Source organism: Salmonella sp. SSDFZ69 (assembly GCF_004010755.1).
GTDB classification, from domain to species: Bacteria; Pseudomonadota; Gammaproteobacteria; order Enterobacterales; family Enterobacteriaceae; genus Salmonella; species Salmonella enterica.
Genome location: NZ_CP034831.1, coordinates 3969334 through 4027004, shown reverse-complemented (window position 1 = coordinate 4027004; position 57671 = coordinate 3969334). Strand labels below are relative to the sequence as shown.

The 57671-nt window shown below is 49.9% G+C and carries 45 protein-coding genes, 1 tRNA gene and 3 pseudogenes (1 of these 49 running past the window's edge); 20 read left to right on the top strand and 29 right to left on the bottom strand.

Annotation, left to right across the window (positions count from 1 at the left end):
• The 3 genes from treC to treR form a co-directional block, all read right to left on the bottom strand.
• On the bottom strand, window positions 1-558 hold the beginning of the coding sequence (gene treC / locus EOS98_RS19970) for an alpha,alpha-phosphotrehalase (RefSeq protein ID WP_126524329.1). It extends 1095 nt beyond the left edge of the window; the window shows 558 of its 1653 coding nt (coding positions 1-558); it begins with the start codon at window positions 556-558; the stop codon falls past the left edge of the window.
• A gap of 49 nt (window positions 559-607) precedes the next feature.
• Window positions 608-2026 (bottom strand): PTS trehalose transporter subunit IIBC, encoded by a 1419-nt coding sequence (treB, locus tag EOS98_RS19965; protein ID WP_000048817.1) that lies wholly within the window; start codon window positions 2024-2026, stop codon window positions 608-610.
• Window positions 2027-2163: 137 nt separating this feature from the next.
• On the bottom strand, window positions 2164-3111 hold the full coding sequence (gene treR, locus EOS98_RS19960; RefSeq protein ID WP_126524328.1) for a trehalose operon repressor TreR: 948 nt from the start codon (window positions 3109-3111) through the stop codon (window positions 2164-2166).
• Window positions 3112-3255: 144 nt separating this feature from the next.
• Here treR and mgtL point away from each other — a divergent pair, with 144 nt between their 5' ends.
• Both mgtL and mgtA read left to right on the top strand, forming a co-directional pair.
• Window positions 3256-3354, top strand: coding sequence for a mgtA regulatory leader peptide MgtL (gene mgtL / locus EOS98_RS25185; RefSeq protein WP_105789234.1), 99 nt, complete (start codon window positions 3256-3258; stop codon window positions 3352-3354).
• Between the two features lie 140 nt (window positions 3355-3494).
• Entirely contained in the window at window positions 3495-6203 is a 2709-nt protein-coding gene (gene mgtA, locus EOS98_RS19950) for a magnesium-translocating P-type ATPase (RefSeq protein WP_000920869.1), read from the top strand.
• Between the two features lie 88 nt (window positions 6204-6291).
• Here the strand turns inward: mgtA and ridA are convergent, their stop codons facing one another.
• The 4 genes from ridA to pyrL all read right to left on the bottom strand — a co-directional run bounded on the left by ridA (window position 6292) and on the right by pyrL (window position 8301).
• On the bottom strand, window positions 6292-6678 hold the full coding sequence (gene ridA, locus EOS98_RS19945; protein ID WP_000047544.1) for a 2-iminobutanoate/2-iminopropanoate deaminase: 387 nt from the start codon (window positions 6676-6678) through the stop codon (window positions 6292-6294).
• A 76-nt stretch (window positions 6679-6754) separates the two neighbouring features.
• Window positions 6755-7216: an aspartate carbamoyltransferase regulatory subunit gene (gene pyrI / locus EOS98_RS19940; protein WP_000148567.1), complete on the bottom strand. Its 462-nt coding sequence runs from the start codon at window positions 7214-7216 to the stop codon at window positions 6755-6757.
• 12 nt (window positions 7217-7228) lie between these two features.
• Window positions 7229-8164 carry an aspartate carbamoyltransferase gene (pyrB, locus tag EOS98_RS19935; protein WP_000013055.1) on the bottom strand — a complete coding sequence of 312 codons (936 nt, stop codon included), beginning with the start codon at window positions 8162-8164 and terminating at the stop codon, window positions 7229-7231.
• 35 nt (window positions 8165-8199) lie between these two features.
• Window positions 8200-8301, bottom strand: a complete 102-nt coding sequence (gene pyrL, locus EOS98_RS19930) for a pyr operon leader peptide (protein ID WP_000249504.1) — start codon at window positions 8299-8301, stop codon at window positions 8200-8202.
• Between pyrL and EOS98_RS19925 the strand changes: the two are divergent.
• A pseudogene (locus tag EOS98_RS19925) lies at window positions 8281-8422 on the top strand (hypothetical protein). The gene pyrL and the pseudogene EOS98_RS19925 sit on opposite strands and share 21 nt — an antisense overlap.
• Here the strand turns inward: EOS98_RS19925 and EOS98_RS19920 are convergent.
• From EOS98_RS19920 to arcA, 5 genes are all read right to left on the bottom strand, one after another.
• Window positions 8392-8880 carry an arginine repressor gene (locus tag EOS98_RS19920; protein ID WP_000666051.1) on the bottom strand — a complete coding sequence of 163 codons (489 nt, stop codon included), beginning with the start codon at window positions 8878-8880 and terminating at the stop codon, window positions 8392-8394. The pseudogene EOS98_RS19925 and the gene EOS98_RS19920 sit on opposite strands and share 31 nt — an antisense overlap.
• Window positions 8881-9066: 186 nt before the next feature.
• Entirely contained in the window at window positions 9067-10470 is a 1404-nt protein-coding gene (locus EOS98_RS19915; RefSeq protein WP_000514435.1) for a YfcC family protein, read from the bottom strand.
• A 55-nt stretch (window positions 10471-10525) separates the two neighbouring features.
• Window positions 10526-11530, bottom strand: coding sequence for an ornithine carbamoyltransferase (argF, locus tag EOS98_RS19910; protein WP_000237031.1), 1005 nt, complete (start codon window positions 11528-11530; stop codon window positions 10526-10528).
• Window positions 11531-11641: 111 nt separating this feature from the next.
• Entirely contained in the window at window positions 11642-12574 is a 933-nt protein-coding gene (arcC, locus tag EOS98_RS19905) for a carbamate kinase (RefSeq protein WP_000428751.1), read from the bottom strand.
• Between the two features lie 10 nt (window positions 12575-12584).
• Window positions 12585-13805, bottom strand: coding sequence for an arginine deiminase (arcA, locus tag EOS98_RS19900; RefSeq protein WP_000410844.1), 1221 nt, complete (start codon window positions 13803-13805; stop codon window positions 12585-12587).
• A 675-nt stretch (window positions 13806-14480) separates the two neighbouring features.
• On the opposite strand from arcA, the gene EOS98_RS19885 reads away from it, so the two are divergent.
• Complete coding sequence (locus tag EOS98_RS19885; protein ID WP_000583455.1) at window positions 14481-14933, top strand: YhcH/YjgK/YiaL family protein; 453 nt, start codon at window positions 14481-14483, stop codon at window positions 14931-14933.
• Window positions 14934-15006: 73 nt separating this feature from the next.
• Here the strand turns inward: EOS98_RS19885 and argF (EOS98_RS19880) are convergent, their stop codons facing one another.
• Together argF (EOS98_RS19880) and argL are read right to left on the bottom strand one after the other, a co-directional pair.
• On the bottom strand, window positions 15007-16011 hold the full coding sequence (gene argF, locus EOS98_RS19880; RefSeq protein WP_000103041.1) for an ornithine carbamoyltransferase: 1005 nt from the start codon (window positions 16009-16011) through the stop codon (window positions 15007-15009).
• Window positions 15981-16076: a putative translational regulatory protein ArgL gene (gene argL / locus EOS98_RS25180; RefSeq protein ID WP_223148976.1), complete on the bottom strand. Its 96-nt coding sequence runs from the start codon at window positions 16074-16076 to the stop codon at window positions 15981-15983. Before argL ends, argF (EOS98_RS19880) begins: the two co-directional genes overlap by 31 nt.
• A 100-nt stretch (window positions 16077-16176) precedes the next feature.
• Between argL and rraB the strand changes: the two genes are divergently transcribed.
• Window positions 16177-16593, top strand: a complete 417-nt coding sequence (gene rraB / locus EOS98_RS19875; protein ID WP_000002940.1) for a ribonuclease E inhibitor RraB — start codon at window positions 16177-16179, stop codon at window positions 16591-16593.
• A gap of 11 nt (window positions 16594-16604) precedes the next feature.
• Complete coding sequence (miaE, locus tag EOS98_RS19870; RefSeq protein ID WP_061377155.1) at window positions 16605-17417, top strand: tRNA isopentenyl-2-thiomethyl-A-37 hydroxylase MiaE; 813 nt, start codon at window positions 16605-16607, stop codon at window positions 17415-17417.
• A 234-nt stretch (window positions 17418-17651) separates the two neighbouring features.
• Here the strand turns inward: miaE and EOS98_RS19865 are convergent, their stop codons facing one another.
• Both EOS98_RS19865 and EOS98_RS19860 read right to left on the bottom strand, forming a co-directional pair.
• On the bottom strand, window positions 17652-18140 hold the full coding sequence (locus tag EOS98_RS19865) for a DUF3617 domain-containing protein (RefSeq protein WP_000826193.1): 489 nt from the start codon (window positions 18138-18140) through the stop codon (window positions 17652-17654).
• Window positions 18141-18246: 106 nt separating this feature from the next.
• Window positions 18247-18750: a GNAT family N-acetyltransferase gene (locus tag EOS98_RS19860; RefSeq protein WP_001519079.1), complete on the bottom strand. Its 504-nt coding sequence runs from the start codon at window positions 18748-18750 to the stop codon at window positions 18247-18249.
• Window positions 18751-18944: 194 nt separating this feature from the next.
• On the opposite strand from EOS98_RS19860, the gene EOS98_RS19855 reads away from it, so the two are divergent.
• A complete protein-coding gene (locus EOS98_RS19855) occupies window positions 18945-20132 on the top strand; it encodes a YjgN family protein (protein ID WP_126524326.1) in 1188 nt (395 codons plus the stop codon).
• Between the two features lie 141 nt (window positions 20133-20273).
• On the opposite strand, the gene EOS98_RS19850 is transcribed toward EOS98_RS19855, so the two are convergent.
• The 3 genes from EOS98_RS19850 to pepA all read right to left on the bottom strand — a co-directional run bounded on the left by EOS98_RS19850 (window position 20274) and on the right by pepA (window position 25220).
• Entirely contained in the window at window positions 20274-23129 is a 2856-nt protein-coding gene (locus tag EOS98_RS19850; protein ID WP_000416331.1) for a valine--tRNA ligase, read from the bottom strand.
• Window positions 23129-23572 carry a DNA polymerase III subunit chi gene (gene holC / locus EOS98_RS19845; protein WP_001523689.1) on the bottom strand — a complete coding sequence of 148 codons (444 nt, stop codon included), beginning with the start codon at window positions 23570-23572 and terminating at the stop codon, window positions 23129-23131. The genes EOS98_RS19850 and holC overlap by 1 nt, the downstream gene beginning before the upstream one ends.
• 136 nt (window positions 23573-23708) lie before the next feature.
• Entirely contained in the window at window positions 23709-25220 is a 1512-nt protein-coding gene (gene pepA, locus EOS98_RS19840) for a leucyl aminopeptidase (protein WP_000397158.1), read from the bottom strand.
• Between the two features lie 280 nt (window positions 25221-25500).
• Here pepA and EOS98_RS24935 point away from each other — a divergent pair, with 280 nt between their 5' ends.
• The 3 genes from EOS98_RS24935 (at window position 25501) to lptG (ending at window position 27797) form a co-directional block, all read left to right on the top strand.
• A complete protein-coding gene (locus EOS98_RS24935; protein WP_212724070.1) occupies window positions 25501-25551 on the top strand; it encodes a hypothetical protein in 51 nt (16 codons plus the stop codon).
• Window positions 25552-25614: 63 nt separating this feature from the next.
• Window positions 25615-26715 (top strand): LPS export ABC transporter permease LptF, encoded by a 1101-nt coding sequence (gene lptF / locus EOS98_RS19830; protein ID WP_000584132.1) that lies wholly within the window; start codon window positions 25615-25617, stop codon window positions 26713-26715.
• Window positions 26715-27797 (top strand): LPS export ABC transporter permease LptG, encoded by a 1083-nt coding sequence (lptG, locus tag EOS98_RS19825; RefSeq protein WP_001182242.1) that lies wholly within the window; start codon window positions 26715-26717, stop codon window positions 27795-27797. Before lptF ends, lptG begins: the two co-directional genes overlap by 1 nt.
• Window positions 27798-27991: 194 nt before the next feature.
• Here lptG and idnR read toward each other — a convergent pair whose 3' ends face one another.
• The 4 genes from idnR to idnD form a co-directional block, all read right to left on the bottom strand.
• Entirely contained in the window at window positions 27992-28990 is a 999-nt protein-coding gene (gene idnR, locus EOS98_RS19820) for a DNA-binding transcriptional regulator IdnR (RefSeq protein WP_001244061.1), read from the bottom strand.
• 63 nt (window positions 28991-29053) lie between these two features.
• Window positions 29054-30373, bottom strand: a complete 1320-nt coding sequence (gene idnT / locus EOS98_RS19815; RefSeq protein ID WP_001128356.1) for a gnt-II system L-idonate transporter — start codon at window positions 30371-30373, stop codon at window positions 29054-29056.
• A gap of 61 nt (window positions 30374-30434) precedes the next feature.
• On the bottom strand, window positions 30435-31199 hold the full coding sequence (gene idnO / locus EOS98_RS19810) for a gluconate 5-dehydrogenase (RefSeq protein WP_000998688.1): 765 nt from the start codon (window positions 31197-31199) through the stop codon (window positions 30435-30437).
• A 24-nt stretch (window positions 31200-31223) separates the two neighbouring features.
• Entirely contained in the window at window positions 31224-32255 is a 1032-nt protein-coding gene (gene idnD / locus EOS98_RS19805) for an L-idonate 5-dehydrogenase (RefSeq protein ID WP_000453359.1), read from the bottom strand.
• A gap of 216 nt (window positions 32256-32471) precedes the next feature.
• Here idnD and idnK point away from each other — a divergent pair, with 216 nt between their 5' ends.
• Window positions 32472-33002 (top strand): gluconokinase, encoded by a 531-nt coding sequence (idnK, locus tag EOS98_RS19800; protein WP_000896756.1) that lies wholly within the window; start codon window positions 32472-32474, stop codon window positions 33000-33002.
• A gap of 27 nt (window positions 33003-33029) precedes the next feature.
• Here idnK and ahr read toward each other — a convergent pair whose 3' ends face one another.
• On the bottom strand, window positions 33030-34049 hold the full coding sequence (ahr, locus tag EOS98_RS19795; protein WP_000152563.1) for an NADPH-dependent aldehyde reductase Ahr: 1020 nt from the start codon (window positions 34047-34049) through the stop codon (window positions 33030-33032).
• A gap of 222 nt (window positions 34050-34271) precedes the next feature.
• Here ahr and EOS98_RS19790 point away from each other — a divergent pair.
• The 6 genes and pseudogenes from EOS98_RS19790 (at window position 34272) to EOS98_RS19765 (ending at window position 45916) form a co-directional block, all read left to right on the top strand.
• Window positions 34272-34356: transfer RNA gene (locus EOS98_RS19790), tRNA-Leu, on the top strand.
• A 186-nt stretch (window positions 34357-34542) separates the two neighbouring features.
• Window positions 34543-35803, top strand: a pseudogene (locus EOS98_RS19785) (tyrosine-type recombinase/integrase).
• A gap of 265 nt (window positions 35804-36068) precedes the next feature.
• Complete coding sequence (gene dptF / locus EOS98_RS19780) at window positions 36069-37718, top strand: DNA phosphorothioation-dependent restriction protein DptF (RefSeq protein ID WP_126524325.1); 1650 nt, start codon at window positions 36069-36071, stop codon at window positions 37716-37718.
• Window positions 37719-37722: 4 nt separating this feature from the next.
• Window positions 37723-39045, top strand: a complete 1323-nt coding sequence (dptG, locus tag EOS98_RS19775; protein WP_000283229.1) for a DNA phosphorothioation-dependent restriction protein DptG — start codon at window positions 37723-37725, stop codon at window positions 39043-39045.
• On the top strand, window positions 39026-44107 hold the full coding sequence (dptH, locus tag EOS98_RS19770) for a DNA phosphorothioation-dependent restriction protein DptH (RefSeq protein ID WP_023234367.1): 5082 nt from the start codon (window positions 39026-39028) through the stop codon (window positions 44105-44107). The genes dptG and dptH overlap by 20 nt, the downstream gene beginning before the upstream one ends.
• An 18-nt stretch (window positions 44108-44125) precedes the next feature.
• Window positions 44126-45916, top strand: a complete 1791-nt coding sequence (locus EOS98_RS19765) for a DUF262 domain-containing protein (RefSeq protein WP_001101322.1) — start codon at window positions 44126-44128, stop codon at window positions 45914-45916.
• A gap of 49 nt (window positions 45917-45965) precedes the next feature.
• Here EOS98_RS19765 and dndE read toward each other — a convergent pair whose 3' ends face one another.
• From dndE to EOS98_RS19735, 5 genes are all read right to left on the bottom strand, one after another.
• Window positions 45966-46319: a DNA sulfur modification protein DndE gene (gene dndE, locus EOS98_RS19760; RefSeq protein ID WP_000937306.1), complete on the bottom strand. Its 354-nt coding sequence runs from the start codon at window positions 46317-46319 to the stop codon at window positions 45966-45968.
• On the bottom strand, window positions 46319-48328 hold the full coding sequence (gene dndD / locus EOS98_RS19755; protein ID WP_126524324.1) for a DNA sulfur modification protein DndD: 2010 nt from the start codon (window positions 48326-48328) through the stop codon (window positions 46319-46321). The genes dndE and dndD overlap by 1 nt, the downstream gene beginning before the upstream one ends.
• The gene (dndC, locus tag EOS98_RS19750) at window positions 48318-49952 is read right to left on the bottom strand and encodes a DNA phosphorothioation system sulfurtransferase DndC (RefSeq protein ID WP_126524323.1); all 1635 of its coding nucleotides are present in this window, start codon (window positions 49950-49952) and stop codon (window positions 48318-48320) included. The genes dndD and dndC overlap by 11 nt, the downstream gene beginning before the upstream one ends.
• Complete coding sequence (gene dndB / locus EOS98_RS19745) at window positions 49949-51034, bottom strand: DNA sulfur modification protein DndB (protein ID WP_001520283.1); 1086 nt, start codon at window positions 51032-51034, stop codon at window positions 49949-49951. The genes dndC and dndB overlap by 4 nt, the downstream gene beginning before the upstream one ends.
• A 1325-nt stretch (window positions 51035-52359) precedes the next feature.
• On the bottom strand, window positions 52360-52899 hold the full coding sequence (locus EOS98_RS19735) for a malate transporter (protein ID WP_126524322.1): 540 nt from the start codon (window positions 52897-52899) through the stop codon (window positions 52360-52362).
• Between the two features lie 37 nt (window positions 52900-52936).
• Here EOS98_RS19735 and EOS98_RS19730 point away from each other — a divergent pair.
• The 3 genes and pseudogenes from EOS98_RS19730 to EOS98_RS19720 all read left to right on the top strand — a co-directional run.
• A pseudogene (locus tag EOS98_RS19730) lies at window positions 52937-53715 on the top strand (phosphorothioated DNA-binding restriction endonuclease); the annotation flags it as partial.
• A 184-nt stretch (window positions 53716-53899) separates the two neighbouring features.
• Window positions 53900-55492 carry a sigma factor-like helix-turn-helix DNA-binding protein gene (locus EOS98_RS19725; RefSeq protein WP_126524321.1) on the top strand — a complete coding sequence of 531 codons (1593 nt, stop codon included), beginning with the start codon at window positions 53900-53902 and terminating at the stop codon, window positions 55490-55492.
• Between the two features lie 896 nt (window positions 55493-56388).
• Window positions 56389-57396, top strand: coding sequence for a hypothetical protein (locus EOS98_RS19720; RefSeq protein WP_061383290.1), 1008 nt, complete (start codon window positions 56389-56391; stop codon window positions 57394-57396).
• The last annotated feature ends 275 nt before the right edge of the window (window positions 57397-57671 follow it).

The following is a 57671-nucleotide window of genomic DNA, read 5'->3' as shown; positions in this document are numbered from 1 at the left end:
TTCGCAGACCTTTTTCAGCTCGGCGCGTACGGCGGGGTTTTCCCAGTTCAGGTCAGCCTGTTCAGGCGCGAAAAGGTGTAAATAATATTGTTCGCTCTGGCTATGCCAGCGCCAGGCGCTGCCGCCGAATTTGGATTGCCAGTTATTCGGGCAGACATCCGGCGTGCCATCGCGCCAGATATAAAACTGACGGTATGGGCTCTCTTTGTTCAGCGCTTCGCGAAACCAGGCGTGCTGGGTAGAAGTATGGTTAAACACCATATCCAGGATGATACGAATACCGCGTGCTTTCGCCTGCGCGACCAGCTCGTCAAAATCATCCAGCGTGCCGTAGGTCGGGTCGATAGCCGTATAATTTGCGACGTCATAACCGTTATCCACCTGCGGCGAGATATAAAACGGCGTGAGCCAGATGGCGTCCACGCCGAGTCGCTGTAGATAGTCAAGGCGCTGCGTGACGCCGCGTAAATCGCCAGTGCCGCTGCCGGTCGTGTCCTGAAAACTTTTCGGGTAGATCTGATAAATAACGCCGTTTTGCCACCAGAGGGGAATAGTCATTGTTGTTTCCTGCAAGTGCGTTGGGACGCAACTGCGCCCCGAAGAAGTATTAGACAATTTGTAATGTGCCCTGACGATGCTTACGCTGATAGATAAAGGTGGTCAGAATCACCGGGATCACGATCGCGATAACCATCGCCATGCCGTACACCTGCCAGTAGCGCGGCGGTATAGACAGGATGCCCGGCAGGCCGCCCACGCCGATACCGTTGGCGATGACGCCGTTCAGACCGCAGAGCAGTCCCGCCAGACCAGAGCCGATCATCGCGCACAGCATCGGAAAACGATACTTCAGGTTGATACCGTACATCGCCGGTTCGGTTACCCCAAGGTAAGCGGAAATGGCGGCAGGAACGGAGATCTCGCGTTCATTGTGTTTACGGCTGGAGATGATGATGCCCACCACGGCGGAGGCCTGCGCGATATTCGACAGCGCAATCAGCGGCCAGACTGGCGTACCGCCCATGCTCTGGATCATCTGCATATCGATAGCGAGCGTTGTCTGGTGGACGCCGGTAATGACCAACGGGGCATACAGGAAGCCGAACAGCGCCGCGCCTATCGGGGCGAAACTGCCGGTCATCAGATAACGTACCGCAAAGGCCACGCCGTCGCCGATCATACGACCAAAGGGGCCGATAAAGGTGTGGGCGAGAAAGACGGCCAGTATCAACGAACACACCGGGACGACGACCAGGTAGAGATAATCCGGCACGATGCGTTTCAACCGCGTTTCAATAAACCCAAGCGCCAGCCCTGCCAGTAGCGCCGGGATAACCTGCGCCTGGTAGCCCACTTTCTCAATGCTAAATAAGCCGAAGTTCCAGACGTCTGGTGTTTGCTGGCCCAGCAGATACGCATTCATCAACTGCGGCGACACCAGCGTCACACCGAGCACGATACCAAGAATCGGCGTGCCGCCCATTTTTTTCACCGCCGACCAGCAGATCCCCACCGGCAGATAGAAAAAGATCGCTTCGCCGATCAACCATAAAAAATCATAAAGCGTTTTTAGCGCCGGATGCATCTGCGCCAGCGTTTGGCCGTTGCTCATCGGCACATCGCCGATCACGTTACGAAAGCCTAAGATCAAACCGCCGCTGATCAACGCCGGTAGTAGTGGAAAGAAGATCTCCGCAAAGTGGGAAATTAACTGCTCATGCCACTTCATGTTCTGGCGAGCGGCTTTTTTGGCCTGCTCTTTATCGGCATACGCTTTGCCGGTGGTCTCCAGCAGCGCGTTATAGTAATCGCCAACGTCGGTGCCAATCACCACCTGAAACTGCCCGGCGTTGGTGAAACAGCCTTTAACCATCGGTAATTGTTCGATCTCTTTTGGCCTGGCGTTCGCGGGCTGGTGGAGCACAAAGCGCAGGCGAGTAATGCAGTGGCTCACCGTGGCGATGTTGTCGCGCCCGCCGACCAGGTCAATCAGCCGGTCGATATCGGCTTGTTTTACTTTGCTCATCGTAAAGCCTCATGGCAGAGGAGGTAAGTTATGGGTTGGCGCAAGAGTATCTCTTCAATGTTGGTTTAAAAATGGGAACGTTCCCGAAACGCAGCGACGATCACAAATTACTCGTGGTATTTCGTTTAATCAGTCACTCAGGCGAGGGTAGAAGGAATGACGATCCGGCGCGGATCGCAGCGGCCATTGATCTGTTCGATCAGCTGCGAAGCCGCCTGCCGTCCGGCTTCAGCATAGCCAGGATCGACAGTGACGATCTCCGGGTGCAGGAATCTTATCAGCGGCGTGTTCCCGACGCTTGCCAGTTGCAGCGTTTCAATACGTTGCTCCTGTAAATACTTGCTGGCGCCCAACGCCAGCGTATCGGTAGCGCAGACTAACGCGGTGGTATCCGGCATGATGACGCTTGCCGTATGCTCATAACCCTGCTTCATGGCAAGACCGGGCAGGGCGGCGACGGGATGAAGTTTATGTTTTTTGCAAAACGCCAGGTATGCGTCATGCCGACGTTTGCCGGTGGTAATATCGCTATGGGGAACGCCCAGAAAGCTAATGTTGCGGTGTCCTTGCTCATACAGCCGCTGCATAAGGATATGAATCGCGCCCTCGTCGTCGTAACAGACGGAGGCAAAACCTTGCGCATCTCTTGCCAGCAGCACCAGCGAGGCTTTCCAGGGGGCGATCAACTCTTCTGTGATGCCGGTAAAGCCAAACAGCACCACGCCATCAATGTTACGTCGTCTGAGCATGCCCAGATGTTCCATTACCAGCGTCGGCGAGAACTGACTTTCCATCATAATAGGGTCGTAGCCCTGTTCGTAAAACGCAGGCAGCATGGTCTGAACCGCGAGGTTTTCAGACAACGAATCAAGGCGAGTGACGATAATAGCGACCACTTTATCGCTTTGTCCTCGCATCGCGCGGGCGGAGCGGGACGGAGAGAAACCGTGTTGATTCATCACCGCTTCGACACGCTCGCGGGTACGTTCGCTTACGCCGCTTTCATTGTTAAGCACGCGGGAAACGGTTGATTTCCCTACGCCGCTCAGGCGGGCGATGTCTTTGATAGTGAGCCGGTTTTGCATCCTGTTTTCCCGTGGCGTGACGCTGATGGTGATAAAAAGAGTAACTTTACTCAAGCGAAGGGCAATGGGCAAAGTCTGGTTTATCGTTGGTTTAATTACGTAACGGTATGATACCGCCATAATTGCCACAAAACTTATGGATTTATGCGTATAATCCGCGGCGCAAATTATTTACTTACCGGAGGCGACATGGACCCTGAACCCACCCCTCTCCCGCGATGGAGAATTTTCCTTTTCCGGTAAGCCTGCCTCTGCTGTCTTACCGGTGTGTAAGACAGTGACACGATAACGTCCCTGTTTTTATTTAAACATTGCTCATCGGGCAAGGCTTTGCCATGCCTGAAGAATTTTCTGCGCCTGACTTCGGCGCGGAGGGATTACCTATGCTAAAAACCATTACCCGCCAGCTTTTTGCCCGGCTTAATCGTCATTTGCCTTATCGTCTGGTTCACCGCGATCCGCTGCCCGGCGCGCAGACCGCGGTAAATGCGACTATCCCGCCTTCGCTGAGCGAGCGCTGTCTGAAAGTCGCGGCAATGGAGCAGGAGACTCTCTGGCGCGTTTTTGATACGCACCCGGAGGGATTAAACGCTGCCGAGGTGACGCGCGCGCGTGAAAAGCATGGCGAAAACCGCCTTCCGGCACAGAAACCCTCGCCGTGGTGGGTGCATCTGTGGGTATGTTATCGCAATCCTTTCAACATCTTACTCACGATTCTTGGCGGCATTTCTTATGCCACGGAGGATCTGTTTGCCGCAGGCGTTATCGCCCTGATGGTCGGTATCTCAACGCTGCTGAATTTTGTGCAGGAAGCGCGCTCGACAAAAGCGGCGGACGCGCTAAAAGCGATGGTGAGCAATACCGCTACCGTACTGCGGGTTATTAATGAAAATGGCGAAAATGCCTGGCTGGAATTACCCATCGATCAACTGGTGCCCGGCGATATTATTAAGCTGGCGGCGGGGGATATGATCCCGGCGGATTTACGGATTATCCAGGCGCGCGATCTGTTTGTCGCCCAGGCGTCGCTGACCGGCGAATCTCTGCCAGTCGAGAAAGTCGCCGCGACGCGTGAGCCCCGGCAAAATAACCCGCTTGAGTGCGACACGCTGTGCTTTATGGGGACGAACGTCGTGAGCGGAACGGCGCAGGCCGTGGTGATGGCGACCGGCGCCGGCACCTGGTTTGGTCAATTGGCGGGGCGCGTTTCGGAACAAGATAACGAGCAGAACGCTTTCCAGAAAGGAATTAGCCGCGTCAGTATGTTGCTGATCCGCTTTATGCTGGTCATGGCGCCGGTAGTACTGATTATTAATGGTTACACGAAAGGTGACTGGTGGGAAGCGGCGCTATTTGCGCTCTCGGTCGCGGTAGGGCTCACCCCGGAAATGTTGCCGATGATCGTCACCTCTACCCTCGCGCGCGGGGCGGTGAAGCTCTCGAAACAGAAAGTTATCGTGAAGCACCTTGATGCGATTCAGAACTTCGGCGCGATGGATATTCTGTGCACTGATAAAACCGGCACTCTGACGCAGGATAAAATTGTGCTGGAGAATCACACGGATATTTCTGGTAAGCCCAGCGAGCATGTACTGCATTGCGCCTGGCTGAACAGCCATTATCAGACCGGTCTAAAAAATTTACTGGATACGGCGGTCCTGGAGGGAGTAGACGAAACCGCCGCGCGTCAGCTCTCCGGACGCTGGCAGAAAATCGATGAGATCCCGTTTGATTTTGAGCGTCGCCGGATGTCGGTGGTGGTGGCCGAAGATTCGAGCGTGCATCAACTGGTCTGCAAAGGCGCGTTACAGGAGATCCTGAACGTGTGTACTCAGGTGCGCCACAACGGCGATATTGTGCCGCTGGACGACAATATGCTGCGCCGGGTGAAACGCGTTACCGACACGCTGAACCGTCAGGGGCTACGCGTGGTCGCCGTCGCGACCAAATACCTGCCCGCGCGTGAGGGCGATTACCAACGTATCGATGAGTCTGACCTCATTCTGGAAGGGTATATCGCTTTTCTCGATCCGCCGAAAGAGACCACCGCGCCGGCGTTGAAAGCGCTGAAGGCGAGCGGAATTACGGTGAAAATTCTCACCGGCGACAGCGAGCTGGTAGCGGCGAAAGTTTGCCATGAAGTTGGGCTGGATGCGGGCGATGTCATTATTGGCAGTGATATTGAAGGGTTAAGCGACGACGCGCTGGCGGCGCTGGCCGCCCGTACGACGTTGTTTGCGCGTCTGACGCCGATGCATAAAGAGCGCATCGTCACTTTACTCAAACGCGAGGGGCATGTGGTCGGTTTTATGGGCGACGGGATTAACGATGCCCCGGCATTGCGGGCAGCGGATATTGGTATCTCGGTAGATGGCGCGGTGGACATCGCCCGTGAAGCCGCCGATATTATTCTGTTGGAAAAGAGCCTGATGGTGCTGGAAGAAGGCGTCATTGAAGGTCGTCGTACTTTTTCTAATATGTTGAAATATATCAAGATGACGGCCAGCTCAAATTTCGGTAACGTGTTTAGCGTGCTGGTAGCGAGCGCCTTTTTGCCGTTCCTGCCAATGCTGCCGCTGCACTTGCTGATTCAAAACCTACTGTACGATGTATCCCAGGTGGCGATTCCGTTTGATAATGTCGATGAAGAACAAATTCAAAAGCCGCAGCGCTGGAATCCGGCTGATTTGGGGCGCTTTATGGTCTTTTTCGGTCCGATCAGCTCGATTTTCGACATTTTGACCTTTTGTCTGATGTGGTGGGTATTTCATGCGAATACGCCAGAAACGCAAACTTTGTTCCAGTCCGGCTGGTTTGTGGTGGGATTACTGTCGCAAACGCTGATTGTGCATATGATCCGTACCCGTCGTCTGCCGTTTATTCAAAGTCGCGCCGCCTGGCCGCTGATGGCGATGACATTGTTGGTGATGGTGGTGGGAGTTTCGTTGCCGTTTTCGCCCCTGGCGTCTTACCTGCAGTTGCAGGCGCTGCCGTTAAGCTATTTCCCGTGGCTGATTGCTATTCTGGCGGGCTATATGACGTTAACCCAGTTGGTGAAAGGGTTTTACAGCCGACGTTATGGCTGGCAGTAAGCGTCGAAGTATTGTGAATTATCGGCCTGGATGGCATACCAGGCCGAATAAGCGATAGCGCCATCCGGCCACTATCTATAAACGAGCGTTAGCGACGAACAGCGATCGCTTCAATCTCAATTTTCACGTCTTTCGGCAGACGGGCAACTTCCACGCAGGAACGCGCCGGGAAGGTGGCGTTGTGCTCGGTGAAGAAGGCTTCGTAGGTGGCGTTGACGGTCGCGAAATCGTTCAGGTCTTTCACGAATACGGTCGTTTTCACAATGTCGCCTACTTTCAGGCCAGCGGCTTCCACGATAGCTTTAACGTTTTCCAGCGACTGACGTGCCTGAGCGGATACGTCTTCCGCTACGGCACCGGTTTTCGGATCAACCGGAATCTGACCGGAAGTGATTACCATGCTACCCAGGTCAACGCCCTGTACGTATGGGCCGATTGCTGCTGGTGCATTTTCCGTCGCAATAGTTTTGCTCATGATTTCTCCTGAATTACAGCGGTAATAGAATGTCCCCGCTCATTATAGGGAGCCGGGATCTCATAACCAACCCAAATTAGTTGGCCAGCACCACATAATGCGAAAACTCTTTTTCACAGTATTTGCATTTGAGGGCGATATCATTGGCGCGTTTTTTCACTGCAAAGCTGGAGGATACCGGTTCCGCGTGGCTGATGCAGTTGCTGTTCGGACAAACCAGCACATTATTAATACGCTCTGGCAGGCTGGGGCGTGATTTCCCGACTACGTCGTAGTTGTCGATGCGGTTAACGGTGGCCTGCGGCGCGTACAGAGCAAGTTGGTTAACCTGCTCATCGGTGAGGAAGGTGTTTTCTATTTTGATTAAGTCTTTACGCCCCATCTCGCCAGACGGGAGATTCAGACCGATAGTGATTCGCTGATCGGTCTCGGTCAATTTAAACAGACTCAGCAGTTTAAAGCCTACCTGCGCAGGGATATGGTCAATCACGGTGCCGCATTTAATGGCTTCAACCTGCAGTTTGTTATCGTGTGTCATCGCTTTTCTCCCTTACAGACTCAGTTCGCTATTCAGTACCAACGCCAGTAACGCCTGGCGAGCGAAAATACCGTTGCCCGCCTGTTGGAAGTACCAGGCGTGTGGCGTTTTATCCACATCCGTGGTGATTTCATCAATCCGCGGCAGCGGGTGCAGCACTTTCATATTTTCACGCGCGCCGTTCAGGTCGCTGGCGCGCAGAACAAACTGCGCCTTCACATTGGCGTACTCCGACGGGTCGAGACGCTCTTTCTGTACGCGAGTCATATAGAGGATGTCGACGTCGGCCATGACCTCTTCAATAGAACCATGCAGGCTCCAGGCCATTCCTTTTTCATCCAGCATATCCAGAATGTACTGCGGCATCGCCAGCGCGTCCGGCGCGATAAAATAAAAACGGTTGCCGCTAAATTTCGCCAGCGCCTGGGTTAGCGAATGCACGGTGCGGCCATATTTCAGATCGCCGACCATCGCGATATGCAGGTTATCCAGACGGCCCTGCGTTTCCTGGATGGTAAACAGATCCAACAGGGTCTGCGTCGGATGCTGGTTCGAACCGTCGCCCGCATTGAGCACCGGCACCTGACCGGAAAACTCCGTCGCCAGACGTGCCGCGCCTTCTTGCGGATGGCGCATCACAATCGCGTCCACGTAAGTGCTAATCACTGAGATCGTGTCGGCTAACGTTTCTCCTTTTTTCCCCAGCGACGTGTTGGCGCTGTCGGAGAAGCCCACTACGCTGGCGCCCAGGCGATGCATTGAAGTTTCAAACGACAGGCGGGTACGCGTGGAGGCTTCGAAAAAGCAGCTGGCGATCACTTTATGTTTCAAAAGCTCCGGCTGCGGGTTGGCTTTTAATTTCGCCGCCGTCGCCAGTACCAGATTAAGATCGTCGCGGCTGAGGTCGTTTATGGAAATGATATGTTTTTGATATAGCGGGTTAGCCATGTTTATCTCCTGACGCCTGGGCAAAAAAAAGCCCCTCAATTGAGGGGCTTGGTATTGGTTTTCAACGGAAAGAAAAACGGCAGGCCTGCGTCTTTTTTCAGACGCGGTAAGACAGAATGTCGTACACACTGAACCATGCTTCCTCCCGGCAAATTGTCCGCGATTATACTCAGCTCTGTTTTGGGATCAAGCGAATTAATGCATGATTTACTTGTCGCAAACGGTTCTTATGAATTTAAATTCATTTTAAGCAAATAATTAATTTGTTTGTGTACCAGCGCCGTGCGCTGAACGACCCGCGGTGCGACCCAGACAATACTGCTACCGGCAACGACGCCGAGAATTTCCGGCAATGCGTGGTAATCCAGAATTCTCGCGACGGCGCGACCATAACCTGCCGCCGTATGGATAAGGATAAATTCGCTATTATGTTCAACGCTGACGACCATTTCGGCTATTGAACGTCCGGCATCCGGCGAAGGACGCCGCTGGGGATTTACGGAATAAATCTTTTGTCCTTTCGTATTTCTGATTTTTATTGCGCCCAGCAGCTTGAGCAGGCGCGAAACCGTAGACTGACTGATACCTTCAAATCCCTCATTTTGTAAATCGCGGCGAATCTCCTCCTGGGACAGGTAACTTTTTTCACTAATCAGGCGCTGACAAACCGCCAGTTGCTGTTGTTCTTTGGCGGAGTAATCATCGTATTCCTTCATAAATGCACCTTATCTTTATTATTAATATCAACGGACTGGCGAAATTCATCACATTTGTCACATCGATTGCGGATCAATCGGGCGGTTTTGCAGGAAAATGAGAAGCCGATCAAAAAAGGTGACGGCGTGCCTGATGGCGCTGTGCTTATCAGTCCTGTCGGATAAGACGCGTCACCATCTGGCTCGTTACATCATCGCTCCGATGCTCAGTACCGCCATATTCAGCAATGTCAGGATCAGCAACAGCGGGGCGACCCATTTCAGATAGCGGACATAGGGAACCCGGGCGATCGCCAGACCGCCCATGACCACGGCGGAGGTGGGAGTAACCAGGTTCACAATCCCGGAGGCCGACTGGTAGGCGGTTACGACCAAATCCCGCTGTACGTGGGCAAAATCCGCTAACGGCGCCATAATGGGCATCGTCAATACGGCAAGACCGGAAGAGGAGGGCACCAGGAAGGAGAGCAATACTTCCAGCCAGTAGGTTACGTTTATGAAAATGGTGGTAGATAGACCGGAAACCAGACTTTCCGCGCTGTGCAAAATGGTGTGGGTAATCATACCGTTATCCATGACCACCACAATGCCGCGCGCGATACCAATAATTAGCGCCACGCCAAGCAAATCCCGCGCGCCGTCGATAAAGGTACTGGTGAACGCTTCCTCACCCATCCGCGTTATCACGCCAACGATAATCGCCGCCGCCAGAAAAACGCCGGAGATTTCCGCCATCCACCAGCCGAGAACCGCCACGCCGTAAATCATCACCGCGAAAGAGGCGGCGAAGATCAGCAGCACCCATTTCCGGGTAGCCGTAAACTCCAGCAGTGTATTGGCGCGATTGCCAAGGAAATGGGCGCGATTTTCCTCCATTTTATCCGCCACGATAGAAAGCTCAGGATGGGCGCGGACTTTGCGCGCATAGCGCATTACCCAAAACACGCACAGTACGTAGCCGACAATTAACAGCAGTACGCGCATCAGCATTCCCTGAGTAAAAGGGATGCCGGCGGCGTTGGCGGCAATGACCGTGGCGAAAGGGTTAATGGTCGAACCGAGCGTGCCTATCCCTGCGCCGAGCAGTACGGTTGCCGCCGCCACTAACGGATCGAAGCGGGCCGCCATCATGACTGGTACCAGCAGCGTGTAGAAGGGCAACGACTCCTCCGCCATGCCATAGATAGTGCCGCCTGCGGCGAACAGCGCCATCAGAATGGGGATCATCCACTCATCTTTGCCGTTGAGTTTGACTGTTACCCGTTCAATACCGGCATCAATCGCCCCCGTTTTATTCACCACCCCCAGAAAGCCGCCGATAATCAAGACAAACAGCGCGACGTCAATGGCGCCGGCAGTGTAGGTTTCGTGGTTATAGAGGCCGTCAATCGGCGCCAGTAAAACAGCGGTAATCCCTTGCGGATGCGCGTCCACGGGGGCATACGTTCCCGCCACCGGCACCTCTTTTCCCAGCGTGGCGTTCATCGCCATTTGGTATTTTCCCGCCGGCACAATCCAGGTCATCACTGCGACCAGGGCAATAAGAATAAACAGGATGGTATAAGCGGTGGGAAATTTAAATTTACCCATGATGTTCTCTCCTGATATCACGGATATGCGCCGCAAGGGCGCATATCCTGTGGGATTAGTCGCCGAGCGTCGCCACCATGACCGCTTTGATGGTGTGCATCCGGTTTTCCGCTTCATCGAAGACTATCGAGCCTGCGGACTCGAACACCTCTTCCGTGACCTCCAGTCCTTTCAGGCCGTAAGCCATTTCGATTTCGCGTCCCACTTTGGTGTGCTCGTTATGGAAGGCGGGCAGGCAGTGCATAAACTTCACATCAGGATTACCGGTAGCGTTTACCACCTGCTGGTTGACCTGATATGGCGTCATCAGACTGACGCGCTCCGCCCAGGCTTCTTTGGGTTCTCCCATCGAGACCCAGACGTCGGTATAGAGGAAATCCACGCCGTGAACGCCGTCTTCAACGCTCTCCGTTAAGGTGATACGAGCGCCGGTAACGCTGGCGATTTCCCGGCACTGCGCGACCAGCGCGGCATCAGGCCAGAAGGACTTTGGCGCTATCAGGCGGATATCCATGCCCATCTTCGCCGCGCCCACCATCAGCGAGTTGCCCATGTTGTTGCGCGCGTCGCCCAGGTAGGCGAAGCTCAGTTCCGGCAGCGTTTTACCCGGCGCATGTTCCAGCATGGTCATTAGATCGGCCAGGATCTGTGTGGGGTGAAATTCATCGGTCAGGCCGTTCCAGACGGGAACGCCCGCGTATTCCCCCAGCTCTTCCACAATGTGTTGACCAAAACCGCGATATTCGATGCCGTCATACATCCGCCCCAGGACGCGAGCAGTATCTTTCATGGACTCTTTATGGCCGATCTGCGAGCCGCTTGGGCCGAGATAAGTCACCTGCGCGCCCTGGTCGAACGCGGCGACTTCAAACGCGCATCGGGTGCGGGTAGAGGTTTTTTCAAAAATCAGCGCGATGTTTTTGCCGATCAGTGTTTGCTTTTCGCATCCGGCTTTTTTTGCGGCTTTCAGCTCAATAGCCAGATCGATGAGGTGTTGGATTTCCGCCGGGGTGTAGTCAAGCAGCTTCAAAAAGTTACGATTTTTCAGTGAAATAACCATTACAATATCCTTGTTAAAATGAATTGCCTGATGGCGCTGCGCTTATCCGGCCCACGGTTATGCGCGCTCTGTAGGCCGAATAAGGCGGAAGCCGCCATCCGGTAAAAAGCCTTATGCGTCAACGTCGGCGGTTTCACACCGAATCAAAGTGCCTTTCTCGCCCGCGAGAATGGCTTGCCCATCCGCCAGCGAGCCGATTCCGGCAATGCCGCGGCAATGGCTGACAAACTCAGCGCAGGCGGTCACTTTCGGGCCCATCGAACCGGCGTCGAACTGCATTTCACGAAGCAGCTCCGGCGTAACCTGCGCCAGCGGGCGTTGGGTGGGTTTGCCCCAGTCGAGATACACCGCGTCGGCATCGGTCAGAATGAGCAGCGCGTCGGCGTGAATTTGGCTGGCAAGCAGGGCGGCGGACAGATCTTTGTCGATCACCGCCTCGATACCGTGGTAGCCATCGGCTTTTTCTACGACCGGCACGCCGCCGCCGCCGTTACAGATAACCAGGTGATCGCGGCTAATCAGCGCGCGGATGGCATCGTTTTCCACAATGCGTTTCGGCTGCGGGGAGGGCACAACGCGGCGGAAGGCGTTACCGTCGGCTTTGAATACCCAGCCCTTTTCTGCCTGTAACGCCCGGGCCTGCGCTTCGTCGTAAATCGGTCCGATATATTTGGTTGGATTGAGGAATGCCGGGTCGTTGGCATCGACTTCGACCTGGGTGAGCAGGACGCTGATTTCACGCTCCGGCAGATGATTCTTCAGCGCCTGTTGCAGCATGTAGCCAATCATGCCCTGGCTTTCCGCACCGAGAATATCGAGCGGGTAGGGCGTAACGTTAGCGTAGGCGCTATTTTGTAGCGCCAGCAGTCCTACCTGTGGGCCGTTGCCGTGCACTAACACCACGCGCCATTGCCGCGTAAGCTGGGCGATGGTTCTGGCCGCCAGTTCGATATTTTTACGCTGAATATCAGCCTCCAGCGGTTCGCCGCGTTTGAGCAGCGCATTGCCGCCCAGCGCGACGACCAGTGTGCGTTTGTTTTCCATAACGTCTCCTTTAAATACCATCGCGTTCCAGTGGACAGCTCATGCAGCGTGCGCCCCCGCGCCCGCGACCCAGTTCATCGCCGGGAATGGGAAGGACGGTAATGCCGGCTTTGTCGTATTTTTCGTTGGTCCAGATGTTGCGCTCATAGCCCACCACCACGCCGGGACGCAGGGTGAGCACGTTATTGGCGTCATTCCACTGTTCGCGCTCAGCTTCAAATGCGTCGCCGCCAGTGGTGATTAAGCGCACCTGATCGATGCCAAGCGCTTTTTCAAGAGCATGAACCAGCGTGCTCTCCTGGGTTCGTTTCAGACCGCCGCGTCCGTCTGGCGTCAGCGTCCAGCACTGCACGTCCGGGCGAACGACTTCCGGATAGACGGAGAAGGTGTCGATATCAATGTGGGTCATGACGGTGTCAAGGTGCATACAGGAGCGATGTTTTGGCAGTTCAACGGCAATGACGCGTTCCGCCTGACGATGTTTAAACAATGCCTGCGCCAGGAACTCGACACCCTGCGGCGTAGTACGTTCAGACATACCGATCAACACCGCGCCGCGGCCAATCACCAGCACATCGCCGCCCTCTAAAGTGGCGTGGTCGTAATTAATGTCCTCGTCGCCGAAATATTTAATGAAATCACCGCCTGCGAATTGAGGATGCCAGCGATAAATGGCACGTAAATTATTCGTTTCACGTTGGCGTGCAGGTTTCGCCATGGGGTTAATTGAGACGCCGTTATATATCCAGCAGGACGTGTCACGGGTAAATAGGTGATTCGGTAATGGCTTCATAATAAAGTCATTAATATCGTGAGTATCGACCACCATATTTTTTATGGAGGCGGGGATTTCGCCGTAAGTTAAACCGCCGCTTAAATGGCGAGCCAGTTCACGGTGCGGCATATCCGCCAGCCAGGCGCGAATATCTGCGGCAAAGGTGGGCCCAAGGCGATAATCGGAAATTTGCGTGTCCAGTAGCCAGGCTTTAGCGTCAGCCACATCCAGCGTTTGGGTGAGCAGGTCGGTTAACAGCAACACTTCTATCCCTTGCTGGCGCAGCGTGTTGGCAAAAATGTCATGCTCTTCGCCAGCGCGCTCTACGGATAATACATCGTCAAAAAGTAATTCCTGACAATTTGAAGGGGTAAGTCTTTTTAGGCTGAGATTGGGACGATGCAACATTACGCTGCGTAATTGACCGATTTCAGAACCGACAAAATGCTTTTCCATCATTATACCTTTTACATAATTTCAAGAATAAAGAAGGAGTGGCTGCAAATATTTAGCGTGCTTGCAGTCGCGGCGTTTCAGTTAAATTCGGGAGCAATGATTGAATTTTATTTGGGTTGTTAATGTGATGAGATTCACATCAATCAAGGAGTGCTATTTTTCTTACTTAATATATGAGCCGGGTCAGATAAATTCAAAAAACAATAAGGCATTAAATGAATTACTACGCAGCTATATGGTTTGTTATTTTTTTATTGTTAATTATTTGTTTGTTGTATTGAATGATATTTAAATCTTAACTGCTTGAAAATAAAGTGATTATTTTTAAGGGTTGCATAACTATGCGTGAGGGGGATTTTATTATCGGGGATATTTAAATAATTTAAAAATAACTATGGATAGAGAAGTCATTTATGCAGGGAGAGCGAATTGTGATCGCTAAAACGTTTTTATGTTAACGCCTTTAATATCAAAGCATTGTTAGTGATGGCAATTTGGCGCCGCTGGGGTTTATGCATAGGCACTGCATAAAGTTGGGCGAACTATTAACAATATAGAAACACCGCTGGCGATAAACATGCGCTGGCGCAAAATCGATGAGAGTAAGGGTAGTATGGCAGCCATTTTTCTCGTATAAAGAGAAAAATAAAACGCTGTTTTAACTAAGGGGATGCGATGATTATTGGCAATATTGAACATCTGGAGGCCTGGCTGCCGACGGCGTTACGGCAGGCGATTGAGCACGTCAATGCGCATGTCACGGCAACGACCGCGCCAGGTAAGTATGACATTGACGGCGACAGGCTGTTTTATATGATTTCTGAAAATATGACGGAGCCGGGCGAATCGCGCAGCGCAGAGTATCACGCCCGTTATCTTGATATTCAGATTGTGCTACAAGGTCAGGAAGGGATGGCATTCAGTACCCGGCCTGCGGGAACGCCGCACACGGACTGGCTGGCGGATAAAGACATTGCATTTTTACCGACGAGCGTCGACGAGAAAACCGTCGTCCTGAACGAAGGCGACTTTGTGGTGTTTTATCCCGGCGAAGTGCATAAGCCCCTGTGCGCGGTGGGAGAACCGGCGCGGGTACGTAAAGCGGTTGTGAAAATGCTGATGGCGTAATATTTTGTGCCGGATGGCGGCGCCTGCACGTTGCGATCTTGTAGGCCAACCGCCATCCGGCATCATAACGACATTATTTAGACAGCGTCGCTACCATTACTGCTTTGATGGTATGCATTCGGTTTTCCGCTTCATCAAAGACAATGCTGGCCGCAGACTCAAAAACCTCGTCGGTCACTTCCATCCCGCCATGTAAACCGTACTCTTCGGCCATTTTTTTGCCGAGCGTGGTTTCGTCATCATGGAACGCAGGCAGACAATGCAGGAACTTAACCTGCGGATTGCCGGTTAACGCCATCATCTGGCTGTTGACCTGATAATCACGCAGCAGGGCAATACGCTCCGCCCATTTCTCTTTGGGTTCGCCCATAGAGACCCAAACATCGGTATAGATAAAATCCGCGCCTTTTACGCCTGAGGCGATATCTTCGGTCAGGGTGATGGCGCCGCCGTTCTTTTTCGCCATGGCGCTGCACTCCGCCACTAACGCGGCTTGCGGCCAGCAGGCTTTTGGCGCGACCAGACGGAGATCCAATCCTGTTAACGCGGCGGCTTCCAGCATGGAGTTACCCATGTTATTACGCGCGTCTCCGGCATAGACCAACGTCATCTCGTTAAAGGCTTTACCCGGCAGATGTTCCTGCATGGTGAGCAGATCCGCCAGTAATTGCGTTGGGTGATACTCATCGGTTAAACCGTTCCATACCGGCACACCGGAATATTCAGCCAGCGTTTCGACGATCTCCTGGCCATATCCTCGATACTGAATACCGTCAAACATCCGGCCCAGGACGCGGGCAGTATCTTTGATGGACTCTTTATGGCCGATCTGGCTCCCGCTGGAACCCAGGTACGTCACGCGCGCCCCCTGATCGTATGCGGCAACTTCGAAAGAGCATCGTGTCCGGGTCGAGTCTTTTTCGAAGATGAGCGCAATATTCTTACCCACCAGCTTTTGTTCTTCTTTACCGTTTTTCTTATCGGCTTTCAGTTTGGCGGCAAGCTGCAACAGAGCAGTGAGCTCGCTGGCGGTGAAATCAAGTAACTTTAAAAAAGGTTTTTGGTAAAACGTAGACATACTTCCCTCACATGGCTTAGGCCTCTCATTGAATTAAAATTCACTTTATATGGATGATTATTCATTTGCAACCCTGTTTGATAAAACTTTTCTCGATAAGGTGGAGGCAACGTCGGCGGTATGTGACAATAAGAGTATCGGCAGGACATCTATGAGGAACGAGCTATGGCAAACCCGGAATTACTGGAAGAGCAGCGTGAAGAAACGCGGTTAATTATTGAAGAGCTACTTGAGGACGGCAGCGATCCGGATGCGCTGTACACTATCGAGCATCACCTTTCCGCTGACGATTTCGAAACGTTGGAAAAAGCCGCGGTAGAAGCCTTTAAACTCGGCTATGAAGTGACGGAGCCGGAAGAGTTGGAAGTGGAAGAGGGCGATACGGTTATTTGTTGCGACATCCTCAGCGAGTGCGCGTTGAACGCCGAACTCATCGACGCTCAGGTTGAGCAACTGATGAACCTGGCGGAAAAATATGATGTCGAATACGACGGCTGGGGAACCTATTTTGAAGACCCTAATGGCGAAGAGGGTGATGACGACGATTATGTCGATGAAGATGACGACGGCGTGCGTCACTAAAGCTGCATAGTATGACGGTACGGCAGCGTCTGCTGTCGTATTTTTTTAACAGGTTACGTATGAATTACCCGCAAATACTCTCTCCGGTGCTTAATTTCCTGCATTGCCCGACGCCGCAGGCGTGGATTGTCCAGGCCCGCGATCCGCAAAATCTTCCTCTTCTGCTTACCGATCACTTGATCTGCGAACTGAAGGCTGCGCAAACCGCGTTGCTGTTGGTGCGTAAATATGTCGCCGATAAATCGGGCGCCGACGCGCTGCTCGCCTGGCTGCAACCTTACGAGGCGTTCGCGTTTCGTCAGGGGCCGGAGCCGGATTTTGTTGCCCTGCATAGACAGATTAGCAAAAGCGCCATGCCGCAAACTGATGACCCCTGGGGACGTCAGCTTATCGACCGTATGGTGTTATTGATTAAAGAGGAGTTGCACCATTTTTGGCAGGTACGCGAGGTCATGCAGGCCAGAAACATTCCTTATGTGAAAATCACCGCCAGCCGCTACGCGAAAGGAATGTTGAAAGCGGTACGCACGCACGAACCGCTCACCTTAATTGATAAGCTGATTTGCGGGGCGTATATCGAAGCCCGCTCCTGCGAACGTTTTGCCGCTCTGGCGCCCTGGCTGGATGAGGATTTACAGACGTTTTATCTCTCGCTTCTGCGCTCCGAAGCGCGGCATTATCAGGATTACCTGGCGCTGGCGCAGCAGATTTCCACCGAGGACATTTCTGCGCGCGTGCGCTATTTTGGCGAGGTGGAAGCTGACCTTATCTTGTCGCCAGACCGCGAGTTTCGTTTTCATAGCGGCGTGCCAGCCGCCGGATAAAGGGTAAAATTAAAGATTAGCGTTTTTATCTTTTACGCTGTCGCCACCTGCGTGGTCATCCGCCCGGCATCAAACTGCTGGCGAGCAGGAAAAGTCATTTTCATGATATTCTGTCCTGAGTAAAGCCTGCCCTGCGGCAGGCAAAAAGAACTCACTCAGTGTTATATTCCCGAAAGGTGACCTTGAACAATGCCATTATTGCATCAATCACTACGGGTTTTTGTGTTGAAATAGTTACTGTTTCACGCCTTTTGACGCTTCAGAACAGGTCTTGCCAACAAAGGTTTGTTTAATTTTGTTGATGGAGGTTGTTTTATTACCTCCTGCATCGACATCCGATTTCATGGTCATCGCAAATTCTGTATCGCTTATTTTCGTCGTTTCTACAATAGAGTGCGATTTGACATCAGGATTATTACAGACAGTCTCATTGATCAGTTTGGTATCCGTACTTTCTACAAATGTTGTCGTGCAACCGCCTGCACTGGTAGAAAACCCCTTCACCATTTTTTTAGAATCTTCAGACATTTTAGGGGTATAACACATAAGCGTCGCTATGCCCGAATTTTTTTCATCCATTAATACTTCTTTTGTATCTGGATTGATGGTGCGCATTTCTATATTTTCCATTTTCCATTCGCCGGGCTGTATATCTAATGCATATACATTAGAGATACTAATAAACATAGCGGGGAAAACAATTGCTGATAATAGGCGTTTCATTTATAACTTCCTTGAATAATAAGTGATTCCCGGATAACAGGATGTTTCCGGGATTACTTATATCAGCAAAAATAATACCTGGCGAGGATAAATAAACGCCTGGTTTTCAGAGATCCTTTAACATCCTCACTTCGCAATCGACATGTCCGGTGCAGCCGAGCGGTTCGCTAATATGTTCAAATCCTAAACGTTCGTATAGCGCAATCGCCTCGCGTAAAAAAGCCGTTGTTTCCAGATAGCAGCGTTTAAAACCCTGTTCACGGGCATGATCCAGCGCCATCAGCGCCAGCTTTTTCGCCAGCCCCTGGCCACGAATCACCGGTAAAAAATACATTTTTTGCAGTTCACAAATGTCTGGTTCGCTACAGGATAACGGCGCCACGCCGCCGCCGCCCACCACACAACCGTTTTGCTCTACCACCCAGTAGGCCGCGCCCGGTTGGCTATAAACCTGATACAGTTCATCCAGATTGGGGTCGGCAACGGTATAACCTTTATCGGCGGTAAGTCCGTATTCCGCTGAAACCTGACGGATGACACGGGCAATAGCGGCATTGTCAGCGGTAGTGATTCGGCGCACCGTGAGCGTTGGCGAGGCGACATTATTCATAATATGGCTCAATTTTTAAAATTTATTTATAGATTACTTTAATACCACCGTCTTGAGTTACGCGCAAGGAGATCCTGAATCAGACAAAATAAAAGGCGGAAAAATTAAACAAAAATAGTATCGTAGTCAAATCAGTAACAATTTACTGGTTTTTATTATTAATTCTAATAGATTGTAATTCAGGGATATGATTCATGAATAACGTTATCAGTAGTAAAGATAACCATAATCACACGTTGGTGTTTACAGGCAAGGGCGGAAAGTATTTTGTTATTTGCCTTGTGAATTTCTTGTTGACGTGTATCACGTTTGGAATCTATGCGCCGTGGGCGATGGTGAAATGTCGACGTTATATTTATACTAATATGACGCTAAACAATCAGCCTTTTGCTTACAAAGCCACGGGCGGCGCATTATTTATTAGTGTGTTGTTAGTTTTTATTATTTATATTGTTAGCCTCTCTCTTATTGAACACGGTCATCCCGGTCTCGGTTTTACGCTATTCGGCTTATTAATTGCGATTATTCCTTTTATGGCGGTGAAAGGATTACAGTATCAGGCGATGATGACTTCGCTTAATGGCGTACATTTTGGATTCCAGTGTTCCATGCGGCGCGCCTGGTGGTACATGTTCGCTCTCCCGGTACTCCTGATGGTGGCGCTTTATATTGTTCTTTATATTATCTCACTGTTAACCATCGCCGTCGGCGGTTTAGTGTTCAATATCGTTTTTCTCGGTTTGCTGGCTATTATTGGGATAGGGGTCATTAACGGTATTACCTACAGCAAATGGATGACCTTGTTTGGCAATGGCGCAAACTTTGGCATTCATCGTTTCTCGATTCAGGTTAATGTTAAAACGTGCATCAGAGGGTGCGTGTTGGCAATGTTGACCCTTTTCCCTTTTGCTGTCGTGATTGGTTATCTAATCGCGCCGGTGTTCACCGACATGATTCTTTTGAGTATGATGGGGAATGCGCAGGCAGGAGGGGCGCTTATTCTGCAATATTATGGCCAGATAATGGCATGTTATTTCCTCTATTTTCTCGCGATTATTGTGGTAACCAGTTACTTATATGTGGCGTTACGCAACCTGTTTTTAAACAATTTGTCACTGGCGAACGATTCGATTCGTTTTCATTCCTCTGTCACTGCACACGGTATGCTGTGGCGGTTACTGGTGGTGTTTGTGATTTCCGGCGTGACCTTAGGGCTGGCTTATCCGTGGTTGAAAATTTGGCTGGTGAGCTGGCTGGCGCAGAATACACAGGTCCAGGGCGATCTGGATTCGCTTGAGTTAACCAATGATGAGAAGCCGCTGGAAAACAGCCCGCTAATGTGGATTTCTCGTGGCATCATGCCTTACTTCCCGTTTATCTGATGTAAAAAGGCCGACGTTTACGTCGGCCCATAATTCATGTTGTCGGATGGCGGCGTGAATGCCTTATCCGGCCTACCGATCGCGCCATGTCAATAAGCGAACGTGTAGGCCTGGTAAGCGAAGCGCCATCAGGCTTTCAGATTACAGCGCGCTAATAACCGCCTGCTGCTCAATCAGCTTCGCTTTGGCTTCTGCGTAACCGTCCAGCTTCTCACGCTCTTTGGCAATCACCGCTTCCGGCGCACGGGCGACGAAACCTTCGTTGGACAGTTTGCCTTCGATACGGGCAATCTCGCCTTCGATTTTTGCCACTTCTTTCGCCAGACGCGCCAGCTCATCGTCTTTGTTGATGAGGCCAGCCATCGGGATCAGCAGTTCAGCGCCGTCGATGATTTTGGTCACGGAAACCGGGCCTTTGTCATCGGCTGGCAGCACGGTGATGCTTTCCAGACGCGCCAGGGTTTGCAGGAAGCTACGGTTGTCGTTAACACGACGAACGGCTTCTTCACTACAGCCGCGCAGCAGCAGTTCCAGCGGTTTGCCCGGGGCGATGTTCATTTCCGCACGAATGTTACGTACGGCAACGATCGCCTGCTTCAGCCACTCGGTATCGGCCAACGCGGCTTCATCCACCTGTGCGGCGTTATATTCCGGGAACGGCTGCAGCATGATGGTGTCGGCGGTAATGCCACAGATAACCTTCACGCGCTGCCAGATGGTTTCGGTAATGAACGGGATGATAGGATGCGCCAGGCGCAGCAGACCTTCCAGTACGGTGACCAGCGTATGGCGGGTGCCGCGCAGTTCAGACTCGGAACCCCCGGTCATTACCGGCTTGGTCAGCTCCAGATACCAGTCGCAGAACTGGTTCCAGGTGAATTCATACAGAATGCCCGCGGCGATATCGAAGCGGAAGCTGTCCAGCGCGTCGCGGTAGGCTTTAACGGTCTGGTTGAATTCCGCCAGGATCCAGCGGTCCGCCAGCGACAGCGTCATTTCGCCGCCGTTGAAGCCGCAATCCTGCTCTTCGGTGTTCATCAGCACAAAGCGGCTGGCGTTCCACAGCTTGTTACAGAAGTTACGGTAGCCTTCCAGACGCTTCATATCCCAGTTGATGTCGCGACCGGTCGAGGCCAGCGCCGCCAGGGTAAAGCGCAGGGCGTCGGTGCCGTGCGGCTCAATGCCGTTCGGGAACTGCTTCTCGGTACGTTTGCGGATTTTCTCCGCCATCTGCGGCTGCATCATATTGCCGGTGCGTTTTTCCAGCAGTTCCGGCAGGGAGATGCCGTCCACCATATCCAGCGGGTCGATAACGTTACCCTTGGATTTGGACATCTTCTGGCCTTCGTCGTCGCGAATCAGACCGGTCATATAGACGGTATGGAACGGCACCTGCGGCTTGCCGTTTTCATCTTTGATGAAGTGCATGGTCATCATGATCATGCGGGCAATCCAGAAGAAGATGATATCGAAGCCGGACACCATCACGCTGGTGGGGTGGAACTGACGCAGGGCGTCGGTGTTTTCTGGCCAGCCGAGGGTGGAGAAAGTCCACAGCGCGGAGGAGAACCAGGTATCGAGAACGTCTTCGTCCTGACGAAGCGCAACGTCGGCGCCGAGGTTATTTTCCTGACGCACTTCGTCTTCGGTACGGCCAACGTAGACGTTGCCGTCGTTGTCGTACCATGCCGGGATACGGTGCCCCCACCACAGCTGACGAGAGATACACCAGTCCTGAATATCGCGCATCCAGGAGAAGTACATGTTTTCGTACTGCTTCGGCACGAACTGGATGTCGCCGTTTTCAACCGCTTCCACCGCCGGTTTCGCCAGCACGTCGGCACGGACGTACCACTGGTCGGTCAGCATCGGTTCGATAACCACGCCGCCACGGTCGCCGTAAGGGACGGTCAGATCGTGCGGTTTAATTTCTTCCAGCAGGCCCAGCGCGTCAACGGCAGCGACGATGGCCTTACGGGCAGCAAAGCGTTCCAGCTTCTGGAACTCAGCCGGAATCTCGCTGGAATAAACGTCAGACTCTTCACCTTTGGTATCGAACACTTCCGCGCTTTCGCGAATGTCGCCGTCAAAGGTCAGGATGTTGATCATCGGCAGGGCGTGACGTTTCCCGACTTCATAGTCGTTAAAGTCGTGCGCCGGGGTGATCTTCACGCAGCCGGTGCCTTTTTCCATATCGGCGTGTTCGTCGCCCACAATCGGAATGCGGCGGTTAACCAGCGGCAGAATAACGAATTTGCCAATCAGATCTTTATAACGCGGATCTTCCGGGTTCACGGCCACGCCGGTATCGCCCAGTACGGTTTCCGGACGGGTGGTGGCGACGACCAGGTAATCTTTACCGTCTGCGGTTTTCGCGCCGTCGGCCAGCGGATAGCGGATGTGCCACATCGAGCCTTTAGACTCGCGGTTTTCCACTTCCAGGTCAGAGATGGCGGTGCGCAGTTTCGGGTCCCAGTTCACCAGGCGTTTGCCACGGTAAATCAGGTCTTCTTTGTACAGGCGGACAAAGACTTCTTTCACGGCATTGGAAAGACCTTCGTCCATGGTGAAGCGCTCGCGCTCCCAGTCAACGGAGTTGCCGAGACGGCGCATCTGACGGGTAATGGTGCCGCCGGATTCCGCTTTCCACTGCCAGATTTTGTCGATAAACGCATCGCGGCCGTAGTCGTGACGGGTTTTACCTTCTTCAGCGGCAATCTTGCGCTCAACCACCATCTGGGTCGCGATTCCGGCGTGGTCGGTGCCGACCTGCCACAGGGTGTTTTTACCCTGCATACGCTGGTAACGGATCATGGTATCCATGATGGTTTGCTGGAAAGCATGTCCCATATGCAAACTGCCGGTGACGTTCGGCGGCGGGATCATGATGCAGAAGGACTCTTTGCTTTCGTCGCCGTTAGGCTTGAAATAGCCCTGCTTTTCCCAGTGCTCGTAAAGCGGCTGTTCGATATCTTGGGGGTTATATGTCTTTTCCATTATTTCCAGGTTGCCGTATTCAGGTTAAAACCAGCCACGCGGTAGGCTTTGTAGCGTTCGCGCGCCAGTTGTTTCAAAGTTTCTTCGTAAGGGACGAAGTCTACCACTTCTGTGAAAGCGGTGGCAAAATCTGCAAAGCTTGTACGCAGGCTGATTAAAATATCGCGCGGGCTGCTGTTGCGTTTTTGCGGCCAGGCGATTTCAACCGGCGCGCCGCCGCGTGGGCCTTCGCCTGCCAGATTGTGCGGGACAAAACTTTCCGCCGGTCTCGCCCACAGCGCTTCATCCAGCCGAATGGCCTGCTTCTCATCTTCGCAGGCGATCAGCACGCGCTTGCCGGCGCGCCAACGTTCTGCGGCAATTTCACACACCAGTTGTTCAACGGCGCTTAAACCGTTGACGGTGGTGTCATTGTCCAGAAGATAGAACGTCGCATTCTTCATATATGGGGCTTCTTGTGGTGGATTTAAATGCGTTGCCATGATGCCTCCCGTAGGCCGGATAAGCGCAGCGCCATCCGGCAAAACGCCTGATGGCGGCGCTAATGCGCCTTATCAGGCCTACGGGGTAATCTCAAACTTACTCTTCGCCGTTAAAGCCCGCACGATTGAGCAGGAACTGCGACAGCAGCGCTACCGGACGACCCGTCGCGCCTTTCGCTTTGCCGGATCGCCAGGCGGTGCCGGCGATATCCAGGTGCGCCCAGTTATACTTACGGGTAAAGCGCGACAGGAAGCAGCCCGCGGTGATAGCGCCGCCAGGACGACCACCAATATTCGCCATATCCGCAAAGTTGGACTCCAGTTGTTCCTGGAACTCATCGCCCAGCGGCAGACGCCACGCGCGGTCGCCCGCTTGCTCGGACGCGCCGATCAGTTCATGCGCCAGCGGGTTATGGTTCGACATCAGACCGGTAATGTGATGGCCCAGCGCAATCACGCAGGCGCCGGTTAGCGTCGCGACGTCAATGACGGCTTCCGGTTCGAAGCGCTCAACGTAGGTCAGCACGTCGCACAGTACCAGACGGCCTTCAGCATCGGTATTCAGCACTTCAACCGTCTGACCGGACATGGTGGTCAGTACGTCGCCCGGACGATACGCGCGTCCGCCCGGCATGTTTTCACAGCCCGCCAGTACGCCGATAACGTTAATCGGTAGCTGAAGCTCGGCGACCATACGCATCACGCCGTAAACCGCCGCCGCGCCGCACATGTCGTACTTCATCTCGTCCATCCCTTCAGATGGCTTGATGGAGATGCCGCCGGAGTCGAAGGTCAGGCCTTTACCCACCAGCACGATCGGGCGCGCGTCTTCGGACGGATTGCCCTTGTACTCAATCACCGACATCAGCGATTCATTCTGCGAACCGTGGCCGACCGCCAGATAAGCGTTCATACCCAGTTCGCGCATTTGCTGTTCGCCGATCACGCGGGTGATGACATTTTTGCTGTAGCTGTCGGCCAACTGGCGCGCCTGTGACGCCAGGTAGGCGGCGTTACAGATATTGGGCGGCATGTTGCCGAGATCTTTCGCAGCCTTAATCCCGGCGGCGATGGCCAGACCGTGCTGAATGGCGCGTTCGCCGCTGGTGAGCTCACGGCGGGTCGGCACATTAAAGACCATCTTACGTAGCGGGCGGCGCGGCTCGCTCTTGTTGGTCTTGAGTTGATCAAAGCTATAAAGCGTCTCTTTGGCCGTTTCGACGGCCTGACGCACTTTCCAGTAGTTGTTGCGGCCTTTAACGTGCAGTTCGGTCAGGAAACAGACGGCTTCCATCGAACCAGTATCATTCAGAGTATTTATCGTTTTCTGAATAACCTGCTTATACTGACGTTCATCAAGCTCGCGCTCTTTGCCGCAACCAATGAGGAGGATTCGCTCGGAAAGAACGTTGGGAACATGGTGCAGTAACAGAGTCTGCCCCGGTTTTCCTTCCAGTTCGCCGCGACGCAGCAATGCGCTGATGTATCCGTCGCTAATTTTGTCGAGCTGTTCTGCAATCGGAGAAAGGCGACGCGGTTCAAAGACGCCCACGACAATGCAGGCACTCCGCTGTTTCTCCGGGCTACCGCTTTTTACACTGAACTCCATGCACTATGCTCCTGAATCTTAAAGACAACAGTGGTGGCTACAGCTATACTCGTCGTCTTTCAAGTTGCAGATGCGTTGGCTGCGCCTGCTCACCCCTGTCGCTTACCTGATGTAAGCTCCGGGGCTTCACAGTCTTGCCGCCTGCCTGCAACTCGAAATCCATTAGAGTATAGAAATTGAAAGCTTTCGTAACTCATATCCGCTGTTGCGGTGACTTCGTGTTAATCTTAACGTTATTACGGCATTGGCACGTCAGAACAAGTTCTGAGAGGTGAATCCGCTGAGTATAATGATCTTAGCGATGATTTCGACGACTCAAGAGAATAAATGACGTTTAAGCCATGAAACAAGCTAAATTCCAGCAAAAAAATGGGTTTTTACGGGCGTATTTAAAGTGATAATCATAAGATATCTGGTGCGGGAGACGCTCAAAAGCCAGCTGGCGATACTCTTCATCTTACTTTTGATCTTCTTTTGTCAAAAGTTAGTGAGGATTCTCGGCGCGGCGGTTGACGGCGATATTCCCGCAAATCTGGTGCTCTCGCTTCTGGGGCTGGGCGTACCGGAAATGGCGCAGCTCATCCTGCCTTTAAGCCTGTTCCTGGGGCTGCTGATGACGCTGGGCAAACTGTATACCGAAAGTGAAATTACGGTCATGCACGCCTGTGGGTTGAGCAAAGCCGTACTGGTAAAGGCCGCCATGGTACTGGCGTTATTTACCGGTATCCTTGCGGCGGTTAACGTGATGTGGGCCGGCCCCTGGTCGTCAAAACACCAGGATGAAGTGCTGGCGGAGGCGAAAGCGAACCCCGGTATGGCGGCGTTGGCGCAGGGGCAATTCCAGCAGGCGACCAACGGCAGCTCGGTGCTGTTTATCGAAAGCGTTGATGGCAGCGACTTCCACGATGTTTTCCTGGCGCAGATTCGCCCTAAGGGCAATGCTCGTCCTTCTGTGGTAGTGGCCGATTCCGGACACCTTACTCAGTTGCGCGATGGTTCCCAGGTTGTCACCTTAAACAAAGGGACGCGTTTTGAAGGAACGGCGTTGCTACGCGATTTTCGCATCACCGACTTCCAGAACTATCAGGCGATTATTGGCCATCAGGCCGTGGCGCTGGACCCGAACGATACCGACCAGATGGACATGCGCACGCTGTGGAATACCGACAACGATCGCGCTCGCGCCGAGCTGCACTGGCGTATCACGTTAGTCTTTACCGTATTTATGATGGCGCTGATGGTCGTGCCGCTCAGCGTGGTGAATCCACGTCAGGGGCGCGTCTTGTCTATGTTGCCCGCCATGCTGCTTTATCTGCTGTTCTTCCTGATCCAGACTTCCATTAAATCGAATGGCGGTAAAGGCAAACTGGACCCGGTTATCTGGATGTGGGCGGTCAACCTGATCTATCTGGCGTTGGCGATTGGTTTAAACCTGTGGGATACGGTGCCGGTCCGCCGCCTGCGTGCCCGTTTTCTGCGTAAAGGAGCGGTATAATGCAGCCATTTGGTGTACTTGACCGCTATATCGGTAAAACCATTTTTACCACCATCATGATGACGTTGTTCATGCTGGTGTCGCTCTCCGGGATCATCAAGTTTGTCGATCAGCTGAAAAAAGCGGGGCAGGGTAACTACGACGCGCTGGGCGCGGGTATGTACACCCTGCTCAGCGTACCTAAGGATATCCAGATCTTCTTTCCTATGGCGGCGCTGCTTGGCGCGCTGCTGGGGCTGGGGATGCTGGCACAGCGTAGCGAACTGGTGGTGATGCAGGCATCGGGTTTCACCCGTATGCAGGTGGCGCTGTCGGTGATGAAAACGGCTATCCCCCTGGTGCTGTTAACCATGGCGATCGGCGAATGGGTCGCCCCGCAGGGCGAGCAGATGGCGCGTAACTATCGTGCGCAGGCGATGTATGGCGGTTCGCTGCTTTCCACCCAGCAAGGTCTGTGGGCGAAAGACGGGAATAACTTTGTCTATATTGAACGGGTGAAGGGCGACGAGGAGCTGGCCGGCATTAGTATTTACGCTTTCAACGATCAGCGTCGTTTGCAGTCAGTGCGTTACGCCGCTTCGGCAAAATTCGACCCGGAGCATAAGGTCTGGCGTTTGTCGCAGGTGGATGAGTCCGATCTGCAAAACCCGAAACAGATCACCGGTTCGCAGACGGTGAGCGGCACCTGGAAAACGAATCTGACGCCGGATAAGTTAGGCGTGGTGGCGCTGGACCCGGATGCGCTTTCCATCAGCGGTCTGCATAACTACGTTAAATATCTGAAGTCGAGCGGACAGGACGCCGGACGTTATCAGCTCAATATGTGGAGTAAAATCTTCCAGCCGCTCTCCGTGGCGGTGATGATGCTGATGGCGCTGTCGTTTATCTTTGGACCGCTGCGTAGTGTGCCGATGGGCGTGCGCGTGGTGACGGGGATTAGCTTCGGCTTCGTCTTTTACGTTCTCGACCAGATTTTTGGCCCGCTGACGCTGGTATACGGCATTCCGCCGATTGTCGGCGCGCTGCTGCCGAGCGCGTCTTTCTTCCTGATTAGCCTGTGGCTAATGCTGCGTAAGTCGTAATCACAGTAATCGTAGGCCTGATGGCGCTGCGCTTATCCGGCCTACTATGACCCGTAGGCCTGATAAGTCCTTTCCGCCGCCATCCGGCAGATAGCCTGGTATTCCTCGAATGATGTAGTGCGTAACCTGACGCGTGGCGCTTTTGGCTACCCGTTAAGCTCAGGCAAGCTGCGGGAAAAAGTAGATCAAAAAATTTATAACGTGCTGCCGTGATAAATCTGATAACCCAAATCAATCGTATTATGGTTGAGATCGTTATTTTTAATTTTGTTGAGCAACATCTGCGCGGCTCTGCGCCCGATCTCAAAACGAGGGGTAATTACGCTGGCGAGGCTCGGTATCATTTGCCTGCCCATCTCCAGACCGTGGAAGCCGGCGATGGAGATCTGCTCCGGTACGGCCAGTTGACGCTCGCGGCACCACAGTAGAGCGCCCATTGCGATATCGTCGTTAGTACAAAAGACGCCATCCACGTCCGGGTGCGCAGCAAGCGCATCACGCATTAGCTGTATCCCCAGATGGATAGAGGAGATAGCGCGGGGATTGATGCGCAACGGCGCCAGCCCCCGGCGCGTCATCGCATCGCAGTAGCCGTGATAACGCTGCTCATCACGGATATCGTCTTTTGAACCCAGATAGAGGATTTTCCGCCGCTGGCGTTTATCCAGCATGGTGCTGACCATATCAAAGGCGGCCTGACGGTTATCAAACCCCACCTCCATATCTAAGCGATCGCCCTGGATATCCATGAGTTCTACAATCGGAAGGGTAGCTGAGCGCAGGAATTTGACGGTTCTGAGGGTATGATATTTTTCTGAAAGAATAATGCCGTCAATATTGTAAGACAGTAAATTGATAACGGACTCTTCTTCCGAATCGCGATTGTAATTGTAATTCGCAATGAGAGTTTGGTAGTTATGACCCGACGTTACGGATTCAATCCCGGCAAGAATGTCGGCAAACAACTGGTTCTGAAAAGAGGGGATCAGCACGCCCAGAGTGTAACTTTGCGCGTTTAACAGCATAGCTGGCGCGCGATTTGGTATGTAGTTAATTTCCTCCATGATCTGCGCAATACGCTCGCCGGTTTCCCTGGCGACTTTTTTCGGCGAGCGGATGTAACGGCTCACCGTCATTTTTGTCACGCCAGCAAGCGTAGCGATATCCTGCAAAGAAATTCTGTGATTCCTCATGTTTTCTCCAGTACCGGGGGCGGGAACGTCGCCCCCATGGTTAATTGGGCTGCGGATGATGAATTAATGCAGAACCGCATTCAGCGCCAGTACGCCCAGCAATCCCATGACAGAAATCAATGTTTCCATAACGGTCCAGGTGCGTAGGGTTTCCCCGACGCTAAGATTAAAATACCCTTTAAATAGCCAAAAACCGGGATCGTTAACATGTGATGCAATAACGCTTCCTGCGCCTGTCGCCAGTACCATTAACGCCGGATCGGCGTGGGTTACGTTAATAATCGGCAATACGACGCCCGCTGTGGTTATCGCGGCCACGGTAGCGGAACCTAACGCAATACGCAGCACGGCGGCTACCGTCCAGCACATTAATAACGGAGATAGCGATGTGCCGGTCATTAATTGCGAGATATATTGACCCACGCCGCTATCCACCAGCACTTGCTTAAACGCGCCGCCGCCCGCGATGATAAAAACAATCATCGCAATAGCGCCAATGGACTCGCCGACGATATCCATCACCTGCTCAACCGTACGTCCGTTGCGTCGGCCCAGCGTAAAAATGGCGATGATAATGGCAATAAACAACGCCACTGCTGGATTACCAATAAATTCGAAGAAAACCCGCACGGCATTCGTTTTTGGCAGCGTGATTTCACATACCGCTGCGATGGCCATCAGAATGACCGGGATCACGGCGGCAAAAATACTGTTCCAGAATGACGGCATCTCCTCTTCACTGAATAGGTGAGGATTAAATAATCCTTCAGGCGGCGCTTTCTCAAAGCGCGCCAGCAATTTTGAAAACAGCGGGCCAGCAACAATCACGGTCGGTATGGTAATGATTAACCCATACAGCAGGGTCGTACCGAGATTTGCCTCAAAAATTGTCGCAATAGCGGTAGGGCCGGGATGCGGCGGCAGGAAGCAGTGCGTAACGGATAAGGCGGCGACCATTGGAACCCCGACATACAGCAAGGGCAGTCCCGATGAGGCCACAATCGTAAAAACGAGCGGCAACAGCAGTACGAATCCGACTTCAAAAAACATTGCCAGGCCGACGATAAGCCCGGTGATCACCAGCGCCCATTGCACGCGTTTTTTGCCGAACGTATTAATGAGCGTCGTCGCAATGCGCTGCGCTGCGCCGGTGTCGGAAATTAATCTTCCCAGCATCGCGCCAAAACCGAGGATCATGGCGAGTCCGCCCAGAGTACCGCCAATTCCGTTTTGTATGGAGTGCAGGACGTCTTGCGCGCCCATCCCTTCGGCAAATCCCACCACGGCGGCAACCAGAACAAGGGCGATAAAGCCGTTAACTTTAAAGCCAATCATTAAGACCAACAGCAGCGCAACGCCTGCCGCAATAATTATTAATGGCATATTCGTCTCTCTTATTAGCGCCAAAATAGCAGCGCTTACGCGCTGCGTCGTATTTCCCTGGTCAGACGGCAACCAGCATACCGCCATCGACAAACAGCAGATGTCCGTTAACAAAGTCGGAGGCTTTTGACGAGAGAAACACCGCTGCGCCAATAAGCTCCTGGGGATCGCCCCAGCGTGCGGCAGGCGTACGTTTGCATAGCCAGGAGGTGAAGGCTTCATCTTCAACCAGCGCTTTGGTCATCTCCGTTTTGAAGTATCCCGGCGCAATACCGTTGACCTGGATATTATGACGCGCCAGCTCCACGCACATGCCGCGAGTCAGCATCTTCACGGCACCCTTCGACGCGGCGTATGGCGTAATCGTGTCGCGGCCCAGCTCGCTTTGCATCGAACAGATGTTGATCACTTTTCCTGCCTGCCGCGCCACCATACGGCGCGTAACGGCCTGAGAGACGAGAAAAACCGCGGTCTGATTTACGGCGATGACGTCATTCCACTCCTGCTCGGGAAACTCAGTAAACGGATGACGGCGCTGGATACCGGCGTTATTTATCAGGACGTCAATGACGCCGATATCTTTTTCGATATGTTCAACCGCAGCTTCAATATCCTGTTTATGAGTGACATTAAAAGGAGCGGCAATAGCCTTTATCCCTTCCTGCTGAAGTTTCGTCACGGCTGTTTCGGCGCGCTCCGGGGTAATATCGTTAACAATAATGCGCGCGCCATAGCGACCAAGACCGGTCGCCAGCAAATAACCAATTCCCTGAGCAGCTCCGGTGATAAGGATATTTTTACCTGCCAGTGAAAAAAGATCGTTCATGATAGTGTCCCTTATTTTACTTTCTCAGAAAACGAGCTGAACTTTTGCCGCCTGTGTTTTGTCTCCGGCAAAGATCAGCGCCGCTTCCAGGTCGGTAAATGGATATTCCGCGCTCAGTAACGGCAGCGGATTGATAACGCGGTTGGCAAGCCAGGAAACCGCAGTATTAAATTCGGTAGTAAAGCGGAAAGAGCCTTTCAGGGAGATCTCTTTGCTTATTACCATCATCATCGGGAAGTTGGGGACTGCGCCGCCCATGCCAACCTGCACCATCACGCCTTTGGCCCGTGTGACTTCCAGACACGTTGAGATAGAGGAAGGATGCCCAGAGACTTCAAAACTGATATCGAAATACCCTTTTTCTGCTTTCCAGTCATCGAGAGAATCATGCTGTGGGTTCACCAGCGTATCCGCGCCCATCTGCCGGGCCAGCGAGAGAGAACGGGCGCTGATATCGGCACATACCACTTCCGCCGCGCCCAGCGTTTTTACCGCGCTAACAATCAGGCAGCCGATAGGGCCAACGCCGGAGATAAAGACGCGTTTGCCCTGCAGATCGCCCGCCTCATGAGCCGCATGAATGGCAACCGCCAGCGGTTCGGCAAAGGCCATGGCTTTTTCGTCCGCCTGTTCCGGCCAGGGAATGCACTGAGCGGTATCGACAGCTTTAAATCGGGTAAAACCGCCATCGACATGCGGAAAATACATGGCGCTGCCAAAGAAGCGCATTTCAATACAGTGGTTTTCTTCATGCTGCAGACAGTATTTGCAATGACCGCAAGGCTTCGATGGATTAATCGCTACCGGTTGTCCTTCTCGTAATAAATCTGAGTCGCTACGAACGATTTTGCCAATCACTTCATGCCCTAAAATCATTGGCGCTTTTACTGTAAAATTGCCGACTTTGCCTTCCTGATAATAATGTAAGTCAGACCCACAAATGCCGCCACGGGTAATTTGTACGAGTGTTCCTTTATTATTCCATTCAATATTTTGTTCCGTAACGGCAACAGCACGCTTACCCGCAACAACGCAGGATTGAGTTTTTACTTCCATAAATTCCTCACTGGTCAGGTAGTTACCCTGAACGCATTTAAGCGGTTTTATTTGTCACTATTTGTGACTTATGTCACGCTGGAAAATTGTTACACTACAATGTTACGCATAACGTGATGTGCCTTAGAGTTCTTCTCTATGGAAATTAAAAAACGTGAAATTGTCGAACGTAGAGGCGTAATATTGTGGAGTGGAATATGACTCAGAGGTATTTAAATGGCCGGGGAAAGCTATATTTTAATGGGTGTTTCAGGTAGTGGTAAATCTTTAATAGGCAGCAAAATTGCAACATTATTTTCTGCGAAGTTTATTGACGGCGATGATCTCCATCCGGCGAAAAACATTGATAAAATGTCTCAGGGAATACCGTTAACTGATGAAGACCGTTTACCCTGGCTGGAACGATTAAATGACGCTTCATACAGTCTTTATAAAAAAAATGAGACGGGATTTATTGTCTGCTCGTCATTAAAAAAACAGTACCGCGATATTTTACGTAAGAGCAGCCCTAACGTACATTTCCTGTGGCTGGACGGCGATTACGCCACCATTCTGCAGCGAATGCAGCGTCGTGCCGGGCATTTTATGCCGCCAGACCTGCTGCAAAGTCAGTTTGACGCGCTGGAGCGACCCTGTGCCGATGAACATGATATTGCGCGTATCGATGTTAATCATGACATCGAGCACGTGACGGAGCAGTGCCGACTGGCTGTACAGGCTTTTCGTCAGGCACTCAGCGCTTCCTGATCATTGTCAAAGCGCTGAGTCAGGCGGTCAGAAGTCAGCTTTTAGCACTACACGATAGCGGGCTTTGCCGTCGCGAACGTGCTGGATAGCCTCGTTGATTTGTGACATTGCGAACAGTTCCGTGGTGGGCGCGACTTTGCTGCGTCCGGCGAATTTCATCAGTTTGCGAAGTTCATATGGCGTTCCGGTTGCCGAGCCTGAGATACTGCGATCGCCGGCAATTAATGTAAACGCCGGTACGGGCAGCGGCTTCAATACGGCCCCAACGGTATGGAAGTTGCCGCCATACGTCAGCGCTTCGAAGTAGGGCTGCCAGTCGAGATCGACGTTGACCGTGTTAATAATGAGATCGAACTGGCCCGCCAGTGCTTTTAACGCTTCCGGATCGCGGCTGTTCACCACGTTATTGGCCCCCATCGCCAGCACTTCCTGCTCTTTCGATGGATTTGAGCTGAACGCGGTGACTTCGCAGCCCATTGCGTGTAACAGCTTTATGGCGATATGCCCCAGCCCGCCGATACCGATGACGCCAACGCGGCTGGTAGCAGTAATATGGTGCATCAATAGCGGTTTAAAGACCGTAATGCCGCCACATAACAGCGGGCCTGCGGACGCCATATCTATATTCTCCGGAAGAGGAATTACCCACTGCCAGCCTGCGCGAAGCTTCTCGGCAAAACCGCCACGATTGAGGATAGTGGGCACTGCGCCTTCCTGGCAGTTAATTTGATTGCCGCTGATACAGGCATCGCAGTGTCCGCAGCTGCGCGCCGTCCAGCCGATTCCAACGCGCTGGCCGACTTTTAGCCCCTTATCCTGTGCCGCGCTGCCGAGTGCGGCCACCCGACCGATGACCTCATGTCCGGCAACCAGAGGGTATTGAGAGAACCCCCATTCATTGTCGATCATCGACAGATCGGAATGGCAGATCCCGCAGTAGTCGACCCGTACCTCGACATCTTCCGGTTGGAGTTCTCCCGCATCATATTCATAGAGTTCGAGCTCGCCGCCCGCCTCTTTGGCGGCATAGCTTTTTATTATCGTCATTGTGTTTCCCTTAATGTGGTGTTGAACTGAAAAGTGTAGAGCATGGAGGCAAGGGACGCCCGACGTTAATCTGCTGGAGAAGGCCGGAAGTAGCCTGATTATTCTATTTAATACTCAACGCTGCTGAAATTTTCAGCACTTAGCGATACAGGTGTATGCTCGTGCTTGCATGGCGGCGTATGACAGGTATAATCCACAACGTTTTCCGCATACCTCTTCAGTGCCGAAGTGGCGAAATCGGTAGACGCAGTTGATTCAAAATCAACCGTAGAAATACGTGCCGGTTCGAGTCCGGCCTTCGGCACCATCGGAACATCAATAGACGTCAACGGACGTCTTTTTTTGTGCCTGAAATCCAGTATTTACCTACCTTTCCCGCTATAGTAACTCTCTCAAGGTCAACCGACATCAATGTACATCTACCAACACATGTTGGTACAGATGATGGTATTTCCGGTTCGATAATGCTTGTACCAACAGGGAGGGGATAAACATGGCGTTAACAGATATCAAGGTCAGAACAGCCAAGCCAACGATAAGCAATACAAACTGACCGATGGCAGCGGTATGCACCTTCTTGTCCATCCAAATGGTTCTAAGTACTGGCGTTTGCAGTACCGTTATGACGGCAAGCAAAAGATGTTGGCACTTGGGGTTTACCCTGAAATCACACTGGCGGATGCCAGAGCACGTCGTGACGAAGCGCGTAAGCTACTAGCGAATGGCGTCGATCCGGGAGACAAAAAGAAAAATGATAAGGTTGAACAGAGTAAAGCACGGACCTTCAAAGAGGTGGCGATCGAGTGGCATGGCACCAACCAAAAGTGGTCTGAAGATCACGCCCATCGTGTGCTAAAAAGCCTGGAAGATAATCTCTTTGCAGCGCTTGGTGAACGTAATATCGCTGAGTTAAAAACTCGCGATTTATTAGCGCCCATTAAAGCCGTAGAGATGTCTGGACGTCTTGAGGTTGCTGCCCGTCATCAACAACGTACTACGGCCATCATGCGTTATGCAGTGCAAAGCGGGCTAATTGATTACAATCCGGCTCAGGAGATGGCAGGAGCGGTTGCTTCTGGCAATCGACAGCACCGTCCGGCGCTGGCGTTAAAACGCATCCCTGAATTGCTCCAGAAAATAGACAGCTATACCGGCAGGCCGCTAACCCGCTGGGCAACGGAACTCACTCTGCTTATCTTTATTCGATCCAGTGAGCTGCGTTTTGCTCGCTGGTCAGAGATTGATTTTGACACGTCGATGTGGACGATTCCACCAGAGAGAGAACCTATCCCTGACGTTAAGCATTCTCACCGGGGATCAAAGATGCATACACCGCATTTGGTGCCGCTTTCTAAGCAAGCACTGGCGATCCTGAAGCAGATAAAACAATTCTGTGGCAAGCATGAACTGATTTTTATTGGCGATCACGATCCGCGTAAGCCGATGAGTGAAAACACGGTGAACAGTGCGCTACGGGTGATGGGGTATGACACCAAGGTTGAGGTTTGTGGTCACGGCTTCCGCACGATGGCCTGTAGCTCATTGATTGAGTCAAGGTTATGTCAAAGGATGCGGTAGAACGACAGATGAGCCATATGGAACGTAACTCAGTGCGGGCAGCGTATATCCATAAGGCGGAGTTTATCGACGAACGCAAACTGATGCTGCAATGGTGGGCGGATTTCCTGGATGCGAACCTCTTTTATATGTCTCGGAAAGAAAGGTCGGTATTCCGAAAAAAGAAAGAGGCTTAAATACAATGAAATTCATATTTATTGAAAATTCGTAAATTGCCATGTAGTGGCAGGCTCGATTTTTGATTTCATGAAAGTTACGTAAATGTAATGGCATGTGTGTTTTGAAGGCAGAGCATCACACAGATTACATACATAGACAAGAAGAAATGGCTTTTAATGTGAATATGAACATAACTATGCCATAAGATGGCGAAAGGCCTATAGAGATCAAAGGGTAGCTTGTATAAAATAGGCGAATTCTTACTTTAGAGAACATGAAGTTATGAGCGCAATCACATTACGTAAAGCGTTGGGTGTACTTGCGAAGTCATCTTCGTTTTCCGTCACCACCGTGACACACCGTCAGAAGGATGAGTTCGATCAGTTAAAGGAACAACTCTTTGTTAAACAAGAGATTGAAACTGAATTACAACGCTATCTGGATGTTGCTAAACCCGGTGAAATCATTTTTTTGTGCGGTAGTAGCGGGGATGGAAAGTCCGAAATTTTAACCCGCTGTCAGTCCGATCCGCGTTATCAGCGGCGATTTAGTTTCCACCTGGATGCTACGCATAGCTTTGCCCCTCGACAATCAGCTATTGATGCTTTGAATGATTTATTTACTAATCATCACCAACAATCATCTCCGTTGCTCATTGGTATCAACACAGGGATGCTAGCCAATTTTGCCAGAGAAGGTGCTGAATGCCACCAGGCGATCCGGTCTGCAATTGACTCATTTTTATCAGCGCAGCAGGATGCAAGCCGTCCTTATCGTAAGGATAATTGTTCTTTTTTTGATTTTGAACACTACCCTAAATTCCAGTTTAACGAAAATAAAAACTATTCATCATTTATTAAAGCCTTATTAGATAACTTAACTCGTGATGATGATAATAATTTATTTCAGTTTATCTTTCGGCGCGATGAGTCAGTTAACCCGGACCTAAAAGAGGTCGCAAACTTTAAATTGCTTTGTATACCTGGTGTGCAGAATGTATTAATTACGCAGCTTTTTAAAGCGCGATTAATTAAAGACCAGTTTGTAACAACCCGAACGCTGCTGGATTTTTTGCATCATCTGCTGATGGGGCCTGGCTACTTGTTTGATAACCTCTTCACCGGTGCAGAAAATGATCTGATTAAAAAAGTTTCCGATTTTGATCCCGCCAGATTGCACACTTATGAACTTGATCAGTTTGTTTTGCGCTATGAATTGGGATTGGTTGATGCTGAGCTCGATGATTTTTTAGCCGCACTTGAGCCGTTACACATTAAATTTGATCGGCAGTGCGTTAAGCCTGGTGACGCAACCTCGTTGATCCGGCTTTTCTGGCTGTTGCAGCACGAGTCGTTGGGGAATGATTATCACCGGAAATTTTCCGCGTTTTTTAACGAATCTCTGTTTGAACGTTACTCAGAAATCTGGCACTTGCATAGAAATTACACAGCAGATTCGGAGCAAAAAAGATCACTAAATCGCTTCTATGCTTTTGAGCTTATCGCGGGTATCCAGCGCTATGCTAACCGCAAAGCACCTGAATTAAGTATGCAAAAAGAAGAGTTCTTTTTGGGTGAGTTTGGTGGAGTAAAAATAACCGCACCGGTAGAGGTGAAGCCTGATTGGGATGCTATCCGTAATAAACATACGGCTCATCCAACTGGCTTCGATGTCTATTTAAAGGTGGGGCAAAATCCACTACCGCATATCCATATCGGGCTTAATTTGTTCGAATTATTGGACAAGTTGAATAATGGCTATCGTCCGAATAAATACGATAAAAATGCCATCGTGTTACTGGATGAAATTGTTGAGTTGATCGCGGAGCAGGCTAAATCCAGCAGCGAAATCAAATTTTATGATGGCAGACAACGGGTTTATCGTGCAAAGGCGGATGACGATATGATCACTATTAGCGGTATGGAGGGTTAGCAGAATGTATCCTATCGCAACCGAGTTAAAAGTGGGTAACAATCAACTGGATAGTTACCTGCCTGTACGCAATAAAAACAACGATATTAGCTGGCAATTCGTCACCGGACTGGCCCTTAGCTACGCGCTGAAACGTAAAATTGAAGCCTACGATCCTGACCAATTCCGTGAAGATTGTAAAACACATATGCAGGAGCTGCTGGATGAGCCTGCATTCTGGTCGGTGCTGGAACGGATGTATTTTTCCAGTCAGGATATTTTCCGTGTATCCCCTCTTTTTTTACTGTTTCACGCTCAGTTTGTGGGCGAAAAAATAAGTGCGGGATCTACGGCAGATAAACGTCTTGGTACGCTGTTTGCCAATTTGATGGGCGATTTCAGCCTTCGTTACCCCATACAGGACAGACTGAACTTCATTGAGCAGCAAATGCTGAATAAGCTCAATGAAAAAATAAAATTGCTGGGGAAAGGACCTTTTGCCGAAGAGCAACCCTATCTTCCATATATGGTCACGTGTTTTCAGTCCGATCTGGCGTTTTTGGCGGAGCACCCACAATACCTTTTACAAGAATTGACCAACACTCTACGTTTGTACGCCTTTAGCTGGTGCGCTCAACTGGCGCTCAATCTGGACAACTGGCAGGACGGCGAACCACAAAGCAAATCACTGTTTTTTATTCTTGATAGCGAAAAAGCCAGCTCCGAACGGGAAAAGGTGAAACGTTATGGCTATAAGCTGTTCGCCAGCCAGAGCGAAAAACTGTTCCCGGTGCTCTCTGCACTTGAGGTTTTGCAGTGGGGAAAAGGGCAGAAAAAGCGTCCGTTATGGCAGATTTATCAAGACACTCTGAATGATTCAGACTCATCTGCCCGAGTACTAAATGACCTTAACGTTTATTTGCAGGATTTTATTGTGGATCGAGGTCTCCCGCTTCGTGAACGCGCAACAAACCTGGAAAATGCCTTCAAACAACTATTATCCGTTGCCGTAGAGCAGTTCCAGGGTAAAAAAACTGACCGCGCGACGGTAAATCGTAAATACGTTAATGAGCTGGAAAACCAGATTTGCACTGACTTCATTCAGGTGCGTGGTCGGGCAGGGAAAGTGCTGGTGCTGAATCAGGATCGTCTTCTGTTACTGACCAATCTCACTGTGGGCAAAAATGACAAACTCCGCCTGCACGAACTGTTGCGTGGTTTTGAACAGCGCGGTTTTTATCTGGATAATCAGTCGGCGCAAACGCTGGTGGCGTTTTATGAACGCATGGGAAATGTAGAGCGAATGAGTGATAGTGGAGACGCCGTGTATGTCCGTAAAACAGTATGAAACCTATCTGGCAGAAACCTTTATTGAATGGGTAGGTGGCATCATTCAGCCCGGCGAGCGCTACCAGTTCAAATCTCCCGATCCCGATAATGCCCTAAAACTCTGGGAAGCATTCGTCTCTCTGGCGGACGGTAATCGGTTGGAAATTGCGCCAGGTCAATATATTGATTGCCTCCCCTGCAATGGTGTTCAGCTTATTCCTGTACTGCACGGAGCCGAGGCTCCAGCATTCACAGAAAACTACATTTCTCATTTGCGCGATGAAGTTGCAGGGCGCAGCGGCGTTTTTGCCCAAACAGCGCTGCTGATTATTCACAACAGTATGCTCGATACCCTGATTAACAGCACGAAAGACGTGGCGGCACCGGATGCTATCTGGTACCCACAAACTTTCAGTCATCAACTGGAAAAGCTTATTACCACTGATAGTAACCGTTCGGAATTGTCCCGTTGTTTGCTGGAGGATCAATTGTCGACGGTACTGGATGAAGGCGCGACCGTATTTGGTTTCTCGTCGCTGTATCGCTTGCTGGATGATGGCAATCTGGATTTCTCCGAGCTTCATCTGTTTAAAGATGATGAACTACTGAACTATAGCCAGAAACAGCTACGCACCCGGCTGAATGAAAACCGGAAATTATATCGCCAGATAGAAGATAGTGTTGAACGCTACAGTGGACAACTGGAGAATGTGCTGCCTGAGTTTAGTTCAAAATTCATTCAGGAGCATTTTTACGATAAAGATGACTGGCGTGAGCTCGATTTTTCCGACTATAGGAAAGAGAAAGAGCAGAACAGTGAACAAAAACTGGTGCTGGAGAACGTCTCCGTCGAAAACGGCGAGGTTTGGCAACGGGCGAAAAGCGCTAGTAAGGCAGGCAGACGTGACATCAGCCTGCTGGTACAGGTGCAGCCAGGACAATCAAAGGCTGAGCTGGAGTTCAGTTTTCAGGGTAATGATCTTCAGGATAATCAGATAAAGATTGCTCATAATCGCCAGTTAAAGAACGCACCTTTCTGGCGTACCAGCCGGGCGGGCGGCAAGACTTCCCGCATTATGGCGTCGGTGCCTTTTGACGGGCATCCCTGCTTCTTTAGTCTTGAGCTGACCAACCGCAATAATTCAGCCGAAGAGTATAAATTTCGTCTGTTGTTGGTTGAGCAGGGGCAGTTCTGGCTAAACGATATACAGCACTGCTACCGCATTGAGCCCGGTAAAGATCAAATAACCCTGCAACTGGAAGATAACACACTACGTATTGCCGAGTCTGGCAACCTGACCTGTACGTTGGATGATGAGAGCGAAGACATTGACTGCCAGCATTATGCTCAGGTGAATTTTGAGACGCTGGCAAATCAAAGTGATCTGGTTCAGTTTGCGCTCGTTTCCGGTGATTCCCGTCTGTCGTTTAACATCGAGGGACCGGGAGCAGAAGAAGGGCTAACGCTACCGTTGCTTTTTGACCAAAGTCGTTTCAATAAGTTGTTCAAAGAAGAGGGCAATGCAACCTGGAACCGACTAAAAGGGCGCATCATACTCGATAATACTGAACACAAGGTTGTCGGTGTACGCCAGCAGTTGTTGATACTGGAAGCCTCATTAATTGAGCAACGTCTGCTGGGTACGGGAAGTGACGATAGCGTGTTTGCGCTGGATGAACTTCTTACCAGTTACCCCGATCTCCATAACGCTTATGAGCAGCTATTTGCCTACTATCATCGTCGTAACACCCTGCCGAGTCTGGTGTCGTGGTCAGCGGAATATCGCACACTGGTCAGCTACATTGTTACTACGTTTGAACAGGCACTCCAGCAAATCGGCCTGAGCAGGGCGCTGACAGCGCAGGAGAAACGTCTTCTGCATTTGGGGATCTGCCGCAATGATAGCCATGAGCGTCTCTCACCACTGCACCCATTAGTGCTGGCCTACCATCTACAACTGGCAGAAACTATCGTTGCGGAGTCGGAACAGAACGATTCGGCTTCATTTGCCACGCTACCGCCGATCACTCTTGATCGCTTGATGGTTTCCGGGTTAATGCCGTTTGTTTACCACAGTGAGCATGAATACGCGCAACTACAGCCGGTGGAAGAAAACCGCTTTTGGATTGACGCGGTTCCCCAGCGGAAGGTCAGCCATGACTACGTTAAACGTCTGGTAAAAGACAAACTCAATGAGTTCACGGACGCTTACGCTCGATTGTTCCAGAGCGCTGAAAACAGTGCGTTGATTATCAATGCCATTAATCAAGGGAACGCCAAAGAACTGTTTCTGGGACTAGTAGAATATTTTAAGCAAGAAAAAGAGCATGCTATTTCGGTGCATGTGAACTGCTACGATGAACGTTTGCTACCCAATATGTTCGATCACTTTGCCGAAAGTGGTAGCTATGAGCAGCTTAAAAACGATCTCGATCTGAACAGTGGCGTATGGCGGGCGGAAGCCGATATGCTGATTGACCTGCTGCGTAGCCGGTTAACGTTCAGCAAGTTTGTACTGCCGTCAGAAAGCGACAAGCTGGCCTATGCGCATCTGGCATTTTTCACCAATACAGCACCTGTGGATTGTCGCCAGATCCGCATTGAAGATGCGTCCAGCGGGGTATTGTGTCATGGGTTGATCGCTGGGGAAGGTGCCGAAACGCAGGGGGATGCTTACTTTACCGCGTTTGGACTGCGAGATGTGGATACTGAGTCCTACTGCGCCCTGCGTCTTGCCCGACTAATCGGCTGCCTGTGGCAACCCGCACGTCAAAGCAACAGCCAGTATCATGGACAAGGGATCGGCCTGGCTGTGAGCGGCAATTTTAAACAGCTACTCAATTACTCCTACAATAGCGCGCTCTGGACCACCATCATTGATCCTAAAGTCACCCTTGACTTTTTCACCAGTCAGAAAGATGTGGTGCTTATCCACTATTCTGACCAGTACACCAGTTGCGCAGGTTACGATGCCGTCACCGTCACGAAGCAGGTTGATTTGTTCCTGCGGTTGCTCCAGACCGGAAACCAGTCAGGGCAACCTGCTGTTGACAGTCAGAATTTGCTGGCAGAATTTAACGCTTTTAACGGCGAATGGCTGCTGAAAATGCTGCGCTCCAGTGAAAGGGAGCGGAAAGAGAAACACGGCATTATAGGCGCGTACAAATTTGTGCAATCTATGTTGCACCAGTCCGATATTTGCTGGATTCCGTTATCGGTGGCCGAAATGATCCGCGTATCCGGCAATGTCGGGCTGAAAATGAAAGAGAGCGATTTATCGAGAAATTTACAGGGCTATCGTAAAGGTGCGATCTCTGATGATGTGCTCTTTGTGGGATTCAAAGAAAACCGCCTCTATTTGTTGCCGCTGGAAGTTAAAACCGGAGCGCGGCCTGACTACAGCTATGCAGGCCAACAGGCTCGTGAGCTCAAACGTTATTTACAGCAGGATATTCTGGAACCACAAACGCTGGCATCACAATTGTACCGGGCGCTCTTTATTCGTCAGGTGCTGATGCAGGTGGAGAAACTGCGCCTGTATGGTGTGCTGGACAGCAATAAACTGGCTCCCTTGCTGGATCGACGCGAATGGTGGTTAACGGGCGACTATCAGTTAGGTGAATTGGCCGACTATGTGAACGGCTTCGTCGTGGCGCATGTGGACAGCGCAACCTGCTTCGATCTCTCTTATAAAGAGACAGCGGGGAATATCTTACAGATTGAAATCCCTTATTCACTGCTGCCTTCGCTAATTGCTGCGCAGGGGAATGAACCACCGCTGGCGGAACGTTATCGGGTGCCGGAAAAATACCGGCTTAAGCCAGAGTGTGATGCCACTCCGTCACAACCCGAAGTTGTGGTAGAAGTCACAACGCCGGCTACTGCACGGTCCATTTCGGAACCGGAGTCGTTACAGCCTGCTGTACCGGTGGCGACTTCTGATAAAAGCGATACTCCATTACAGATCCTGTTTGGTCATGATGCTGCGCGTCAGAGCCCATTGTATTGGGAGCCAACCAACACTGCGAAATTCATGAATACCAATACCGGCATTATTGGAACGATGGGCACCGGGAAAACCCAGTTTACTAAATCGCTGGTCACACAGTTGATGCGTAATCAGTCCTGTAACGTTGATGGTAAACCTATTGGTTTGCTGATCTTCGACTATAAATCAGACTATGTGGATGAGGCTTTTCTTGGTGCAACGGGTGCCAAAAAGTACAAGTTATTTAAACTGCCTTACAACCCCTTATCTCTGTTTGGCGATACGCCAATGCTACCAATCCATACCGCTGGTGGACTATCGGAAACGATGGCGAAAGCTTATGGGCTGGGGCATAAGCAGCAGCTCAAATTAGAAAATCTAATTTTAGAATGCTACGAAGCGGCAGGTATTTCGCCGGAAGATCCGACAACATGGTCAAGGACTGCGCCGACGATTGAAGATGTATGGCAGCGCTTCCTCGATCAGGAGAAGGTTGAAGAGGATTCGCTTTACGCAGCACTTTCTAAACTGGCGCGTTACAAGATATTCGAGACTATCCCGGAGAAGATGACCAGCTTGTACGAATTGATTGACGGCGTCACCGTGATCGAACTGGCTGGCTACCCGCCAGAAGTGCAAAACCTGGTGGTCGCACTAACACTGGATCTTTTTTATGCGCAGATGCAAAAGCGCGGTAAACCAGTAGTGCGAGGGGATTATCGTCAGCTCACTAAAATGATTCTGGTGGACGAAGCCGATAACTTTATGCGTCAGGATTTTTCCAGTCTGCGTAAGATCCTTAAAGAAGGCCGTGAGTATGGCGTTGGTGCGATCCTGTCAACGCAGGAGATCACTCACTTTAAGACCGGGGAAAATAATTATGCCTCCTATATTTTAACGTGGGTAATCCATCGTGTTTCTGAGATTAGGAATGCAGATATCAAGGCTGTGTTTAACGTTGATGATAAAGGTGAACAGGAGTCTTTGATGGGGCAGATTCGGCAGCTTGAGAAGCATTTTAGCCTTTATGTTGATGGTTCAAAAACAGTTTCCAAGTTACGCGATAAGGCTTTTTGGGAACTAGTAAAATAAATTTACTGGAGATGTAAAATGAACGTTAAACCTGAGTATATGTCCTTTGGAGAATTATTTAAAAATAGCAATATTTTTTATACGCCTACATATCAAAGGGATTATTCATGGGAAGATGAACAGATTGAACAATTTTGTAATGATATACAAGATGCATTGGTAAAGAAAAAATCAAAGAAAAGTTGCGAACATTTCTTTGGAGGGGTTGTCTGTGCGCAAGAAAAGACATTTGGAGGACACAGAAGGATAGAGAATCTATTAGTTGATGGGCAACAAAGACTATCAACTATAGTACTTTTCTTTTCTGTTATTCGTAACGTTATTAATTCTCTTAATTGTGAGGAAGATAAAGATTCAGAATATAGAGGGATGATTTTAAAAGATATTTATAAATATTTTTATCTTGATGAAAGAGAAAATCGCGAAATTAAAAAACATGTAAGAATTACAATAGGTAATGCCGATAATGAGTTCTATCAGTCATTAATTGACGATAATCCATTAAAAGGCACTAGGAATTCTCATGAATTAATGCTAAGGGCTAGGAAAAAATTTAATTCCTTTATTAAGGATGATTTATTTAAAAACAGAAAAATCTCTGAGTGCCTGGAAATTATTGATGATATAGTCAAGTTGTTTGAAGAATCTTTTTTAGTCATTCATATAGTAACCAATAGTATCGACGACGCCTACAAATTGTTTACTGTGCTAAATGATAGAGGTATTAATTTAACTGAAGGGGAATTGCTTAAAGCACACACAATAGGTATATGCAGTGATAATCTTTCGCATCAGCGAACTATTTCTGATAATTGGGATGCCATACTCAAACACCCATCAAAGAAAGTCACCGATTATTTGAGATGGATTTTAATTATGTTGACTGGAAATAATATTACAGCATCCTCTGTTTTAGAGGAATATAAAAAAACGGTCTTTAATGAACTAATTAGTAAATCAGAAATAGCTCAGACAGTTGCTTATATTAGAGATTGTGTTGAACGACTGGAGTATATTTCAAGTGGTGAGTGGCCATTTGAAAATAATAATGATAATAAATGGCATAAAAGTAAACTGGACCTTCTTATCAATAAATTAAAACATCTACATGCAATGCCATTATTATTAGCTGCAAGTTTTTCATCTGAGAATAACTTTAAACATATTGTAAATGAAACGAGTAAATTTTTCATTAGATGTAAAATGATTAGCGACTTACATGCAAGTATTTTCTCTAAATTATATGCAGTGTTAGCACTAAGAATACATAAAGAACGTGATAGATTTGATATTAGTAAGTTACATGGTGCTTTTAATGAGATACTCTTGGATAAAGACCCTGAAGATGTAAGGTTTAGTACTAATGTTAGGAGTTTGATTTACCAAAAAAAAGGGGATAATAAACCAATAAAATGTTTGTTAATGACTATTCAGGAAAATTGGGAGTGGTTAAAGCAACCGTGTCAAGGTAATAGCCTAAACCGGTTGAAGAGAGAAGACCAAACTATAATTTTCGATTTTAATAGTATGACTCTTGAACATATATATCCATACTCAGCGCTACATGAGGATAAAGATATGGATATGGAAAAATTAAAAAATAACATTGGAAATATTGTTCTCTTAGATCCAACCAGGAATAATAAGAATGACAATAAACCTTTCATAGATAAGAAAAATTCATTTGAAAATACAGGGATTGGTATTCATTCATGGATTTATGAACAAAAGGAATGGACCGAAGAGTCTGTGAAAAAACTTACTGAGACGTATGTTGATGCTGCCGTAAAAGTTTTTTCTTTCTCTTAGTGGGAAATGTATATATAAAATATGGCACCGTTCATGGTGCCATATTATTCTATATATTCTTTGAAAAATCTTTTAAGCTTCGATAATTCCTTAATGCAGCAATTCCATCATCAACATGTGCTGCCCATGCTTTAATTAGTATTTTCTGCTCTAGCTGCGGATATAGCATCTTTAGTACCAGCTCCGTAGCTTGCAGCGTTTCCCCCAGCCACGTTATTTTATCCAGCACCAGAGAGCCATCCAGCTTCTTACTATCCCGCTCAGGCGAATAGCGAAACTCACTCTCCACTGAGCGGAAAAATGCCAGCCGAGCCGCGACATTGGGTGTAATCCCCGTATATCCTTTTAGCTTTTTAAGCTGGTCTTCAGTCTGACGGCTAAGTACCATTCGATTCGGGAGCATCAGACAGCCTCCTTGGTTAATTCCCAGAAATAGCCAGGTTTCAGCGCAGATGATTTGGTATGTGCATTAAACACAATTTCATAAGCATGAGAAATATCATCACGCAGCCGATCAACAAAATAATGCTCGTCCACTTCAGTATCGGTGGATAGCAGCACAACCTGATGGCTGGCCTCCGGGAAATAATGATTAATCAACTTATCCCGATGCTGAGAATCCAGACGCCCTAACGGCGTATCAATAATCACCGGGAAATCACGCCCAGAAGTTTTTGCTAGCGCCTCAAGAATGGCAATCGCATAAATCTGCTTTTCACCCGCAGAAAGCAGCTTACGATTAATCACCGACCCCTTTTCATCCACCAGTTCAACATCAAATGTCTGTGGATTTATGTGCGCATTAAGCTGTAAATCCTCTTTACGGGCCAGCTTGTGGTAGGCAATTTCAAAGTTAGCAGATAACTTTTTCACTCGCGCCTGCGTTAGTACATTGCTGTAGTAATCGAGCAGGTTAATGGTCTCTTGTGCATTTTTAAATGCGCTGCTCAAACCATGCTGGCTACGGGTGATGTCATGTGCTTTCTGTACCTGACGAACACAATCCAGTTGCTGCTGTTTCGTCCGTTTAGCCTCTTCCAGCAGAGAGCGGTATTTTTGCCGCTGTTTTTCACGCTTATGATCGAGATCGCGTAATGCTGCAAAGAGATCCATTAACTGCTCGTCTTCCGGGGCGCGAGCAATATTGGCAGCGGCCTGCTCCAGTTGTTGTTCAATATCCGCTAATTGATGGCGGTACATATCAAAACGCTGCCATGCTTTTTTGCTGTCCTGCTCAATGGATTGCTGGAGCATACCGGCTTCACGTTCAGAAATATCAAACAGCAAATCACCTTTTGGTTTGGTTGCCATATATGCGTCCAAATTATTGGTAATCGCTTCGGTAGCAATGGCTCTGGTACTACTCTCACTGCTGGAACGGAACGCGATATCATTTTTGAGTTGAGTTAAAAATTGATTTAACTCTGTCTCAAAAATTTTCGCCTGCTTGATCTGCGCTTCATTGGCAATTTTTTCCAGCAACCGCGACAACGTATTAGGCGCTAATGCATAGGGCAACGATCCATCGCATTCCTGTCGTAACGCTTTTTCCAGACGCTCTTTTTCTTTTAACAGCGTTTCAACTTTCTGTTTTTCCTGTGCTTTGGTCTGGGCAAATGCGCCGCCCTGCGCATTTAACAATCCCTCATGGCGAATAATGTCCTGGGATAAAAATTCGATCCGCGAGTTGACGAAATCGGCTTCTTCCAACAATTTCTCCGCCTGACCGGCAAGCGTTTTAATCTTTGCCTCAAGCGCTTCAACCTGCTGTTGCTGGGAGCCACCCAACTGGGCAGTTTGCTGGCGTTTGACAAAAATCATCAGATCATTTTGCAGTCTGGCGATCAGATCCAGTCCCAACAAACGACGCACCGCTGTACGCAGAATATTGCCGGATTCATCTTCCGCTAGCTCTGCAATCTTCTCTCCATCAAAAAAGAAAAGATCGGCGACACCGTGAGGAATTAATTCATTCAAAAATCCCTGGCACTGGTCATAACTGAGTTCACTACGCGGTTGTCCATCCTGCTGCAAAGAGAGACGATCTTTCTTTCCTTTCTTCCAGCTACGCGTGACGGTGAATTCAGTCTCATGGCCGTTTTGGTTGTAGGTAAAGGTCAGTTCTACTGAGGCCTCATCCGGGCGCTCTGCTGTATACGTCCCGTTGTGCACCAGTGCCCCGAGTTGTTCAACATACTCCTGTTGCTGCATTGCCGGGCCAAACGCTAAACGCCCATACAGTGCCAGCCGAATTGCCGACAAAATAGATGTTTTCCCTGCACCATTTAAACCACCAAATAGCACTATCGGGCGAGGGTTGACTTCATGCGGGCGCTTTCTGGGAGCCAGATCGATGGTGTGTGTGCCGCAAAATACGCGAAAATTATGTAATACCAGTTGCTTAATGAGCACGTTCATTTTCCTCATCGATAAGCACAGACGATTCGCCCGCATCGATAATTCTGCGCTGTAAAGTCTGAAGTTCAGCTTCCAGCTTTTCAACTTCGTCCTGATGAATATCCCGATCGTTGCGTTTTTGCAGCGTTGCTTGTTGCTGCTGGATCTCTTCCAGGCTGCCCCAGTCCTGCTTCAAAATTGTGCCGAGCTTGTCAAAAATCCCCTGACGACGACTTAACCCTTCCATCGAAGTTTCCAGTTCAATCAGTTTCATCACCATTTCAGGTACTACGTCGAACCCTTGCGTTATCTGCGCCAGCAAATCAGCATCGCTGGCATCAAAGCGCGACTGATCGTCAACCACCCAATTCAGATCCTGCTGATATACCTCACGGTAAATCTCCGGCAATGTGTCATGCCAGTCTGGCTCGTTAGGATCTTTCAACCACTCCTGACGGATAGCGTGCAGCTCCGGCTGGGTAATTAACGTAATCGTGTGGCCCTGGGCGTTTAAATCACGCTCAATTTCCAGTAAGTCTTTTAACCACTGCTGGCGGTATTTGAGCCAGTAGGGGCCAGGAACATGCTTACGCTCTGCACTGCGATCTTCGCCGTCTTTAGCGTACTGATAGCTCACCTTACCGGTGCGGCGTTTATAGTTGCGATAGGTGTCTTTATTCGCCGGATCGGTGGTAAACGCCAGCAGATCACGATATTTCAGCAATGGCGACATCCACTCTTCGCCGTTTTTGATCAGGCTTTCCATTGCTTTATCTTTGGTGACTACGGTACAGGTCCAGCAGCCAAAGCGAGAGTTCCCGCAAGAGGGGGTACTTTCGTCGATCACCAGGGGACACTCACCCTGTGCGGAAGAATCCATATACAACGTCCACAGAGGACGATTGTTTCCACCCCACGGGCTTTCCCATTCGTCGATATCTTCAGGAGCATAGCGGAACGCGCCGCGCAGCAGTTTCCAGACGTCTTCTACATCCCAGGTATCAATAGGGGTATAGATAAACGCATTTGCCAGCGTGGTATGCCGAGCCAGGCGTGAGCCATCAATTTTGTGCTTTGCGATGACCTGCGCACGGGAGGCGCTCTCGCTACTACGTGAACCGAGGACAACAATCACTTCATCAAACTGGCTGACCTTATCTTTAATAAAGTCGCTCACCGGATTGATTTTCATACGCTCGGTACACCAGCGAAAACTACGGGTTGGGGCCGGATAACCTTTTCCCAGTAAATTGACCCAGAAGGTTTCATTCGTTTTAGGCGTTACCGCATGTTGAGTGATCGGCAGGCCATTACGCTTTGCGCCTGCCTCAATCTGCAACATCGTTTTCTTAATTAAATCTACTACCACAGGTGTTTCCACCAGCGTATCGGATGACACTACAAAAACATCTTTGCTGCGCATTTCCGGGGGCAGGCCAAGCAGGGCCAGATACACCAGCGTGATCACGGCAGAAGAATCTTTCCCGCCGCTATAGCCAATTACCCACGGACGCTTATCCGCACAATAAATTCTTTGAACCTCAGCAACATATTCGGCCAGAGGGCGTCCAGCGAACTGCTCCTGATTAATAAAATCTTCGTATTCGGCCAAATCGTAGGCCTGAACTAATTTACTCATGAGGCAACCATTTGAGCTTCAAGTTCCTGTTCTTCAGGAGTGAGGGGAATTGAGAGCGCGGTTTTTAGCGCATTACAGGTGAGCTGGATCGCCGTATTGGTTTTACTCAGTTTGCCGTGCTGCATCGCACGTTTGATGAGATCCGGGTTGTTTCTGCGCCAGTTAAAAGTTTTAAGTGCAGCTATTTTCTCCGGCCATTGCTCAGGATAATCCTTTAGCAGGGTATATCCCAGTTGCCCAAGTGCCTGCAATCCGATGCCATGAGCGTGAACATAATCTTGTCGTAACTGAACCGGTGAAACCTCTTTTTTAGCCGCTAGCTGCCAATCCGGCATCACGTTAAAAATAGCTTGCCAATATTGGGTAGCTATTTGGGTGCATTCCTCAAAGTTGTTCTCTTTGGGATCTTTACCCAACAATGCGCGGGTAGCCTGCTTGATGCTGCTCAACGTAAATAACTTATTCGACCGCTGACTGATGCCTGATTTTTCCAGTTCTGTCATCCCAACAAACGGCTCTATGGACATCGCCAGATAACGTGCCAGATTTGAACTGGCATCGCGATGATCGTATAGAGACGCCAGCGACGGGCTGGGGCGAATGGCGTATTTATTCAGATCGGCGAACATCTGCTGGCTACGTTTTAAGCCTTCATCAACAAAGAACAACACCGGAATATTATCCTGGCCCAGCTCCGGGCGAGCATCCAAAGCGTCTTCAATCGCTTTACGGCGATGCTGACCGTCGTTGATCAGAATTTGTGCATCCATTGGCACGCATAACGTCCCCAGGTTGTTGGAGTTAGGGAACTCATCAAACTGAACGTCAACGGCAATAGACGCTGTCAGTGCTGAAAACACATAATCTTTTGGATTTTCCAGCAGATAACGCACCATTTCGGGGATGCGTGATTTATTCAGCGTGCGTTGTGCTCGTAGCTCAGGAGGGACGTCATTTTCATCAAAGCTGAATATTTTGGGTATGATGCGCATCGGGCATGTGGCAATATAGAAAGGGCGACCTGCCTGAATGCCACGTATAGCCGGAAACGAGTAGCAGTAGTCTGCATCAACACTAGCCATGCTGTAATCCGTGTAAAAATCGAATGAATTGAGTTACGTGATATTTTACGTAATGCTTAATAAAATTTATAGTTTTTTTTATGTTTTACGTGATTTTTTGCGTACAGGGTTCCATATCTGAGAGTGCTCGTGGCTGCTGTGTTATTATTTTAACCTCCGAGGAGAATGACGCTGATACCTCCTGTCGTTAACGGTAAGGGGATGTTCGATATGATGATTATCTCAACATCACCCGAACGTGTAATAAACTGTATCCAAATTAACTCCAGGCATCTGAGCCGTTTGGCGGGGGCATGAATGCGAAACTGAATGCGTAACACCACCACGTTCATTGGTTCTGCGGTTGTTGCGCTGGACAGATTGGTGAGGCCAGGCAGCTGTTTGAAGGTTATGGTTCTATGTCTCTATTGACTAAATGGTATTGCAGGTGCTTTTCGGTCTGAAGAAAAAGCATAAACCTATGATGTTCGAATTGGCGTTGCTGCGTGGTTACCCTGTTATGGATAGCATTGATGCGGTTATGTGCATATTGATGAAGAGGCCAGGGATGAAATTGCGCTATACAGATTGGTCGGAACTCATAAGCAGGGGCATTGTGCCCCCGTTATTGATGGAGTTTCGAGAATGGCACGTACACGCGCCCAGCGCCGCCACCATGAGTGGCGTTTGAAAGCAATGCGCAGGCATTATAATAATGCTGGAAGTTGTTCGTCGACGCATGTTGGCATGGTTTACCACACTCCCTGTTCGTGTAGTTGTTGGATGTGTGGGCATCAGCGTAAAAATCATGGGATGAACCGGCAGGAGGTTAGAGCCCGCCTGCGTTACACCGATTGAGAGGGTATATGCGTTATATACAGGAGCATTGGTAACAACTTTTAACGGGAGTTACCTATGTCCAATTTTAATACCAGAAAAGATCGCGATCGGAATGGAAATCCGCTACCACATTATCGAATCAACTATCTCAGCAGTGAAGGGATTACTTATATCCATTACCGTGACCGCAACACTTCGAGTCTACCTCGCTGGGATGCAACAAAATCGCCAGGCTGGTGGAGGCGGCTAATGACTACACGCCCACGTCGTGCTGCAAACCGTATTAACGTGGTTCGCGTGTTGCGTGGAGCTGACCCTGATGGCCTGTTATGGCGCACAGGGAACCGGCCGCAGATCTATTTTTATTGAAAACCAACCCGCCGTCCTGGCGGGTTTATTCATATCAGAAGTCTGTATGCCGCGTGGAACGGAGTCAATTTATCTGATGCGCTATCGGTGTGAATGGGCGTAGCTCATTTGGTACGACACCCAGCCAATACTCGCTATCAGATTAAAGCAATGTAATCTTCAATTTGTGGCTGTAACACCCAGAATTCCTGTAGCTTTTGATCTGTCCACGATATCAGGGGTTCCGTGGATAACCGGTGCAACTCCTTCCATTCGTTGTGATCGATGCCTCTTGCCAATTCAGACCAGCACAACAGCGTTAACCGCTCTCTGAGCCCTGGCCCCCTGAATTGTTGAAACAATGACTGTAGCTTGTTGCTGAGGCGACGCATCCCCAGTTGCTCGCATTCACTGAGCAGCACACCCGGCAGTAGTAACGGCATCAGGTTTTTGTTGATGTCCTGCGCCACTGTTATTGGTGCTGTTGTCGGGATATTGAGAACGCGCTGGAGGCCTTCAGGGAGCAGCAGCTCGGCAAGCTCACTACAGGGCAGTGTGCAGATCACCATCGTCAGCGTATGCCAGCGGATAATCTCGGGCTGGCACTGACCATGAAGGATAGCCGGGCGAGTATAATCATCCAGACAGGCCTGATAGTGGTTGAGCAGTACATCATGACGGGCCGTGGTTTCTTTCATCGATTGATACCTTGTAAAGCCGACAGTAATAAATATCGGTGTCCTCTCGCACTATCGGCAGGGTAACGATCGCCTGTTTGATTATGGTTCTGAAATTCATGAGCAATTGCTGGATTTGCTGGAGCGCTATGGGCCACAGCGCCGTGAACAGCGCCCGGATATGCCGTTCTGGCGTCTGAGGGCGATGGTTTCTGGGAATTGCAAAACGCGGAATTCTGCTCAACCAGCGGTAGCCGCCAGCCACCTAAACGTGAACTCATTGAATATAATGTTGTTGGTGGGTTTGATGCCGTCAATTTCGCGTTGGTAACAAAAAAACGTAAGCTAATCGACACGCTGGCGCAGCAGATCCTTGAGGCGCATTTTCCGACCAGTATTCAGGAAGACATCGCTGACGAGATGGATTTTGATATTCGCACCTCTTTCCGTCAACGCGATCCGAAGTTCCGCCAGGCGGTGCTACGAGCGTACACTTATCAATGTGCGGTCTGCGGCTTCAATATGCGCCACGACAACGCCCCTATAGCCCTTGAAGCAGCCCATATCAGATGGAAGCAGCATCATGGCCCTTGTGAAGTACCTAATGGCCTGGCGTTGTGCGCAATTCATCATAAAGCGTTCGATCGTGGTTCGATTGGTCTGGATGAAAATATGTGCGTGGTGACTTCCGACGCGGTGAATGGTGGCGGTGTGGTACAGCGGCTGTTCTGGGATTTTGCGGGGAAAGAGATCGCGTTGCCGCAGATGAAAGAAAATTATCCGGGTGAACGGTTTGTGGAATGGCATAGGAAAGAGGTGTTCAGAGGAGAGTGTTGATCTGGGGGCGGTTTAGTGCCATATGCGGACGTTAAAAAGAATCGCATGTGTTAAATGGGGAGCAGCTCAGGTGCGGCTGTTTTCTACCACTGACTGAAGTTGTTATCATTATCACTGTAAATGGACGTCATGCGTTCACAATGAGGCAATTTGGGACGAAAACAGGGAGTACTAAGCTAAAGCCATGTCTGAAATCTCCACCAAAAACTTTCCAGCGCGCCACGGAGCTCCGTGGAGTAAAGAAGAGTTTCAGCAACTGATCTTGGCAATCGAGCAGGGCCTCAAGTTAAGTGAGCTTGCCGGACGTCATCAGCGTACGTCTGGAGGCATACTCGGCGCGATTAAGCGTTTGCTCCCCTCTGAATTTTGCCAGAACAACAACATTAGTTCGGTTAGTGATCTGGCGCGCTATTTCAAAGACACACAAAATCAAGAGTGGGCATGTCTTATCAATGCCCTGTGCCCGTCTGCTGCCACTGAAAAGAAAACGGAGAAAAATCAGGAAACAGGGGCGAGTAAGCAAGCTGCTTCGTCATGTGCCGCGGTGTCGGGAGCGAGCGGTAAAACACCAGATGAAAAGCAAATAACAGGTTTCGTCCCCAGTACAGAATTTCTGGATTATGTAGCCAGTGAGTCCGATGTCATCATGCTGATAAGTGCCGCTGTGGAGAGTTTATCTAAGGAACGCGATCGGGATATTCTTCTCATGCGTCTCGGCACGGATGAGCATCCTTATACACTCGCTGAGATCGCTGCCAAATGCGGCGTTTCCCGTGAAAGAGTGAGACAAATTCAGGAACGAGCCTTCAGGCGGCTAGCGGGTAAATCTCGCTATGAGGGGACCCCCGGTGCTGCCCTTAAAAAGCTCATTAACGCAGTCAGCAATTCCTCGTATGAAATAGCAATATGGGTGCACCGTATCGCTCACCGTGATTTTATGACGTCGTCCGGACTAGCCGCGAAGTTTATTCTCTGCACTGCGGGTATTCAGAAGGTTAAGAGAGAGGAAATTGTGGGATTCTTCTCCGATATTTCACTGCTACAAAAGGCAAAGTTGGCGAAGTTACGCGAGCTGAACCGGAGTCGAGCTGCGAAAGAGAGAGTTGAATCTGAGATCAGTGGCTGGTTAAGCTATACAGACTGGCCCAAAGTCATCGCTCCGCCACCGTCAGCAGTACATCTCTCTTCGCAGCGAATAGTCAATGATTCGGATATCGCCGGTCATTTTTACTCACAGAAGCTCGCACGCACCGTCCAGTACGAGTCCGGACTTGAACTTACTATCATGACGCAGTTGGAGCGTAGCGATCAGGTTTCCTTTTATCAGGAACAACCCGTTGCTATACCGTACAGTTTTAAAGACAAACTCCGAAAGTACTATCCGGACCTGCTCGTTGCGACTGTTGATGGCCGGTGCCTCCTTGTTGAAGTTAAGCCTACAGACAGCATGGCCTTAAGTGTCAACCGTGCAAAAGCCAATGCGGGTCGGGCATGGGCACACGCAAGGGGGTGGGGATGGCTGGTTGTCAGCGACCGACATACGTTACGGCAACTGGAAGAACACGTCATTCCTGCGGCTAAACGGATGTTGATAGAAAACGAACTGAATACGTCTGGGGGGATTACTTGGCGTGAGATGATGGGGTTACGCACGCGTCATGAACTTACACGGTTGGATCTGACTGCGTATATTATTCAGTCCGGTGCTGAGGTAGACAGATCCTACCGCATTACTGCGCGAACTGTTCTTGACCCAGGGCTAGTTATATTGAACTGAGTCTATGAACTTTCTAAAATGGGATTATTTACAGAAAAGTATCCGTTAAAGGCGGGTGTAGATAACTCTGTAATGCTTGGCTTGGTAAGCATGATGTATCGTTCATTTACCAGATATCAATTGGTGCTGCTGGAGTATTAGTGAGGATGCAGGAAGAGTATTACATAATGGTCGTAGCAACGATATGGTAAATCTTCGTAACTGAGGAGTCATGTCTGCTCCGTGCCAAAAGCTGACATTTGGCTTTGTGGTAAATGAACGATCTTCACTTATTTTATTGCATCAAACCACTGGATAAATTTCCATGTATCCGGCTTGAGTAAATTCAAGAACAACATGGGTACTGCCTGTACAAATTTCGTTGCACGTAAATTTACCAATATCAGAAAAATTTATTGAAATAGAGGTGTATGAGAGTTAGTTTGGTATGAGTTGAATTCAGGAAAAAGGCGTAAAAGTGTTCGACTTGTGGGCATAAGCCCTTCTGTTAAATTATTAGGTGTAGGGAGCGTGTGTGCCAAATATAGCTTTCGAAGATCGGGCAGTTGCATTCATTGATGTCTTAGAATTTAAGTCCGTTGTAGAAAGCTCTGACTCGGGAGATAGAGCATTTCTTGAAGAATTGGGCGAAACATTGGGGGCGGGTGTTCCGAGATTAGATGGTAATGTTAGTCCATCCATATGTCGAGATCTAATTCCGAAACATATTTCCATTTCCGACAGTATTATTTTAAGTGCGCCATTAACCTCGGACAAAATGAGTAGCTATCTCAATAGCGAAATCAAGAGAAACTAGTTCATTGTTTACACCTAACAATTCAATCAACTTCGCGCCTGCGGCACCGGATGCATCAAAGCTGAGCCGGTTATTGAGGCGTTATACATATTGAGGAAACATGGCAGCATCACCTGAGCATCAATTTATTGCAGAAGCAATGGACAGTGTTTTATCAAGATACGCAAGTACCAAGTTGCTTGGAGTTCTTGAAGCTGGAAGGAAGAAATTCGACTACAGCTGTGTGTTAGAAAGAGACTTTCATCGAGTCTTATCGTCACAGGTTTTATGGTCGCATACTGAGGGGATTCATAAAGACCTGATGACCTTGCTGCATGAAGAAGAATCGTATCTGAAAGTTTATTTTGCAAAAGATACAACCAAACACCGAATGCGAATCGATGAAGTTATCTCAGAGTATAAGAAAAACTCACAAACCCGTGCACTGTTAAAAGGGTTACGAATAATTTACCTTCCTGGTGAATTTGACGCTGACAAATTATCAGAACAAAAGTTAATGTTAGATCTTATGTCTCATCTAGTATGCAAAGATTTGCTGTTTGGTACTGTCTTTGGGAGGTTATCTAGTTTTGATATTAGAGTTTTTGCAAATCATGGAGGGCCATTTGGTCTAAAATACGCTGTACTTGATGAGATTACAGAAAATGGATTAATCCACAACCCAACATTTAAAGAAAGGCTAGGTTACTCAACTACAGGTACAATAAGAGAAGTTACGACAATGTTGTCAGCATTGGGGTTAGTCAAACGACTAGACAACTCAGTTATTTTGCTGCCAACCCTTAAAGGGCGAATGCTCCTGGATTTAGCAAGGAAATTGGTGGTTGATAACAGCTCCGATGAAACAGCGAGCGGTGAGTTTGAAATCATTAAAAGTTTATTGTTCCCAATTGGTTCAAGTGGTCAGTTTAATTACTTAAAAGAGATCAAAGAGTCAGCACTTTACTCAGCCAACAATTTTGGAAGGAAGCTAACTGTAAGCGCCCAGTCGGAAGGCACAAAGTTTTATAAAACGTTCAATTGGGATGACTGGCGTGAGCAACTTCAAATGATGCCAGAATTAAAAGACAAATTGTTCACTGAACCTGACTTCGACTATGTGTATTAAAAATAAGTATAACAAATCGTTCAAGCGGGACTGTTAATATTTGGCTCGGTTTCGCTTCGTTACGCATTCTAGCCAAACATTATGAGAACATAAACAGGGAGTTAGCCACCCATGAACATGGGCATAGCTATAAATTGGAATCTAGAATGAAATTTAGAAATTTGGCCGGGATCTCAAAAAATGCATGGAACTAAAACGGGTCTATTTACAGTGGAGTCACACCTGTAGTCAAGCGACGCGTAGAGCGCCAGATGAACCATTACGAGCGCAAGCGG

Bases quoted from the DNA above. Each gene is read 5' to 3' on its own strand.
- treB (WP_000048817.1), bottom strand. From the start codon at position 2,026: ATGAGCAAAGTAAAACAAGCCGATATCGACCGGCTGATTGACCTGGTC.
- treR (WP_126524328.1), bottom strand. From the start codon at position 3,111: ATGCAAAACCGGCTCACTATCAAAGACATCGCCCGCCTGAGCGGCGTA.
- mgtL (WP_105789234.1), top strand. From the start codon at position 3,256: ATGCGTATAATCCGCGGCGCAAATTATTTACTTACCGGAGGCGACATG.
- mgtA (WP_000920869.1), top strand. From the start codon at position 3,495: ATGCTAAAAACCATTACCCGCCAGCTTTTTGCCCGGCTTAATCGTCAT.
- ridA (WP_000047544.1), bottom strand. From the start codon at position 6,678: ATGAGCAAAACTATTGCGACGGAAAATGCACCAGCAGCAATCGGCCCA.
- pyrI (WP_000148567.1), bottom strand. From the start codon at position 7,216: ATGACACACGATAACAAACTGCAGGTTGAAGCCATTAAATGCGGCACC.
- pyrB (WP_000013055.1), bottom strand. From the start codon at position 8,164: ATGGCTAACCCGCTATATCAAAAACATATCATTTCCATAAACGACCTC.
- pyrL (WP_000249504.1), bottom strand. From the start codon at position 8,301: ATGGTTCAGTGTGTACGACATTCTGTCTTACCGCGTCTGAAAAAAGAC.
- EOS98_RS19920 (WP_000666051.1), bottom strand. From the start codon at position 8,880: ATGAAGGAATACGATGATTACTCCGCCAAAGAACAACAGCAACTGGCG.
- EOS98_RS19915 (WP_000514435.1), bottom strand. From the start codon at position 10,470: ATGGGTAAATTTAAATTTCCCACCGCTTATACCATCCTGTTTATTCTT.
- argF (WP_000237031.1), bottom strand. From the start codon at position 11,530: ATGGTTATTTCACTGAAAAATCGTAACTTTTTGAAGCTGCTTGACTAC.
- arcC (WP_000428751.1), bottom strand. From the start codon at position 12,574: ATGGAAAACAAACGCACACTGGTCGTCGCGCTGGGCGGCAATGCGCTG.
- arcA (WP_000410844.1), bottom strand. From the start codon at position 13,805: ATGGAAAAGCATTTTGTCGGTTCTGAAATCGGTCAATTACGCAGCGTA.
- EOS98_RS19885 (WP_000583455.1), top strand. From the start codon at position 14,481: ATGATTATTGGCAATATTGAACATCTGGAGGCCTGGCTGCCGACGGCG.
- argF (WP_000103041.1), bottom strand. From the start codon at position 16,011: ATGTCTACGTTTTACCAAAAACCTTTTTTAAAGTTACTTGATTTCACC.
- argL (WP_223148976.1), bottom strand. From the start codon at position 16,076: ATGAATAATCATCCATATAAAGTGAATTTTAATTCAATGAGAGGCCTA.
- rraB (WP_000002940.1), top strand. From the start codon at position 16,177: ATGGCAAACCCGGAATTACTGGAAGAGCAGCGTGAAGAAACGCGGTTA.
- miaE (WP_061377155.1), top strand. From the start codon at position 16,605: ATGACGGTACGGCAGCGTCTGCTGTCGTATTTTTTTAACAGGTTACGT.
- EOS98_RS19865 (WP_000826193.1), bottom strand. From the start codon at position 18,140: ATGAAACGCCTATTATCAGCAATTGTTTTCCCCGCTATGTTTATTAGT.
- EOS98_RS19860 (WP_001519079.1), bottom strand. From the start codon at position 18,750: ATGAATAATGTCGCCTCGCCAACGCTCACGGTGCGCCGAATCACTACC.
- EOS98_RS19855 (WP_126524326.1), top strand. From the start codon at position 18,945: ATGAATAACGTTATCAGTAGTAAAGATAACCATAATCACACGTTGGTG.
- EOS98_RS19850 (WP_000416331.1), bottom strand. From the start codon at position 23,129: ATGGAAAAGACATATAACCCCCAAGATATCGAACAGCCGCTTTACGAG.
- holC (WP_001523689.1), bottom strand. From the start codon at position 23,572: ATGAAGAATGCGACGTTCTATCTTCTGGACAATGACACCACCGTCAAC.
- pepA (WP_000397158.1), bottom strand. From the start codon at position 25,220: ATGGAGTTCAGTGTAAAAAGCGGTAGCCCGGAGAAACAGCGGAGTGCC.
- lptG (WP_001182242.1), top strand. From the start codon at position 26,715: ATGCAGCCATTTGGTGTACTTGACCGCTATATCGGTAAAACCATTTTT.
- idnR (WP_001244061.1), bottom strand. From the start codon at position 28,990: ATGAGGAATCACAGAATTTCTTTGCAGGATATCGCTACGCTTGCTGGC.
- idnT (WP_001128356.1), bottom strand. From the start codon at position 30,373: ATGCCATTAATAATTATTGCGGCAGGCGTTGCGCTGCTGTTGGTCTTA.
- idnO (WP_000998688.1), bottom strand. From the start codon at position 31,199: ATGAACGATCTTTTTTCACTGGCAGGTAAAAATATCCTTATCACCGGA.
- idnD (WP_000453359.1), bottom strand. From the start codon at position 32,255: ATGGAAGTAAAAACTCAATCCTGCGTTGTTGCGGGTAAGCGTGCTGTT.
- idnK (WP_000896756.1), top strand. From the start codon at position 32,472: ATGGCCGGGGAAAGCTATATTTTAATGGGTGTTTCAGGTAGTGGTAAA.
- ahr (WP_000152563.1), bottom strand. From the start codon at position 34,049: ATGACGATAATAAAAAGCTATGCCGCCAAAGAGGCGGGCGGCGAGCTC.
- dptF (WP_126524325.1), top strand. From the start codon at position 36,069: ATGAGCGCAATCACATTACGTAAAGCGTTGGGTGTACTTGCGAAGTCA.
- dptG (WP_000283229.1), top strand. From the start codon at position 37,723: ATGTATCCTATCGCAACCGAGTTAAAAGTGGGTAACAATCAACTGGAT.
- dptH (WP_023234367.1), top strand. From the start codon at position 39,026: ATGTCCGTAAAACAGTATGAAACCTATCTGGCAGAAACCTTTATTGAA.
- EOS98_RS19765 (WP_001101322.1), top strand. From the start codon at position 44,126: ATGAACGTTAAACCTGAGTATATGTCCTTTGGAGAATTATTTAAAAAT.
- dndE (WP_000937306.1), bottom strand. From the start codon at position 46,319: ATGCTCCCGAATCGAATGGTACTTAGCCGTCAGACTGAAGACCAGCTT.
- dndC (WP_126524323.1), bottom strand. From the start codon at position 49,952: ATGAGTAAATTAGTTCAGGCCTACGATTTGGCCGAATACGAAGATTTT.
- dndB (WP_001520283.1), bottom strand. From the start codon at position 51,034: ATGGCTAGTGTTGATGCAGACTACTGCTACTCGTTTCCGGCTATACGT.
- EOS98_RS19735 (WP_126524322.1), bottom strand. From the start codon at position 52,899: ATGAAAGAAACCACGGCCCGTCATGATGTACTGCTCAACCACTATCAG.
- EOS98_RS19725 (WP_126524321.1), top strand. From the start codon at position 53,900: ATGTCTGAAATCTCCACCAAAAACTTTCCAGCGCGCCACGGAGCTCCG.
- EOS98_RS19720 (WP_061383290.1), top strand. From the start codon at position 56,389: ATGGCAGCATCACCTGAGCATCAATTTATTGCAGAAGCAATGGACAGT.